At 51.8% G+C, this 47,068-nt stretch carries 39 protein-coding genes; 23 read left to right on the top strand and 16 right to left on the bottom strand.

Annotated features, from left to right (window positions below; translation table 11 throughout):
* Positions 1–281 precede the first annotated feature (281 nt).
* Positions 282–1,403 carry a nitronate monooxygenase family protein gene (locus LIO98_RS10125; protein WP_291956442.1) on the bottom strand — a complete coding sequence of 374 codons (1,122 nt, stop codon included), beginning with the start codon at positions 1,401–1,403 and terminating at the stop codon, positions 282–284.
* Positions 1,404–1,625: 222 nt separating this feature from the next.
* On the opposite strand from LIO98_RS10125, the gene LIO98_RS10120 reads away from it, so the two are divergent.
* Positions 1,626–2,951, top strand: coding sequence for a Y-family DNA polymerase (locus tag LIO98_RS10120; protein ID WP_291956439.1), 1,326 nt, complete (start codon positions 1,626–1,628; stop codon positions 2,949–2,951).
* Positions 2,952–3,115: 164 nt separating this feature from the next.
* On the opposite strand, the gene LIO98_RS10115 is transcribed toward LIO98_RS10120, so the two are convergent.
* The 3 genes from LIO98_RS10115 to nudC form a co-directional block, all read right to left on the bottom strand.
* The gene (locus LIO98_RS10115; RefSeq protein ID WP_291956435.1) at positions 3,116–3,604 is read right to left on the bottom strand and encodes a rubrerythrin family protein; all 489 of its coding nucleotides are present in this window, start codon (positions 3,602–3,604) and stop codon (positions 3,116–3,118) included.
* A gap of 129 nt (positions 3,605–3,733) precedes the next feature.
* Positions 3,734–4,261 carry a cob(I)yrinic acid a,c-diamide adenosyltransferase gene (cobO, locus tag LIO98_RS10110; RefSeq protein ID WP_291956431.1) on the bottom strand — a complete coding sequence of 176 codons (528 nt, stop codon included), beginning with the start codon at positions 4,259–4,261 and terminating at the stop codon, positions 3,734–3,736.
* A gap of 51 nt (positions 4,262–4,312) precedes the next feature.
* Positions 4,313–5,080: an NAD(+) diphosphatase gene (gene nudC / locus LIO98_RS10105; protein ID WP_291956428.1), complete on the bottom strand. Its 768-nt coding sequence runs from the start codon at positions 5,078–5,080 to the stop codon at positions 4,313–4,315.
* Positions 5,081–5,314: 234 nt separating this feature from the next.
* On the opposite strand from nudC, the gene LIO98_RS10100 reads away from it, so the two are divergent.
* Positions 5,315–5,635 (top strand): pyrimidine/purine nucleoside phosphorylase, encoded by a 321-nt coding sequence (locus LIO98_RS10100; protein WP_206153399.1) that lies wholly within the window; start codon positions 5,315–5,317, stop codon positions 5,633–5,635.
* Between the two features lie 141 nt (positions 5,636–5,776).
* On the opposite strand, the gene LIO98_RS10095 is transcribed toward LIO98_RS10100, so the two are convergent.
* The 4 genes from LIO98_RS10095 to yfcC form a co-directional block, all read right to left on the bottom strand.
* The gene (locus LIO98_RS10095; protein WP_291956423.1) at positions 5,777–6,418 is read right to left on the bottom strand and encodes a M48 family metallopeptidase; all 642 of its coding nucleotides are present in this window, start codon (positions 6,416–6,418) and stop codon (positions 5,777–5,779) included.
* A 116-nt stretch (positions 6,419–6,534) separates the two neighbouring features.
* A complete protein-coding gene (locus tag LIO98_RS10090; RefSeq protein WP_291956420.1) occupies positions 6,535–7,134 on the bottom strand; it encodes a nitroreductase family protein in 600 nt (199 codons plus the stop codon).
* Positions 7,135–7,346: 212 nt separating this feature from the next.
* Entirely contained in the window at positions 7,347–8,819 is a 1,473-nt protein-coding gene (locus LIO98_RS10085; protein ID WP_291956417.1) for a carbon starvation CstA family protein, read from the bottom strand.
* Between the two features lie 244 nt (positions 8,820–9,063).
* Positions 9,064–10,569 (bottom strand): putative basic amino acid antiporter YfcC, encoded by a 1,506-nt coding sequence (gene yfcC, locus LIO98_RS10080; RefSeq protein WP_291956415.1) that lies wholly within the window; start codon positions 10,567–10,569, stop codon positions 9,064–9,066.
* Positions 10,570–10,670: 101 nt separating this feature from the next.
* On the opposite strand from yfcC, the gene iadA reads away from it, so the two are divergent.
* The 10 genes from iadA to LIO98_RS10030 all read left to right on the top strand — a co-directional run bounded on the left by iadA (position 10,671) and on the right by LIO98_RS10030 (position 23,804).
* Entirely contained in the window at positions 10,671–11,840 is a 1,170-nt protein-coding gene (iadA, locus tag LIO98_RS10075; RefSeq protein WP_291956412.1) for a beta-aspartyl-peptidase, read from the top strand.
* A 16-nt stretch (positions 11,841–11,856) separates the two neighbouring features.
* Positions 11,857–12,636 (top strand): enoyl-CoA hydratase-related protein, encoded by a 780-nt coding sequence (locus LIO98_RS10070; RefSeq protein WP_291956409.1) that lies wholly within the window; start codon positions 11,857–11,859, stop codon positions 12,634–12,636.
* A gap of 453 nt (positions 12,637–13,089) precedes the next feature.
* Positions 13,090–14,073: a TRAP transporter substrate-binding protein gene (locus LIO98_RS10065; protein ID WP_291956405.1), complete on the top strand. Its 984-nt coding sequence runs from the start codon at positions 13,090–13,092 to the stop codon at positions 14,071–14,073.
* A gap of 143 nt (positions 14,074–14,216) precedes the next feature.
* Positions 14,217–14,702 (top strand): TRAP transporter small permease subunit, encoded by a 486-nt coding sequence (locus tag LIO98_RS10060; protein ID WP_291956402.1) that lies wholly within the window; start codon positions 14,217–14,219, stop codon positions 14,700–14,702.
* A gap of 11 nt (positions 14,703–14,713) precedes the next feature.
* Positions 14,714–15,997 carry a TRAP transporter large permease gene (locus LIO98_RS10055; protein ID WP_291956398.1) on the top strand — a complete coding sequence of 428 codons (1,284 nt, stop codon included), beginning with the start codon at positions 14,714–14,716 and terminating at the stop codon, positions 15,995–15,997.
* A gap of 36 nt (positions 15,998–16,033) precedes the next feature.
* Positions 16,034–17,212, top strand: coding sequence for an iron-containing alcohol dehydrogenase (locus tag LIO98_RS10050; protein ID WP_291956396.1), 1,179 nt, complete (start codon positions 16,034–16,036; stop codon positions 17,210–17,212).
* A complete protein-coding gene (locus tag LIO98_RS10045; protein WP_291956393.1) occupies positions 17,209–18,366 on the top strand; it encodes a PrpF domain-containing protein in 1,158 nt (385 codons plus the stop codon). Before LIO98_RS10050 ends, LIO98_RS10045 begins: the two co-directional genes overlap by 4 nt.
* A 143-nt stretch (positions 18,367–18,509) precedes the next feature.
* Positions 18,510–21,341 (top strand): molybdopterin cofactor-binding domain-containing protein, encoded by a 2,832-nt coding sequence (locus LIO98_RS10040; RefSeq protein ID WP_291956388.1) that lies wholly within the window; start codon positions 18,510–18,512, stop codon positions 21,339–21,341.
* A gap of 52 nt (positions 21,342–21,393) precedes the next feature.
* The gene (locus LIO98_RS10035) at positions 21,394–22,767 is read left to right on the top strand and encodes an MmgE/PrpD family protein (RefSeq protein ID WP_291956385.1); all 1,374 of its coding nucleotides are present in this window, start codon (positions 21,394–21,396) and stop codon (positions 22,765–22,767) included.
* 203 nt (positions 22,768–22,970) lie between these two features.
* Positions 22,971–23,804 (top strand): IclR family transcriptional regulator, encoded by an 834-nt coding sequence (locus tag LIO98_RS10030; RefSeq protein WP_291956382.1) that lies wholly within the window; start codon positions 22,971–22,973, stop codon positions 23,802–23,804.
* Positions 23,805–24,122: 318 nt separating this feature from the next.
* Here LIO98_RS10030 and LIO98_RS10025 read toward each other — a convergent pair whose 3' ends face one another.
* Entirely contained in the window at positions 24,123–25,385 is a 1,263-nt protein-coding gene (locus tag LIO98_RS10025; RefSeq protein ID WP_291956379.1) for a MerR family transcriptional regulator, read from the bottom strand.
* Positions 25,386–25,708: 323 nt separating this feature from the next.
* Here LIO98_RS10025 and LIO98_RS10020 point away from each other — a divergent pair, with 323 nt between their 5' ends.
* Positions 25,709–27,181, top strand: coding sequence for a sodium/proline symporter (locus tag LIO98_RS10020; protein ID WP_291956377.1), 1,473 nt, complete (start codon positions 25,709–25,711; stop codon positions 27,179–27,181).
* A gap of 195 nt (positions 27,182–27,376) precedes the next feature.
* Positions 27,377–28,279: a hypothetical protein gene (locus tag LIO98_RS10015; protein WP_291956374.1), complete on the top strand. Its 903-nt coding sequence runs from the start codon at positions 27,377–27,379 to the stop codon at positions 28,277–28,279.
* Positions 28,280–28,337: 58 nt separating this feature from the next.
* Here LIO98_RS10015 and LIO98_RS10010 read toward each other — a convergent pair whose 3' ends face one another.
* Complete coding sequence (locus LIO98_RS10010; protein ID WP_291956372.1) at positions 28,338–29,303, bottom strand: LysR family transcriptional regulator; 966 nt, start codon at positions 29,301–29,303, stop codon at positions 28,338–28,340.
* 179 nt (positions 29,304–29,482) lie between these two features.
* Between LIO98_RS10010 and LIO98_RS10005 the strand changes: the two genes are divergently transcribed.
* The 5 genes from LIO98_RS10005 (at position 29,483) to LIO98_RS09985 (ending at position 36,552) form a co-directional block, all read left to right on the top strand.
* Positions 29,483–30,370, top strand: coding sequence for an NAD(P)-dependent oxidoreductase (locus LIO98_RS10005; protein WP_291956370.1), 888 nt, complete (start codon positions 29,483–29,485; stop codon positions 30,368–30,370).
* An 83-nt stretch (positions 30,371–30,453) separates the two neighbouring features.
* On the top strand, positions 30,454–32,046 hold the full coding sequence (gene ilvD, locus LIO98_RS10000) for a dihydroxy-acid dehydratase (RefSeq protein WP_291956367.1): 1,593 nt from the start codon (positions 30,454–30,456) through the stop codon (positions 32,044–32,046).
* Positions 32,047–32,166: 120 nt separating this feature from the next.
* Positions 32,167–33,126, top strand: coding sequence for a TAXI family TRAP transporter solute-binding subunit (locus LIO98_RS09995; protein WP_291956366.1), 960 nt, complete (start codon positions 32,167–32,169; stop codon positions 33,124–33,126).
* A 109-nt stretch (positions 33,127–33,235) separates the two neighbouring features.
* Positions 33,236–35,209, top strand: a complete 1,974-nt coding sequence (locus LIO98_RS09990; protein ID WP_291956364.1) for a TRAP transporter permease — start codon at positions 33,236–33,238, stop codon at positions 35,207–35,209.
* Positions 35,210–35,214: 5 nt separating this feature from the next.
* Entirely contained in the window at positions 35,215–36,552 is a 1,338-nt protein-coding gene (locus LIO98_RS09985; RefSeq protein WP_291956361.1) for an aspartate aminotransferase family protein, read from the top strand.
* Between the two features lie 133 nt (positions 36,553–36,685).
* Here LIO98_RS09985 and LIO98_RS09980 read toward each other — a convergent pair whose 3' ends face one another.
* Genes LIO98_RS09980 through LIO98_RS09970 form a run of 3 tightly spaced genes read right to left on the bottom strand, consistent with a single transcriptional unit; the run spans position 36,686 to position 39,530 of the window.
* Entirely contained in the window at positions 36,686–37,249 is a 564-nt protein-coding gene (locus LIO98_RS09980; protein ID WP_291956359.1) for a hypothetical protein, read from the bottom strand.
* A gap of 5 nt (positions 37,250–37,254) precedes the next feature.
* The gene (locus tag LIO98_RS09975; protein WP_291956445.1) at positions 37,255–38,064 is read right to left on the bottom strand and encodes an AAA family ATPase; all 810 of its coding nucleotides are present in this window, start codon (positions 38,062–38,064) and stop codon (positions 37,255–37,257) included.
* A gap of 5 nt (positions 38,065–38,069) precedes the next feature.
* Positions 38,070–39,530 carry a hypothetical protein gene (locus LIO98_RS09970; RefSeq protein ID WP_291956357.1) on the bottom strand — a complete coding sequence of 487 codons (1,461 nt, stop codon included), beginning with the start codon at positions 39,528–39,530 and terminating at the stop codon, positions 38,070–38,072.
* A 169-nt stretch (positions 39,531–39,699) separates the two neighbouring features.
* Between LIO98_RS09970 and LIO98_RS09965 the strand changes: the two genes are divergently transcribed.
* On the top strand, positions 39,700–40,320 hold the full coding sequence (locus tag LIO98_RS09965) for an SGNH/GDSL hydrolase family protein (protein ID WP_291956353.1): 621 nt from the start codon (positions 39,700–39,702) through the stop codon (positions 40,318–40,320).
* A 60-nt stretch (positions 40,321–40,380) separates the two neighbouring features.
* On the opposite strand, the gene LIO98_RS09960 is transcribed toward LIO98_RS09965, so the two are convergent.
* On the bottom strand, positions 40,381–41,310 hold the full coding sequence (locus LIO98_RS09960; protein ID WP_291956350.1) for an MBL fold metallo-hydrolase: 930 nt from the start codon (positions 41,308–41,310) through the stop codon (positions 40,381–40,383).
* Positions 41,310–43,205 carry an oligoendopeptidase F gene (gene pepF, locus LIO98_RS09955; protein ID WP_291956348.1) on the bottom strand — a complete coding sequence of 632 codons (1,896 nt, stop codon included), beginning with the start codon at positions 43,203–43,205 and terminating at the stop codon, positions 41,310–41,312. The genes LIO98_RS09960 and pepF overlap by 1 nt, the downstream gene beginning before the upstream one ends.
* Before the next feature lie 139 nt (positions 43,206–43,344).
* Between pepF and LIO98_RS09950 the strand changes: the two genes are divergently transcribed.
* The 3 genes from LIO98_RS09950 to LIO98_RS09940 all read left to right on the top strand — a co-directional run bounded on the left by LIO98_RS09950 (position 43,345) and on the right by LIO98_RS09940 (position 46,079).
* Positions 43,345–44,532, top strand: a complete 1,188-nt coding sequence (locus tag LIO98_RS09950) for a MalY/PatB family protein (RefSeq protein ID WP_291956344.1) — start codon at positions 43,345–43,347, stop codon at positions 44,530–44,532.
* Positions 44,533–44,545: 13 nt separating this feature from the next.
* The gene (locus LIO98_RS09945; protein ID WP_291956341.1) at positions 44,546–45,328 is read left to right on the top strand and encodes a fumarylacetoacetate hydrolase family protein; all 783 of its coding nucleotides are present in this window, start codon (positions 44,546–44,548) and stop codon (positions 45,326–45,328) included.
* 154 nt (positions 45,329–45,482) lie between these two features.
* On the top strand, positions 45,483–46,079 hold the full coding sequence (locus LIO98_RS09940) for a L,D-transpeptidase (RefSeq protein ID WP_291956339.1): 597 nt from the start codon (positions 45,483–45,485) through the stop codon (positions 46,077–46,079).
* Positions 46,080–46,147: 68 nt separating this feature from the next.
* On the opposite strand, the gene LIO98_RS09935 is transcribed toward LIO98_RS09940, so the two are convergent.
* The gene (locus LIO98_RS09935; RefSeq protein WP_291956337.1) at positions 46,148–46,816 is read right to left on the bottom strand and encodes a GntR family transcriptional regulator; all 669 of its coding nucleotides are present in this window, start codon (positions 46,814–46,816) and stop codon (positions 46,148–46,150) included.
* Positions 46,817–47,068: the final 252 nt, after the last annotated feature.

Genomic DNA, 47,068 nt, shown 5'->3' with positions numbered 1-47,068 from the left:
ATGGCCAGGGAGCCAAAAGGCCGGTTCTGCCTTTTGTGCGAGTCGGCTAGTTTGTGTATCAGAGTAGGTCTTGCCGGAATTAATTTAAGCGGGAGAGGGAAGTCAAGTGAGACTTCCCTCTCTTGTTTTGTTTTATGGGAAGCTGTTATGTGATGTGCCAGGAGTTCTGATCGTTTCTGTATAGTTAAAAGAAGCAGCTCAAGGAGAAATTTTCTCTTTGGGCTGCTTCTTTGTGTTGAGCGGGGATGAAAAAGTCCGGCGCTAGTGCCGGACCGCTGTTTTTAATGTGCCGCCTCAAGCTCAGGCAGTTTAAAATCTCTGAGGAGTTCCTTTATCAAATCTTTTACCTTAACGATCGATTTCACCTGTGAAACGTTGCTGCCGCAGAAGAAGAGGCCGTTTTCCCAGTCTCCCTGATAGGCACACACGAGGGCGTCCGCGATACAGAAGGACTCATGCTGGAGGCGGCAGATGCAGTGCGAAAGGCAGTTGGCGCGGCAGCTCACCTTTTCGAGGGCGCCCGCGAAATATCGCTCGACGAGGGGGCTCATTATTGCGCGTCCCGGAAGGCCGCAGGGGCTTTTTATTAGGACGACGTCTTTTTCTTCCGCCTCTATATAGGCCTGCTTGAAGCGGTCGGAGGCGTCGCCCTCTTCGGTGGCGGCGAAGCGTGTGCCCATTTGGACGCCGCTTGCGCCCATCTCGAAGGCTTCGCGCATGTCATTCCCGTCCCAGATGCCGCCGGCAGATATCACCGGAATGTTGTGGCCGAGCTCCTTCAGATATTTTACCAACGCGGGGACGACCTCTTTTAGCGAGAGATTATCGTTAAGCGCCTGTTCCTCGTCGCGCGCTCCGAGGTGTCCGCCTGCGGTATTGGGAGTCTCGACGACAAAAGCATCCGGGAGCCTGTTGTAATGCTTGAGCCAGCGGTTGAGAATCAGGTTCGCGGCCTTCACGCTGCTAACTATCGGTACGAGAGCCGTGTCGGGGTAACCCTCCGCCAGCAGCGGCAATTTGAGCGGCAGTCCGGCGCCGGAGATGATGATGTCCGCCCCTGCTTCGCATGAGGTGCGTACAAGCTGTTCGTAGTCGCTGAGTGCGCACATGCAGTTTACCACGATGACGCCGCCGTTTGAAGCCTCTTTTGCCTCTTTTATGTAGCGTGCCAGTATTTTATGGTTATTTTCATCGATTACTTTGGCGCCGGTGCTCAGATCAAAGTCGGAGGATGAGGCCGATATCCCCACCGAAGCGATGGTTCCGACGCAGCCGGCGGCGGCCACGGCACTCGCCAGTCTTGGACCGGAGATCATTATACCCATTCCGCCCTGTATGATGGGATATTTGGGCTGATGTTTACCTATTGTTAATAAAGGTAATTTTATTTTTTTGTCGGTCATTTTAAGTTCCTTCCAAACATTTATTTAAAAACTTCTATCCATTTTTGTAATAATGGAATGCTGTATATACTATTCCATAAAACCTGCTTTGACAAGCCCTTTTTACAATATTGTGTGAAAAGAAGTGAGATGTTTTTGATGTTATAGTTTACATATGGTTGACATTTAATTCGTTGCAAAATATAGTATATTGTTAAGTTTTATATAAGGAGCTGATGTTACGTGTGTGTATCTGCTTCGCGTTCAGTCGGGTTATGTGACTGTAATAATTTTTTTGTCTCCTGTGAGCGGAGGGAAGACCCGTCGCTTGTATCGCGCCCTGTTGTCGTTCTGAGCGGCAACGACGGCTGTATAGTGGCTCGTTCCAATGAGGTGAAGGCTATGGGGGTGCCGATGGGCGAGCCGTATTTCAAGGTCAGGGGATTGCTGGAGCGCGCCGGCGTCGTGGTGCTCAGCGGCCGCCTTTCGCTTTATAATAAAATTTCCTCCGAGGTGATGTCGCGTCTTGCGAGATTCAGCGATGTGACGGAGGTCTATTCGATAGACGAGGCGTTTATAAATCTTGCGATATCTTCCGTAAAGGACCCCGTGGCCTATTGCCGGGAGCTACGGGCGGATATATTGAGGCATTGTTCAATACCTGTCTCGGTGGGTATCTCTTCTACCAAAACGCTGGCAAAGCTGGCCTCTCACTGTGCCAAGCATACTGACGGCGGGGTATTCTGGCTTAAACGGGAGCTATATTCCGATCCCGAGTGGATGGCGCAGTTTGAGGTCGGCGATATCTGGGGTGTCGGCAGGCGTATGGCTAAACGCCTTAATCTTTATCACCGTATTTTGAATGCCGCCGATTTCGCAGCGGCGGATGACCTGTTTCTTAAAAGGTCTTTTTCGGTGAACGCCCTCTATACGGCCTGGGAGCTGCGCGGCTATCCGGTGCATCTTCTTTCGGGAGGACGGCGCGCGCCAAAGTCCATCCAGGTCTCCCGCTCTTTTGGCGACGCGGTTTTTTCCTATGACGAGCTGCTGGAGGCTGTCTCATATTTCACTCTTTGCGCAGCGCGGCAGCTGCGCGAGGCAAAACAGCGCGCATCACGTATGGGAATATTTATAACGACGAGCCGTTTCCGCGAGGAAAATTTTTATGCGCGCGAAGATGAGCGCTCTTTTTCATCTCCGCGTTCGCTGGACTGCGATTTTTTATCGGCGGCTCGTGAGATGCTCGCCGGTATATATCGGGAGGGCTGCGCCTATAAAAAAGCGGGAGTGATTCTCTATGACTTCACCGACGTGAGCTGCGGGGTCCAGAGGCAGCTGTTTGACGAGGAGGGGTGCTCGGAGACACGGGAGGGGCGGTTCATGCAGGCGGCCACCGTGACCGACTCCCTGAATCGCGAATTCGGACGCCTCGTCATCGGCTCAGCCGATAATTTCGGTGCTCCTAAGAGGCCGTCCAAGTGGTATCCTCAGCGTGGGCACAGCGCCGCCGGTGAGTATAGGGAACGTCCGGCACTGCCAATCGGCCCGGCGCGCAAGGTGAATTTTTGATCGCGGAAACGGCTGTTTATATTGACGCGGTCAAGACCGTGGGCACGGCGGGCGGGATTTCGGAGGATTGACAGACAGCGGGGCGGGAATCGAAATTCCCGCCCCGCTTGTTTGCTTATTTATCCGGCGTCAGATTGTATCTGTATTTTACCGGTCTCCTTTTGCTAGAACTTCTTGAAAATCGAGGGTTTCGCGCCGCAGATGGGACAGGGGCTGCTGGTCTCGCCCTTGTGGATGAATCCGCAGATGGGGCAGAGGTAATAGTCGGCGTCGGTGTTGCTTATATCGGATAGCGCCTCTTTGTAGAGTTTAGCGTGTACCTTCTCGGCCTCGTTAGCATAGTGGAAGATACGGGCGGCCTCTGTGTTGCCTTCGGCCTTTGCCTGTTCGATCATCGGGGGGTACATCTCTGAGAATTCGTAGGTCTCTCCGTCGATACCTGCCTGGAGGTTATCCGCTGTGGTGCCGACTCCGCCCTTGGCTCTGAACTCGGCGAAGGCGTGGATGGTCTCTGCCGCCGCGGTGGCGCGGAAGAGCTTGGCTACGCCGGCGAATCCGTCTTTCTCCGCCTGTTCGGCGAACATGAGGTACTTACGGTTGGCCTGTGATTCTCCTGCGAATGCGGTTGCGAAATTTTCCTGTGTTGTTGACATGATCTGATTTCCTCCTTGAAATTTTTATGCCTTTTCTTTTAGTGTTATTTCTAAAATCAATCCAGTTATTTAAAACAATTTTAGTTTAAAGCTTTTCTCTAATTTTGTCAAGTTTAAAATCAGCGTTTTTTAATATTCGATGCCTTTGCGCGCGGTGATTCCCCGGCGGTAGGGGTGTTTGATCTCTTTCATTTCGCTGACAAGATCGGCCATGTCAAGCAGCGATTTTGGCGCGTTTCTCCCCGTTAGCACAATTTCGGTCTTTTCCGGTTTGCCGCGAAGCAGCTCCGCCACGTCGTCGGCGTCAACAAGCCCGAAGTCTATCGCCACGTTGATCTCATCCAATATCACGAGATCATATTCGCATGAGGTGATGAATTTTTCCGCCTCTTTGAGTCCGCGCGCCGCCTCTGTGAAGTCTTCGTTCGTTTCGTCTCCGCGGAAGATACATTTTTCGCGTCCGGTGTGGATCAGCGTCACTCCCGGCAGGTGTTTGACGGCGGTGAGCTCGCCATACCGCGCCCAGCCCTTCATAAACTGTACGATCGCGACGCGCGCGCCGTGGCCGCAGGCGCGCACAGCCAGCCCCAGGGCGGCGGTCGTCTTGCCCTTGCCGTCTCCGGTGTATATCTCGATGAGTCCCTTTGAACCAAACATCTTATCACACACCTTCCTCTCTTATTCTCCCAATGATGGGAGGCCGCGCCATCAGTATTTTGTATGTCTCTTGATAAAATCCTCTATGAGTTTTGCGGAGATACTGATACCGCGGTAATATTCCGGTATCTCGTGGGGGGCGAACCAGCGGACGTCTGTGACTTCGGTGGTATCGGGGCAGATGTCGCCCGACTCCCATTCGGCAATGAAGCCTAGCATCAGCGAACGCGGAAAGGGCCAGGGCTGGCTGGTGAAGTATTTTATGTTTTTGACGCGGATTCTGGATTCCTCGTAGACTTCGCGCGCGACGCATTCTTCAAGGCTCTCTCCCGGTTCTACGAAGCCCGCGAGCACGCTGTAGCGCCCTGCGGGAAAGTTGACGCCGTGGCCAAGCAGGATCTTTCCCTCTTTTTCAACACAGACGATGATTGCGGGCGAGATGACTGGGTAGAAGAGTTCGCCGCACGCGGGACACTTCATCGCCCCCTCTTCGGGGTCGAAGGAGTTCTCCGCGCCGCATTTACCGCAGTATTTGTGGAGCCGCTGCCAGTCCATGTAGTGAAAGGCTTTGCCGATACGGAAGAATTGCTCCTCGCCGACAGCCGTCCAGCAGCCGCGCCGTTCGCCGGCGGTAAATCCCTTTGGCAGTTCCGCTGTTACTTCAAGCTCCGCCCAATGATCTCCCTCTTTATCCTCTTTGTCGACGTATCCGGAGTTGAGAAAGTTTTGCCTGAGTCCGTCGATCTCCGCCGCCTCCGGTATGGCGCCGTCTTCTTTGAGGATTATTTTACCGTTTTGAAATATATAGTAAAAGGACATTCCGAAGCCTTCCCTCGTCTTATATGATGTTAGCGGTCATAATTATTTATTTTACTGGACTTATGCCAAAAAGAACACTATCATTTATGGTAAGCCGTTGATTAAATATGTCTTTAAGGGGCGGAGCATCCGTTCGTTCTCACCGTCTGCCGGTTTGTTTGAGCGGAGGCGTAAAGGTTGGGAGCCGCCTGGCGTATTTTGTCCACAGGCAAAAACTTTCAGGAGGGTTTTATAATGATCGAAAAGTTGGAAAATGTAACAGCGATAGCTAAGGCGAATGTATATTTTGACGGAAAAGTAGTCAGCCACACTGTTTATATGGAAAACGGCGACCGCAAAACGCTCGGCCTCTTCCTCCCAGGCGAGTATGAGTTCGGAACGGGCGACGCGGAGATCATGGATCTCACCGATGGCGTCTGCCAGGTGCTGCTTCCCGGTTCCTCCGAGTGGCAGGAGCTCAAGGCTGGCGAGACCTTCAATATACCGGCGAACAGCAAGTTCGGTTTCCGCTGCTACGTGCCCGTGCAGTATGTCTGCTCCTACGTAAAGGCCTGATTCCCGATTATATGACGCTGACATAAAGTTTTTGCCCGGCGTGCTGAGAGTTATCTTTCGCACGCTGCGGCTGTTTTGTATTGACGACGGCCCCTGATAAATTCGCGGTTTTATCAGGGGCCTCTATGTAAGTCGTAAGTCCTAATTTTCCGGGAACTTGGCGTGGGGCTTTAGTTCGAGGATTTTGTTTTTTATGTGGGTGAGCCGGCGGTCGTCCGGCGGGTGTGAATTGAAGCCGCTTGGCTGAGTATTGTTTATTTTCGCGAGCTTACTGATCGCGCTGTACATGCCGACGGGGTCCTCTCCCATTTTGACGGCGAGCTCCACGGAGTAGTCGTCCGCCTCGATCTCCTGTTCGCGGCTCCAGCCCGAATTTACAAGGTTAGCGCCGACATTGACGGCGGTGCCGGCAATATTACCGCCCAGCAGCTGTCCGAGGACCGCCGCCGCGATTGAGAGTCCGGCGCTGCGTGAGGCGCTTTTGTGGAGATGGTTGAGTTTGACGTGTCCCGCCTCATGGGCGAATACGGCGTAAAGCTCGGCCTCGGTGTCGAGTATATCCAGCAGGCCGGTGGTTACCGTTACGGATTCTCCGTTTGTCACCCAGGCGTTCGGCGTCTTTTCGTCTTTTATATAAAACGGCAACGCGGTCAGCGCCGTCGGTTCCGCCACCTTGTTCCATATCCTCTTAGCCTCCGCATGCGAAATCAGCGCCTCCGAGGGGAGCGGGGCGGCGATGATCACCAATGCCATCGCCACGAGGACGGCCTTCACTATCTTCATACATTCTCGCCTTCCATCAATCCTGTTTTTTTATATTATACCCAAGCGCGGCTTTAAAGACAAAAAGTGACGCAGCCTACTGCGTCACTTAAGAATATGCTTGTTCGCCGAAGGCCCTATTTTTTGATTGGCTGCCGCCATTTACCCTCGAAGACGAAGCCGTCCAGCGGCAGGCGTTCGCGCTTGTCAAGCTCGCGGTCTCTGAGCTCGCCCTCAAGCAGCTCCGGTTCTCCCACGTAACCTACGGCGACGGCGGCCAGCGGTTCGTAGTCTTCGGGCACGCCGTAAGTTTCGCGTACGGCGTCCGTGGAGAATCCTGCCATCGGATGTCCCTGCAGGCCCTGCGCGGCGGCCTCAAGCAGAAGGTTTTCCAGCGCGAGCCCGCAGTCATGCATGGCCCAGCGGTTAGGCTTACCGTTGTAGTCGAATTTATTTTTTACTACGAGAATGATAAGCATCTGCGCCCTCTTTGCCCATACCTGATTGGATTTTGCGAGGCAGGAGAGCATCTTCTCAAATTCCTGCGGGTCGCTCTTGAAGGCTGTGATGAAGCGCCAAGGCTGTTCGTTGAAGGCGGAGGGGGCCCAGCGCGCCGCTTCGAAGAGGGAGAGTATCTTTTCCGGTTCGAGTTTTTTATCTGAGAAGGCGCGCGGGCTCCAGCGCTCGGCGATGAGTTCGGTTATTTTATGGTCTGCTGCCGCTTTTTTGTCGATCATTTTGTCCACTCCTATAAGCGATATTTATATATAAACTTATTATAACGTTAAGTTTACAGAGTTAAGGCCGGCGGCAAAAGCGTAAAAACCATGGTTTAACTAAAAAAACAGCTGAATTATTGAAAAGGTAAGCAAATTTGCCTGTTATAAACCCCGGCCTAGTAACGGGCCGGGGTCAGGTTTTTTATATCGCTGTCGTATATGCCCTGTTCTTATTCAGCGGCGTTGGTGCGGATGCATTTGAACCAGAAGATCGCGAAGCAGAGCGCGGCGAAAGCGATGCCGACTGGATAGCCGACCTTGGCGGCCGCGTCGATCGCCGCCGCTCCCGTGAGGGTCTCGCCGGAGACCATCTTTGAGATCATCGGGCCGAAACCTTCGGGGGCCACAAGGATATATGTACTTGATACAGCCGACATGAAGGTCGCTGGTATCGCGAGCGGCCAGAAGTTGTGGTGTACCTTGCAGAGGAACACCGCTGCCGCCCAGAGGGCGATCATCGCGAGGGTCTGGTTTGACCATGAGAAGTAGCGCCAGATGACCTGGAAGTTCATATTTGAAAGCAGCGCGCCGCAGAGAAGGAGCGGGACGGAGAGCAGCAGACGCTTCGTGCGAGGCTTCTGGTCGATGCCGAACCAGTCGGCAAGCGTGAGTCGCGCGGAGCGGAATGCGGTGTCGCCGGATGTTATCGGGCAGACGATGACGCCGATCATCGCGAGCACGCCGCCCACGGGGCCGAGCACCCTGATGCAGATGTCATAAACGAGCGCCGACTGTCCGGCGAGGCTGGTGGTCGCGTCCCAAAGTCCCTGTGTGCCGTTGTAAACGCTGACGCCGGCTGCGGCCCATATCAGCGCGATGACGCCTTCGGCGACCATCGCTCCGTAGAATACCTTGCGTCCCTGATATTCGCTCGTTATGCAGCGCGCCATCATCGGCGACTGTGTCGCGTGGAAGCCAGAAATCGCTCCGCAGGCGACGGTGATAAACATCAGCGGCCATATTGGAAGCGCGCGCGGATGGAGGTTCGCGAAGCTGTTCCACATCTCCGGCAGCTCATATCCCCGTACCACAAGGCCGCCGCCGACTCCCACGCACATGACGATCAGCGCCGCGCCGAAGAAGGGGTAGAAGCGCCCTATTATCTTGTCTATCGGCAGGAGCGTGGCGAGGAAATAATAGACAAGAATGATTGCCAGCCAGAAGGTGACGTTGAGCGATTTTGGCGTAAGAAGCGCCAGAAGTCCGGCCGGTCCCGTCGAGAATGTCGTTCCAACGAGTACCAGCAGCACCACCGCGAAGATACGCATGACCGTCTTCATCTGCGGGCCGAGGTAGATTCCGACTATTTCGGAGATGCTCGCGCCGTTATGGCGCTCCGAGAGCATACCGGAGAAATAGTCATGCACGCCGCCGGCGAAAATCGTACCGAAGACGATCCAGAAGTAGACGACCGGTCCCCAGAGAGCGCCGGAGAGGGCGCCGAAGATAGGTCCTAATCCCGCGATGTTCAGCAGCTGGATGAGGAAGGATTTCCATATGGGGAGCGGCAGATAGTCGACGCCGTCCGGATGGGCGATTGCGGGCGTCTCTCTGTCGTCAGGAGGCAGAAGCCTTTCCACGACGACCGAATATGTCAAAAACCCTACAACCAACGTTAAAAGTGCAATAAAAAACGTCAACATAAAAAATCACCTCTCTAAAGAGTTAATAAAAGATACTCTATCTTGTGAAAATATAGCACTGCGGCTGATAACGGTCAAGAAAGAAAGTTATCCATTTTTAGGTATGTTTTATTGCCAAATACGGCATAGCATTATAATTTTGACGCAGGTTCGCCTTTAATACCTTGTTTTATTAAGAACAAAAATCATTAAAAAGGAGCCTTTCGCGCGAAAAGGCTCCCCGAAGCAGAGCTGCGTTTTATTTTTAATTAAATCCGACGACGACGGCTGCGATGACAAAGAGAGAACCGCAGAGGAAGAGAATGCCCTGGAACTTTATCTGCCATTTCGCCCAGGTGGCCCAGTCGATGCGGGCGGCGCCGATCGAGGCCATCATGACCGCCGAGGTCGGGACGATGAGGTTCGTGAAGCCGTCGCCGAGCTGGAAGGCGAGCACCGCGACCTGACGCGTTACGCCGGCGATATCCGCGAGCGGCGCCATCAGAGGCATCGTCAGCGCTGCCTGTCCGGAACCGGAGACGACGAAGAAGTTGAATACCGACTGGAAGAGATACATCAGCCAGGCAGAGATCACCGGCGAGAGTCCGGAGATCATCAGCCCGACATTGTGGAGCACGGTGTTAAGCACCGTCGGCACCGTCGGCGAATCTCCGCCGAGCACGAGGATGATGCCCTTTGCCATGCCGACGACGATTGCCGCGCCGAGAAGGTCGGATGCTCCCGCTCTGAAGGAGACGGCGATATCGTTGACCCTCATACCGTTGAGTTTGAATATGACGCCGATGATGCCGGAGACGAGGCCCATGACGAAAAACTGCGAAGCTATCTCCGGTATAAAGTATCCTTTTTCGACGACGCCCCAGATGGTCCAGACCATGCCGAGCGCGATCGTGAGGATCACGAGAATGTCGCCGAGGCCGAACCTCTCGTCCGTCTCGCCCGCCGCTTCCAGCTCTTCGCGGAAATAGTTGTCGGATTCACGGACCGGCGAAAGAGAGGGATCTTTGCGTATCTTTACTGCGTAGCGCCAGGTATAGAGCATGCCGAGCAGGGTGAAGAAGAACCACATGAAGATGCGGAAGCCGGAGCCGGAGAGCACCGGTATCTGCGCGATGCCCTGCGCGATCGCGACGCTGAAGGGGTTCATCCACGAAGCGCCGAAGCCGATCTGTGTCGCGCAGTAGGTGATCATCACTGCCACTATCGAGTCGTAGCCGAGCGCGATCACAACGGGGACGACGATAAAAACAAAGGGGATAGCCTCCTCGCCCATGCCGAAGACGGCTCCGCCGAGAGAGAAAAGAAAGAAAAGCACGGGGATTATCAGCGTATCCATGCCCTTTGTCTTCTTTATCATGCGCTTCATACCCGATTCAATCGCGCCGGTTCGGAGGACGATGCCGAAGGCACCGCCGACGATGAGGATGAAGGCGACGACGCCGACGGCCGAGCCCCATTTGTCTCCCGAGACGAGCCCCTCAAATGCATAGTTGAGGACGCCGGTCTCTCCGTAGGGCTCGAAGAGCTTTACGCCGTTCATTACAGGCTTGCCGTCTTTGCCGAGCTCATACTGGAACGACTCCGGCACGAGCACGCTGCGGCTCTTCTCGGAGCTGCCCATAGTGTAAGTTATCTCGTGAGTCTCAAACTTTCCCACCGGTACGGTCCATGTCAAAAGCGCGGCGAAGAGAACGACAAAAAAGATGATAATGTAGGTATCCGGTATCCACCGTGTCCTGTTTTGCGCCATGATTACAATTCCTCCATTGTGATATGTATTTTTAAATATCTCATATAAAATGATATTTTATATTATATAATAAAAACAAAAAAGCAAAAGAGGCATGAAATATGTTTATACTTATAAAAAACGCAGATATTTATGCTCCTGAACCACTCGGCATCTCTTCCCTGCTGATATCCCACGATAAGATCGCCTGGCTCGGTAAAAATTTCCCCGCCGAGGCGACCTTGCCAGATTTGGAAATAATCGACGCCGCGGGGAAAATCCTCATCCCCGGAATCGTCGACGGACATGTGCACGTCACCGGCGGCGGAGGCGAGGGCGGTTTTGCCACGCGCACGCCCGAACTCGTCCTCTCCGATATGATAAAGGGCGGCGTGACGACGGTCGTCGGTCTGCTTGGCACCGACGACGTGACGCGCAGCACGGGAGCCCTCATCGCAAAGACGAACGCGATACGCGCCGAGGGCATGAGCGCCTGGGCGATGACCGGCTCCTACCAGCTGCCGGTCAAGAGCCTCTGCGGCGGCGTCCGCGACGATATCGCGCTGCTTGAATCGGTCATCGGCGTCGGCGAGGTGGCCCTCTCCGACCACCGCTCATCGCAGCCGACATTTGAGGAATTTATGAGGCTTGCGGCGGCGGCGCGTGTCGGCGGGATGCTCTCCGGCAAATCGGGAGTCGTAAACGTGCATCTCGGGGACGCGCCCTCGGGGCTGGATTACCTCTTCCGCGCCGCCAAGACGGAGATACCGCCGTCGCAGTTCATCCCCACGCATATGAACCGTAATCCCGAACTGTTCAAAGAGGCCTGCCGCTACGGAGCGATGGGCGGCTATGTAGACCTCACGACGAGCACGACGCCGCAGTTCCTTGAAGAGGGCGAGGTGGAATGCGGCCGCGCGCTCTCCGAGCTGCTTGCGGCGGGCGTCCCCGCGGAGCGCATCTCATTTTCCTCCGACGGGCAGGGCTCTATGCCGGCCTTCGACGAGGCGGGAAACCTCACGGGACTCACTATCGGGCGCGTTACCTCTATCTTCGAGACCCTGCGCAGTACGGTGAAGAACTATGACCTCCCATTTGAGACCATGGTGCGCGTCGTCTCGACGACTGCCGCCGACCATTGTAAGCTGCCGGGCAAGGGGCATATAAAAGAGGGGTATGACGCGGACCTGATCCTGCTGGAGGCCGACGGCCTCGTCCTTGATACGCTCTTCGCGCGCGGCAGAAAGATGATGTCCGGCGGCAGGCCGCTAGTTAAGGGAACCTTTGAATAACAGGAGGTACGAAACAATGAAAGAGAATACAGTTATCATAAAGAAAGAGGGGCCTGTCGCCTGTGTGACGATGAACAGGCCGGAGTCGCTCAATTCCCTGACCGTAGGGCTGTGCGCCGCGCTCAAGGCGGCGCTTGCGGAGTGCGAGGACGATAACGACATTCGCGTCGTCGTGCTCTGTGGCGAGGGAAAGGCCTTCTGCGCCGGCGGCGACCTGCGCACGATATTAGAGCTGTCAGATTATGAGGCGGCGCGCGAATATGTACGTGCCGCCGGGGAGATAACGGCGGCGGTCATGCGCTCCCGGAAGCCCTTTATCGCGATGGTCGGCGGCGCGGCGGCCGGCGCCGGTTTTAATATCGCGCTCGCCTGCGACTTTGTCTGCGCCTCGAAGCGGGCGAAGTTTACCCAGGCCTTCTCCTCCATCGGACTCATATCCGACTGCGGCGGCAATCTGCTGCTGCCGCGCCTTGTGGGCCCTCAGACCGCGAAAAGGCTGATGATGCTGCCGGAGACGCTCTCCGCGGAGGAGGCGCAGGCGCTGGGGCTGGTGACGGCGCTTGCCGAAGAGGGAGAGCTGCGCGAAGAGACCGCCGCCCTCGCCGCGCGCCTCGCGAAACAGCCGTCGCTGGCGCTCGCGCAGACCAAAAAACTGCTGAACGGCGGTAAAGAGCTGGAAGATATCCTTCGCGCCGAGGAGGATATCCAGGCCGCTCTGATAATCGGTGAAGACTGCAAAGAGGGAGTAAAGGCCTTCTTTGAAAAGAGAAAGCCGGAGTTTTGGGGGCGGAGCTAAGTTTTAGGACGCGCCGGTATGGGATGAAAGCGATGGCATAATTCCGCTGTTTTCTTTTTCATGATAAAAAATATTCTAGGTGTTCTAACATTTCATTAGCTGCTTTACTGTTGAGATCAATGACGGGACTTCTTTAGGCTATTCTGATTATTACTTTGTAATATTACAGGATAGCCTTTTATATATTACAATAAAATAAATAAAACCTTCTAAAATTATCCTTTGTATATAAAAAAATTAAAAAATGAATTATCAAAACGCTTTGCGCCGCGTTGACAACATTGTGCGTTGATGTTAGTATTTTTATTATCGAAATACGAAATTTATTCCGGATAGTGATAAAAGGTGGTGATTAGAAGAGAAGTAACTTTAGAATATTATTTTTATCTTGCAATATGGGGGAGCGTCGTCAGTATTTTTAATGAGAGCACGTAGATGTTTAGGAGGGTAAAAATGAAAAAAAGTGTTTTTATGTTTTGCTGCGCTTTGTGCATAGCATTTTGGGGAGTCACAGTGAACCAGGCAGAGGCTGTGATGAAGCTTCAGCTGGCGCACGAACAGCCGGAAATACATCCTTATCACATCGGCGCGGTGGAATTTGCCAAATTAGTCAAAGAATATTCCAAAGGAGAGATGGAAGTTACGATCTTTTCCAACGGAACGATGGGAAAAGCATCCGCGCTGGCGGAGAGCTGCTCTATGGGCACAATGGACTTCGCGTCCGTATTTTCGATCATTCTCGAGGCCTATTCGCCGAAGTTCGGCGTCTTGACGATGCCGTATTGTTTCAGAGATTGGGATCATTCAGACAAGGTCCTTGACGGGCCGATCGGCGACGAGCTAAAAGCATCTGTCGAATCAAAGGGTATAAAGGTATTGGCGTTTTGGAGAAACGGCCTTGCCGAGGTTCATTCAAGAATGCCGATACGCACGCCAGCGGATATAAAAGGGAAAAAGCTTAGAATCCAGGAAGGGCCCAGCTACGCGGCTTTGAGCAAAGCGCTTGGCACAGTTACGACGCCTATGTCGTTCGGCGAGGTTTATTCCGCGCTGCAGTTAGGGACGGTAGACGCTCAAACTCAGACGATAAATAATATTTACGCATCCAAAATGTTTGAGGTGGGCAAGTATTTTACGAAAATCAACATGAACTTCAACACACAGCCTTTCATAATGAGCATGCAGCTGTGGAAGTCGCTTACCCCGGAACAGCAGAATATAATCGAACGCGCGGCGCTGGGCGCGACAAAGGCGGAGAGAGCCTATCACGTGAAAGATACCCAAACATCGTATGATGGCTTTGTCAAAGGCGGCGGTAAGGTGATAGAACTCAATAAGACTGAGCTCGAAAAATGGAAAGAGGTCTGCGCCCCGGTATATAAGGACCCGCAGTTTTCCGTTGTTATGGAGATTTTCAATAGAATACAAAAACAGTGATAACATCAATATTACGGTGTCTGCATGATGTTGTATGCAGACACCACCTTATCATATTACAGTCAAATCTGATCGGACTCTGATCTTACAGCCGTGTAGTTTGGTTAAACGTCAACACAATAACACAAGAGGAGCTGACGTGTATGGCTTGGTGTATCCTTGAAAAGTGGTATAAGGTAATAAATTTTCTGACGTGGGTCTTAATGGGCAGTATGTGCCTGCTGATTGGTTTTCAAATTATCAATAGATTTGCGCTCCATCTTCCGGCACCGTGGAGCGAAGAGTTCTGCCGGTATAATTTTGTCTGGCTTACGATGGTGGCAAGTGCTAAGGCGACGCATGACAGACAGCATCTGGCGGTCGACATAATGCCCTATCTTCTTGAGCGCAAGCCTCTGCTGAAAAACTCCGTAAAGCTGTTCGCTCAGGTTTTGGCGCTGTTTTTTTTCGCCGTCATCTTTAAGCAGACGGTGTTCTTTTGCCTGAACAGTATCGGCACCTCATGTCTCACGGTGAGAATGCCCATTTTATATGTCTATATAATCCTTCCAGTTGGTTTTTTGTCTATGTTTCTCTTTGAGCTAAAAAACACGTCCGTGACAATAAAAAATCTTTCTAAGAAGTATTGAGGTGATTATAAATGAGTATAGGTGCATTTCTAGTTCTGTGTCTGGTCGTGTTTTTGCTTGTAGGTCTGCCGATAGCGTTTTCATTGGGACTTACGGCCGTCTCCTATTTTTTCTATACGGACAATCTGCGTTACCTGATAGTTCTTGCGCAGAGAACATTTAACGGAATAAATTCTTTCGAGTTGATAGCGATACCGCTCTTCATATTAGCCGGTGACCTCATGTATGAGGGGAAGATTTCTCAGGCGCTGGTAAATCTCGCGAAGTCGCTGGCCGGCTCGATGCGGGGATCTATGGCGATTATCGCGACGCTGGCCTGTATGTTTTTCGGCGCCGTCTCCGGTTCAGGTCCGGCGACGACCTCCGCCATCTCTTCAGTAATGGCTAAGGGGATGAAAGATGACGGTTATCCTCCGGTCTTCAGCGCCTGTTCGGTCGCCGCGGCGGGGCCTCTCGGTTCGCTGATACCGCCGAGCATCACAATGGTCGTATATGGAGTCACAACTAATACCTCTGTCGGAGAGCTTCTTTTAGCCGGCGTATGGCCGGGTGTTATATTTGGCCTTTGCCTGATGGTATATGAATTCTATATATGTAAGAAATATAATTATGGAACGGTTATCCCTTTCTCTCTTGACACTCTCGCCAAAAATTTTGTTGTTTCGATTCCCGCTTTGGTTACCCCGGTAATTATACTGGGAGGCATATATTCCGGGGTATTTACCCCCACGGAAGCCGGCGGGGCCGCCGTATTTTACGCACTGCTGGTGGGGATGTTCTGGAGCAAGAGCATTAAAGTTAAGGACCTGCCCCGGATATTGCTGGCCAGCGGCGTCGCGGCGGCGACGATAATAATTATAATCGGCAATGTATCCTGTCTCAGCTTTGTCCTTACCAGAGAACAGATTCCCGAACGCCTTGCCGCGATGGCGGTGCAGAACCTCAGCGCTCCCTGGCAGTTCCTGCTTGTGGTAAATGTTATCTATATCTTTGCGGGTATGATCGAAAACGGATCATCCGCCATCGTTATGCTTGCCCCGATCCTTCACCCGATAGCGTTGAAGTTTGGCATAGACCCAGTATTCTTTGGCGCCATGACGGTAGCCAATCTAGCGATCGGGATGATCACTCCCCCGATGGCGGCGTCATTGTATATAGCCGGGCGTATATTCGAGGTTGAGATTCCGGATGTTATCAAAAACATAATGCCTTTTTTCTATGTCATGCTCGTAGGATTGCTGATCGTCTGCGCCACGGCGCCTATGGTCACATGGCTCCCAAGCGTGCTCATGTGATGTGGAATACAGGTTTGCGAGTAAAGGAGATATTCCATGTTTTATCACCAAAAAAACACCTACTATGAGAATCATACGAGAATGGTCGTGGGAACGAACTGTATAGAACAGCTTCCCGAGGAGATAAAAGCCTGCGGCGGCGAAAAAATTCTGATCGTTTCCGACCCAAACGTCAGCAAAACAAAGTTTTATGCAAACTGTATCGACTATGTTAAAAAGAGCGAATGTCCCTATCTTATATGGAATGAGGCGGAAGAAGAGGCTCCGCTGCGCAACGTCGACACGGTCTGCGAGATACTGCTGAAAAACGCCTGTAATTTAATGATCGCGGTTGGCGGCGGCAGCGTCATGGACATATGCAAGCTGGCCAGCGTCCTCGCCACAAACGGAGGCAAGGGGCCGGATTGGGCCGGGTATGAGAAATACTCGATACCGCCGATGACGCTTTTTACCATTCCAACGACGGCGGGAACCTCCGCTGAAGTAACAAATATGGCGGTGGTGCACGACGAGGAAAAGAACGTTAAATTTACCGTCGGACACCGCGTGCTGGGGGCGGCAAAGGTCACTTTCCTTGACGGAAACAGCATCGACAGCTGCCCGCGCGGCCAGATCGCCTGCTGCGGTATCGATGCGCTCAGTCATAGCTTTGAATCTTACATAGCGCTGAATGCGAATCCCATTACCGAGGCGCTTTCTCTTTCGGGGATCATGCTTATAAGCCGCAACTTGCGGGCCGTTTACGGCAACAGCGGCAACCGGCAGGCTGCGCTTGACCTTATAGTGGGCAGCGCTATGGGAGGACTTGCCTTCAATAACACCGGATGCGGCAATATGCACTGCATTGGAAGACATGTGGGACCCCAGTTACATATCAATCACGGCCTGTCTATCGCTCTTGTAATGCCATCCGTGGCCAGATTCAATTTTCCGGCGCAGATGGAAAAATATCGCAGCATCGCGGAGGCTATGGATTTGGATGTGCGCGGCGTACCTCTTGCCGATGTCGGAGAAATCGTTGTCAATGGATTGGAGAAACTTATCCGCGACGTCGGCATCACTGTAAAAATGTCAGATTTCAAGCCTTCAAGGGAAGACTTTGAAAAGATAGCCCAGGATAGTTATACACAGTATCAAAAATTCTATCACTACAGGAATCCGGTGAAGATGACTTTTAAAGATTATATGATGATTTTGGAGGACTGCTGCAAATGATGAAACCAAATACGAGGATACCGTGCGTAATTATGAGGGGCGGAACCAGCCGCGCGCTTTTCTTTCACGATAAAGACCTGCCGCGGGATGAGGCGCTGAGGGACAGGATGATTTTGAGCGCTTTCGGAAGCCCCGATATTCGTCAGATTGACGGCCTTGGCGGTGCGACCACATCCACCAGCAAGGTTGCCATAATCAAAAAGAGCGAAAGAGACGATGCTGACGTCGATTACTTTTTTGGCCAGGTGAGCGTCGATCATCCCGTAGTCGGGAAGACGATGAACTGCGGCAATATTTCTTCCGCGGTGGGTCCCTTTGCTGTTGATGAAGGACTTGTTGAAGCCGTTGAGCCGATTACCAGGGTTAGGATATACAACGTGAACACAAAAAAGATCATAAACGCGCGCGTACCGGTAAAAAACGGACGGGCGCTTACGGAGGGGGACTTCTCTATCGACGGGGTTCCCGGCACCGGAGCAAAGATACAGCTGGAGTTCAACCACCCCCAGGGTGCGGTGTCTGGCGTGGTACTGCCGAGCGGCAGACCGCTGGATACCATTGAAATTGACGGCAAAACATACGAATATTCCTTCGTTGATGCGGCAAATCCGGTTGTTTTTGTTCATGCCTCTCAGTTTGGCCTGAAGGGGACGGAATCGCCTTATGAATTTGAGGCCAGAGCCGACTGCAAAGACATAACCCGCCTGCTTGAGATAATACGCGGAACGGCCGCGGTTACTATAGGGCTCGCGAAAGATATCGATGACGCGGCAAAAAATAGCCAAACGCTGCCTAAGATCGGCATATATACCGAACCTGTCGATTACGTTACTCCTGACGGAAAAGAGATAAAAAAAGAGGATATCGATATTATCGGAAGGCTCTTCTCTATGGGGCGTATGATACAGGCCTATATGGGAACGGGCGCGGTATGCACGATGGTGGCCGCCAACATTGAGAATACTCTTGTTAATAAGATTGTGGCTGGCGGCGGCGACGGATGTAAAAAACTGCGGATCGGGCACCCGTTTGGGATTATGGAGGTCGAGGCGGAGCTTGATCATTTCCCTGACGGTATCGATGTCAGCTGCGCCATGATCGGCCGGACGGCAAGAAGGCTGATGGACGGCTTCGTATATGTCAGAGAGGAATGAATTCCACTCTAAATAATGTTAATGGACACGCTTGATGAATTTACACAATAAAAAACAATCACACTTAAATGTATCCTGCCCCAAATGAAAAATTTGGTTGTTTCAGGTCTTTTTCATCAGTACGGAAGGAGATGTTTGTTACCATGATAAAAAGAAATTTTATGATCAACGGAACTCTTAAATTTGTCACATTTGAGGAAGGCGATACGCTGGCCGACCTTTTGCGCCGGCTGGGGCTTAGGAGCGTAAAAATAGGCTGTAATGCTGGACAGTGCGGATCGTGTTCGGTGCTGGTCAACAGAGATGTCGTCCGTTCCTGTATAAAAAAAGCTAAGGATATAAAAGAACATGCGGCCATTGAAACTCTGGAGGGGATGGGTACCGCGAAGGCTTTGCATCCGCTCCAGCAGGCTTTTATCACATATGGCGCGGTGCAATGCGGATTCTGCACGCCCGGTTTTTTAATGTCGGCTAAGGCCCTGCTGCAGGACAATCCAAATCCGACACGCCAGGAGGTGCGCGACTGGTTCAATAAACACCGTAATATCTGCCGCTGCACGGGTTATAAACCAATCATCGATTCGGTGATGGCAGCCACGGCCGTGATGCGAGGGGAAGCTTCGATGGAGGATATCACCTATCATCACGAAGAGGGGGCCGATATCTACGGCACCAGCCACCCCCGTCCGGGATCTCTGGCTAAGGTCCTTGGCGTATGTGATTACGGCGAAGATTTTGCCGCCCAGATGTCTGACGAAGCGCTGCATTTAGCCGTCGTGCAGGCGAAAGTACATCACGCGAATATCCTCGGCATAGAATATAACGAAGCTGAAAATATGCCCGGAGTCGTAAAGGTAATAACCGCGGCCGATGTTAAAGGCTCAAATATTCTGCGCATCATACCCCCTCTCGGAAGTTCGCATTACTACAGCGACGGGCTGGATCATCCCATCATATGCGATAAAAAAATATTCCGTTACGGCGACGTGGTCGCCGTAGTCGCCGCGCATACAAGGAAACAGGCGCGCATGGCGGCGGAAAAGGTAAAGGTTATATACGAAGAACTGCCCGCCTATCTGACCTTTATGGAGGCGGCGGCAAAAGACGCCATCAGGGTACACGAGCAGTCGCCTAATGTTTATATAGAACAGCCGCTGTTTAAGGGTGACGATACAAGAGAAATATTCAGAGTGTCCGAATATTCTGTTGAAGGCAGCTTCTCAACCACCCGTCAGCCGCATCTGCCGATCGAACCAGACACTGCCCAGGCATACTGGGGCGAGGACGGCGTGATGATGATCCACTGCAAAAGCCAGAATCTATATGGCAATATAGCGGCTCTGGCGGATTCTATCGGCCTCCCAAAGGGAAAAATTCGGCTGGTACAGAATACCGTAGGCGGCAGCTTCGGTTATTCGATGTCGGCCCAAATGCCCGCTCTGGCCGCCGTCTGTGCGATGGCGACTGACAAGCCTGTATCGCTCACATTGTCATATCCGGAACATCAGCATTACACCGGCAAACGTTCCGCGTCATATACTAACGCGCGTCTTGCCTGTGATAAAGATGGCAGGATTACAGCGCTGGAATTCCATATGGGTATCGATCATGGGGCGTACAGCGACGCCTCTACCACGCTTACTACGAAAACTATTCGTTTCCTGGGGTATCCATATAATGTCCCGAATATCAGAGGGCTTTCCCAGATGTGTTTCAGCAACGGCAATTTCGGCATCGCCTTTCGTGCTTTTGGCTCTCCTCAGGCGTATATGGCGAGCGAAAGCCTCATGGACATGCTGGCAGCTGAAGCTGGAATAGATCCGTTTGAATTCAGGTACATTAACGCGGCGCGTGAAGGAGACCTTTCCCCTAATTCCATGTCATATAGGAATTACCCTATGAGGGAAATGATGGATCTGATGCGCCCATATTATAAACAGTGGAAAGAAGAGGCAAAACGCAAAAACACGGCCGATAAAAAATACGGAGTCGGAGTAAGTTTCGGCGGCTATCACGTTGGTAAATCGCATGACAGCGCGGAGGTCGCCTTGGAGCTGAACGAGGATGGAAGCGTGACGCACTACAACACGTGGGAAGAGATGGGGCAGGGGGCAGATATCGGCACGCTTGCCCATACCTATCGCTGTCTTCGGGAACTCAACCTGCGTCCGGAACAGATACATCTTGTGCAGAACGATACGGGAACATGCCCGAACACGGGGTCAGCCTCTTCAAGCCGTTCCCATCATATGGCCGGCTGGGCTACCAAAATCGCCGCCGACAAACTGCTTGACGCGATGCGTAAGCCGGACGGCTCTTTTCGCAGTTATTCCGAAATGATAAGCGAAGGAATTCCGACAAAATATTTTGGAAAATATGAATCGCCCTCTGATGTCGAACGTATCGATAAAAATACCGGACATGGTTTTGACAGTGTCGGACAGAATTTTATTCTAAATCTGGCCGAAGTGGAGGTGGATGTGAAAACCGGCAAAGCGAAGGTCCTGCGCTACCGGATTGTCTCTGACATAGGTATCGTGGGGAACAGGCTGGCGGTAACTGGACAGGCCCTCGGCGGGATGTCGCATTGCGTCGGTTTCGCCCTTACGGAAAATTATGAAGATATGAAACGGCACGGAACGATGGCGGGAGCCGGTATTCCGGCAATAAACGATATCCCTGACGACGCGGAGGTAGTTTTCAACGAAACGCCGCGGGAATATGGACCTCAAAATTCCACCGGATGTTCTGAATCATATCAATCATGCGGGCATGTCGCGGTGCTTAATGCGATATATGATGCGACAGGCGCAAGGATCTACACTTTGCCGGCAACTCCGGAAAAAATTAAAGAGGCGATGAACGCATTAAGTCGCGGCGAAGCAGTCGGGCAGGAGCGCTGGGATCTGGGCTGCGACATGTTTGAACGCTTGGATCATTTCGAAGCGAATGCTGCTGCGGACAAATTGAAATAAGCGCAGCCATAACAGTATATTTTACTATGGGTGTGGATAGAGGATGGGTTAAATGGAAGTAATCGCGAAGACCTTATCTCAGTTTGCCTCCGGGGCAAAATATGAAGATCTGCCGGGTGACATCGTCCAATGCGCTAAAGAAAGGATAATAGACATATTATCGGCAGCGATGGCAGGTTCCTCACTTTGGGAATATCGCAACAAGATTATAGATACCTCAAGAAATATGAGAGACAGCGGGTATTCAACCATTATTGGAAGAAAAGAGACAGCCTCTTTTCCGGCGGCGGCGGCTATAAACTGCGCCTACGCCCATTCCGTGGAATTAGACGACGGGTACAGGAACGCGGGGACCCACGCCGGGGCGGTCGTCATCCCGACGGCGCTTTCTTTAGCGGAAAAATTCAATATAGGCGGCAGGCGCGTAATCCTGGCGGTCGTCATTGGTTACGATGTCGCATATCGTTTTGCAAGAATCATGTCTCCGCTGCTGATAGAAAACGGTTTTCACCCGTCCGCAGTTTGCGGGACGATGGGGGCCGCGGCTGCCTCCGCTTCGATTTTGCAGCTGAATGCATGTCAGGCCGCAAACGCGTTGTCCCTATCGGCTCTGTTTGCTTCCGGCCTCATGGAGGTGACCCGCTCAGGGCAGTCTTCTAAAGGCGCGATGGTCGGACACGCAGCCTTTGCCGGAATTTACTCCGCGATGATGGCGAAAAACGGATTTTCAGCGCCGGAAGCGCCTTTTAGCGGTGTGAGCGGATTATTTAACGCGATGTCCGACAACAACGTTGATGCGGCAAAAATGCTTGAAGGTCTTGGAGAGAATTATGAAATAAAAGATACATATGTAAAACTTTACCCTACCTGCAGGCATACCCATGCGCCGATTGAAGGTACTGTGGCTTTGTGCTCCGAGCATAATATAATGGCTGAAGAGGTCAAAAGGATCGATATCGGGACCCATCCGGTGGCATTTAACCTAACAGGCGCCGCAGGAACCCCGTGCGATGCGCAGCAGGCGAGATTCAGCACGCCGTATTGTGTGGCAAGCGCGCTGATTAACGGTACTTTTGGTATAGTCGATTTGAAAGAGGAGAATATTAATGATGACAGGCGGGCACAATTAAGCTCCCTCATACATGTATATGTCGACAAAGAGGTAGCAGCTGAATTTCCTCAAAGACGGAGCGCTAAAATACGCATAGAATTAAAAAACGGGACGTCATTTGTAAAGACAATATATAGTCTTAAGGGCGCCCCCGAACTTCCGATAGGATATATGGATTTATGTGACAAATTTAAAAATATGGCGAAGACATCGGTTCCAAATGAGAATATAAGAAAAATATGCGACAGTGTGCAAAAGCTTGATAGTATGGAGGAATTAAGCGCGTTCATGAGGCTGTTGAAGAGTACGAATTAAATATTATTTATAGTGTTTAACGGTAAAATACTCCTCTCCGTGCAAAAATTCCTTTTGTTTATATGTGATGCTATAGTAATATAGCATACGGGTTCTTTGGTTGACTTTTTTGAAAAACAGCTAATTGAAAGCATTGGCAGAATGCCCTTATAATCATAAAGATATTGGTAAAATTATATTTTATACAGAAGGGCTGATAATTCTTGAGAGATAAAGATGATCTCATATACAGCGAAGAAGTTAAAAATAAAAAGTCCATCATTATGTCCGTATTCAAGGCATATAAAATACTGGAATTATTTGGAGAAAAAAACAGCATGAATTTCGCGGAGATAAGCGAACGTCTTGATCTGCCTTCCGCTACGCTGTATCGGTTTTTGTCCACTCTGATTGATTGCGGTCTGCTGGATATGGATCCTAAATCGAAACTCTATTCCCTTGGCCCCAGCATGATATATTTGGGAAGCGCCGCCATTTCATCAATAGATATAGTTGCTTTGGCGAGGCCGTTCATGGAAAAACTAAAAGATGAAACTAATGAAACGATTTCTCTTTTTATCAGGAAAGGATTTAAAAAAATCTGCATCGCCAAAGTCGAGAGCGATCTGTCGATCAGATATTCGGCAAAGATAGGGGAGACGAACTATTTGCACGGGGGAGCTTCCGGAAACATCTTGATGGCGGGTATGACGAAGAAAGAGCTTGATATGCTGGAATCGTTGGCAGGTTTTCCAAAATTGACGGAGTATACCGTGACGGACAGAAAAAAAATTGAGGAGATCCTGGATAAGACTAGAAAAGACGGATATTGGGTGAGTTATAAGGAACGCCGCGACGATACGGCGGGCATAGGCGTGCCAATTTTTAACCACCTCGGCCAAGTTGTGGCAAGTTTGAATATAACCCTGCCCTCCAGCCGTTTCGATGAAGTGACGGTGGAGAAATGGATACCGCTTTTAAAAAAAGCTGGCGCCGATATCTCCAGAAAAAACGGATATTACGAAAACGCCGCACAGGACCTTGGGCATACGCGCTGACGATAAAATAATAGGCTTAAAAAAACAGGAGCCGGAGCATGGAAAAGAAGGGTAACAGTTTCTGATACGATATTAAAAATATGAGCCTGTCATAAAATTCTTATTTTCGGCGAATAGTCAAAAACTATGGTAAGGCGTTGCCAGTCCCGACGCCAAGAGGGGGATAGCCAGGTATTTTGCATACAGGTGTCCTGAAAATTCCTCAAACTCACGCCTGTATCGTTGAGGTGGAATATGCTGATTTCAAGTTTTTGGCGATGTTCTTCATTGCCATGCCACAGTTGTTTTTCAAATGTTCGATGATATATGAAGTTGCCGTTATAAAGGTTTTTGTCCTTTTTTTCTGAAGCCCCCTGCGAAATATACGTCCATTCCAACCTCTCCTGGAATGTGATAGAGCGAAGCCTTTTCGTCTGTGTTGCTGTCTGTAACATTGCCGATGGATTCTTCTTCAATAATATTTGTCCAGACCGATCTCAGATATCTTTTGAAATACGAGATGTCGTAACTGTGCTCCCATGACTCTGGAAACTGCCGATGCAGCTCTTTTTCCGCAGAGCTGTTCGGCTTGAAGGAGAAAAAACTTCCTGCCGCGCGGCTTTCTTTGTGAAAATAGCGCGCAAGAGCCTCTGTCGAGTACCCCTTATGATAAAGGGCATACTCATTTGCTGAATCGAAGTCGATATACATGTCTACACAGCCGTCCTTTAACGGCAGCATGTCGCTTGCCGCTGCGATATAAAGAACCTTTTGTTCCAATCCCAGTTTGTCAATGAGCCCTTTATAAATCGCGACAATTTCGGGATATTTGTCACTGATGATATAGAGCGCTTTAGATGGCATCTCCTCAAAGTTTGCATGACAGAAGCAGTAGTTGTTCACAAAATCCTCCAGTATTACCTTACCGTCCATATCGCATTGTCCAAGCCTGTCCAGCAGCCAATGGTAGGCTTTCTGCATGTACGAAACCAGCGTGGGGTTCATAAGACGGTAGCAATTGCGTTCAATATCCGGCCAGTCATATTTGCTTATTTCGCCAGAGGGGCCGATCAATATCCCATTCTTTATCACCGCGCTGAAACCGCATTCACAGTTTAGCGTACCAGATAATATCTGGTCTTTTTCAATGCTGCAGTTACTCAGGCTCAGATTCTCTTTGCAAGAAGGGCAGGCGAGATATTGGAGAAATTGTAGCGGCACGCCGTTTTTTCTTTTTGCGTTAAAGGAATGTTTGCCTGATGAACTGCCGATTTCGTCCTGCAGCGAACTGATTATTCCCTGTAGTTCCCGTTTTTCGCGCTGGAGTTTCTTTTTATGATCAACGAGAATATTTATATAGTCACTTAGCTCGTTGGGGCTGTCGAAACCACTGAGCCTGCGAAGCGAAAGCAGCCGATGTATTTCCACGATGGAAAATTTGAAGGATTTGAGCCGTAATAGCAGCTGCATATCGTCAATGTCATTTTCTTTGAAGTCATACCGGTCATTTTTTATCATAGGACACAGCAGACCCTTATTGACGTAGTAGCGTATCGTCTCTGGAGACAGGCCGAACTGTTCGCTAAAAGCTCCGATCCTCATATCATCCACCTCTTTTGTTTTCTATAGTGTACTATAGAAAAAGGCTTTTGGAAAAATAAATTTTGACATTTATCTTAAGCTGTTGAAATAGCAGGCATATTTAATAAAAATAATGGCTTGTTGTTGACTGAACTTAATGTCTATTATTGAAATATATAAAACAACATATGTTTCATATGGCGGTAATATTCAAAAAATATTAAAGGAGGGGGAAAAATGATTCCTGCGTGGAAGTGGTTTGTATTCTTTTTACCGATATGGAGCAGTATCGTCATATCTTACCTATTCTATAAGAGGGCCAATTTCTAGGAGGTAGTGAGAATATGTTAGCGAGTATTATCACATTTGTTCTTTATATCGTAGTCCTTATCGCAATAGGCGTGATCACATATCTGCGGGCAAAATCCTATTCGGATTATACGCTTGCAGGACGTTCGAACAACAAGTGGGTGGCGGCGATATCCGCCGAGTCTTCCGACATGAGCGGATGGCTGCTGATGGGGCTTCCCGGCGCCGCCTTTGCCGGTGGTTTTTCTTCAATATGGATAATGATCGGACTGATATTTGGCACGATGATCAACTGGATGTATGTTGCGAACCGTCTGCGCATCGCTACGGAGGTCTATAATGTCTATTCGATCACGGAATATTTTGAGAAGCGCGTAAATGACAAAAGCGGTTCCGTTGCACTTGTGTCGGGGATAGCGATCATAGTTTTCATGATAATCAACGCCTCGGCTGAGATAATCGGAAGCGGCAAGCTGCTTAACGCGACCTTTGGCCTTGACTACAGTACCGGTATCGTCATCGGACTCGTCATTGTCGTCCTTTATACCTTTCTTGGCGGATACATGGCGGTTAGCTGGAGCAACCTTTTTCAGGGCAGCATTATGTTTATCGCGCTGCTATTCGTGCCGCTCGCCGTTCTCGTTGAAATCGGCGGATATCAGCCGGTCGTGGAGAGTCTTTGGAGACAGAATCCGGCATTCTTTCAGTTTTTAAACGGCGAGACTGAATTTTTCCCGGCTCTGTCTATCGCGCTTGGAGGTCTTGGGGTCGGCCTCTGTTACTTCGGTATGGTGCATGTGCTGACCTGCTTTATGTCCATTAAAAACAGCAGTGAGATAAAGGATTCGACCTTTATCGCCACTACGTGGGTAAGTATCTCTACCTTCGGCGCGGTGCTTGTGGGGATGATCGGCGCCTATCTTTTCCCGTCTATCGGCGACCCGGAACAGATATTCTTTGCCATGGGGAAAAATTACTTTCCTCCCTACATGCTTGGTCTGTTCGCGGCCGCGGTAATGGCGGCTATATTATCCTCGGTGAGCGCCTACGTCATCGTTGCCGCCGCGGCTTTTGGGGCCAATATAGTAAAGCATTACGCCGCAGAGATTGACGACTCTAAGATAGTCAATTTGCAGCGGGCCGCGGTGGTAGTGATCTCGCTTCTTGCCTTTTTAATGTCGCTTAAATCTGATCTTGTCTTTGCCGTCGCTCTGTTGGCAGCGGCTGGATTGGGATCATCGTTCGGCCCGTTGGTGCTTTTCTGTCTATACAGCCGCAACGTTAATAAGACCGGCGCTATATCAAGTATCATAGTGGGCCTCGTTACGGTAATATTCTGGTATTACAGCGGGCTCTCCGCCTATATATTCGAGCTCATACCGGGCTTTATCGCGAGCTCGCTCGCCCTTATCATTGGTACTAAAATCGGAGGTGGGGCTGACGCGGAGACGGTTGCCCAGTATGACGCGTATCTTGATAGATTAAATAAAAATAAGAGGCAGGGATAACGGCGTATGACAAAACTTTTTATGCCTACCGACCGCATCGGTTTGGAATCGTATCAAAAGAGCATTGCGAATAATTTCAGCACTGTCAATGAATTATTAAAGAAGGGATTGGCTCCGCAATGGCATGTAAACGGAGTCAGGTTTGAAAGTACGCCGGCTTGGCCGGAAGGACACTGTTACCAGTGTGGTTTTTCAGTGGACGACAGCTCTGCGGCACGGTCTGTCTTTGATGAAAAGGGTATCATTTATGAAGAAGTGGAGATGGTACCATCTAAGGGCCAGATAATTAAGAAACTTAAAGCCGCGGTGTATAACGGCCGCGGCGCAGGCGAAGATTTCTCAGCGCCGCTGCTTGAGGTGCTGGAATGGGGAGGGTTTAATTACGACTTTGTCGGTGATGCCGATATTCGAGGCGGGAAACTGAATGAATTTGACGTCATGATAGTTCCCGGCAGTCCTGACGCTGGTGAATGCTATTACGCAGGGTTGGGTGATAGGGGGTACGACGCGATTCGTTCATTTATCGCCGACAGAGGACACTACCTTGGGGTATGCGGCGGCGCATATCTGCCGCTCACATCTTACAATACGGAGAACCGTTATTGGCTCAACATTGTGGCGGCGACTGAAACGGAGGACCTGGATTACTGGAGAAGCGGAAGCGGCTTTGTACGTTGCCGTATCGAAGATAATAAGCATCACCTCTTTGCGGGGATCGCGCTGGGTGTTTCAAGCACGATGAACCTGGTCTACTGGGAGGGACCCTCTATAACGATAAAGGGCGGCAACGTTAAATCACTTGCGCGTTTTGAGAGCCTCCTTGCCAGCGGGCGCGATCCGATAAAGCCATATTGGGATATGTATGACAATAAAATGGCGGAAGACGCGGTGCGCGGATGGTACAATCCGCTTACGCCTGAGATATTTGCCAGCCTTCTCCATGGGAAGACGGCTTTTGCCGAGGCGGAATCCAATGGACACAAGCTGCTGCTGTTCTCTCCGCATCCCGAAATGGGTAATATCGGTTATGGCCCCAGGAAGGACAGCCTGAATTTTCTGCTGATATACAACGGGCTGACATATTTAGCCTGCCAATAGTTATCTTGGAAATGTGTGGCTCCGTGACTCGTAATGATTGCGGAGTCACACGCTCAATTTATATATTTTGTTTCAGCCATTCGGTCTCGGATTTAATCTCGTTTTCAATGGAATAGATAAAATCCTGGATATATTGAGGCATATAGCTGTTTTTCAGGGTTATGCAATCAATTCTCAGTGATTCATTAAGATTCTTAATAGGGAATATATTTATATGGTCGTCCTCTCCCGCTCTATCATTAAATTTTAATACAGTCCGGCATATTAAGGCGGGAATGAAGGCCGCCACCTGATGGGAGGCGCACAGCTGCAGCTGTGTCCCGTAGTCGCTGATTGAAAATACGGTCTGCAAGTTTATGTTATAGCGGTTTATATGCCTGTCGATCAGACTGTTGATTGTGCTTGTGGGGTAGTTGCGTACAAATGGTATTTTTTCAAATAGGGATAAATTGACTCCGTAAGGAAAGATTTTTTGGTATTCCGCGTATTTCTCTCCGAACGATTGCTTTAATAGGTTATTGGAAACAATAACATAGACTGGATCGTCCGCAAGAGGGGTGATTTTAAAAAGTGGATTGCTTGCGACATCCACGCCGATAACAATATCTAACTTACCGTTTATGAGCATCTCAGTCATCACAGAGGTGTCGTCGGAGAATACAGAAATTGTGACGCGGGGGTACTTTTCGTGATACTTTTTAAATAATATGGGCATAATTACGCGAGCACGTGAAGCGTTGGAACCTATTTTGATCTCTCCCATCGCCCCCCGCGCAATTTCTTTTAGGTTCAGTTCAAGGCTGTTTTTCATATTTTGGATTTGCAGCATAGCTTGGTACATGGATTTACCGGCTGGTGTCAGTACTAATTTAGGGCGGCGTTCAAAAAACGATACGCCGTATTCCCGTTCCAATTTTTTTATGTGTTCGCTTATACACTGTTGGGTTAGAAAAGTTTTTTTTGCCGCTTTGGTAAAGCTCATCTCTTCTACGACGAGCATAAAAATTTTTTCGCTGCTGTTCAATAAAAACACCTCCCACTATAAATAATATCGATTGAGATACCAATAGGTATGTTTAGATTATAATATAAATTTTGCGTTCCACAAATAAATATTTGTGAAAAAACAAAATACTACTTGTTTGATTTTGTGATATATAAAACCTAAACTAATCTTAATCTCAGAAAAAGGTGGGAGAAACGATGAAAATAGGTTTTATCGGTCTGGGCAAAATGGGCAGGCATATGGCCGTTAATATGTTCAAACATGATGCTGACATAAGGGTTTTTGACGCTAACAGAGAGATCTTAACAGAATTATCAAATCTTAGCATTCCGACCGCGTCGTCACCAGCCGAAATTGGAAAATTGGCGGATGTCGTCTTTTTGAGTCTGCCCAGCGCAGGGGTAGTTGAAAAAGTTCTTTTTGGAGAGGGCGGCGTGATAGGCGACGGCGCGAAGAGAAATATTATCATCGACCTTGGCACCACGGCATATATGAAGACCCTTGAAATTGGGAGCCGCTTAAGCTCTTTGGGCTTCAAATTCGCCGACGCTCCTGTTTCCGGTATGGAGAGCAGAGCCGCGTCTGGAGAGCTGACGTTAATGTTTGGCGGTGAACAGAGTGTTTTTGATAAAATTGTTCCCTATTTCAACATGATAAGTAATAAGGTTATTAACTTTGGCGGTTTAGGCTCAGGACAGATGGCTAAACTTATCAATCAGCTGCTATTTGATATTAACACGGCGGCTCTGTCGGAGGTTTTGGCTTTGGCCGCAAAGCTTGGACTTGATCCACAGAAAACGGTCGAGGTCGTTACCAGCGGTACCGGATGCTCCTGGGCGGCGGAGTTTTTTGCTCCGAGGATACTCTCGGGAGTTTTTAATGAGGGCTACGCAATGGACAATGCGTACAAGGATTTAGTCTCCGCCAGTGAGATTTCAGCGCAGCTGAGAGTTCCGATGCCCATTCTTTCAGCCGCGACGGCGATATATCAAATGTCATTATGTAAAGGTCTGGGCAATGAGGGTAAGGGCGCGATGATCAAGGTCTATGAGGAATTCCTCGGGGCAGAATTCCGGGACAGGTAATTTTAAAGAGAAGAGGGGCTGTTTTGATGCCTAATAAGAGAGGCCATGCAGAAGATATAACGGAGACATACTATATAGGTCTGATGAGCGCGTTAGGAAATCGCATGAAAGATATAGAGAAGCCGCAAATTGCGATTGTCAATTCTTGGAGTGATGTAAATCCCGGACATAAACCTCTCGGCGAACTTGCCCGTTACGTGAGGGAGGGAATTTTATGTGCCGGCGGCAATCCTGGAGAGTTCAATGTACCTGCTCCGTGCGATGGGATCGCTCAGGGAGAGGGCCAGCACTATATTCTCCCTCAGCGGGATCTGATCGCCTCTTCTATTGAAGCGATGGTAAAGGCCCATGGTTTTGACGGTATAGTGATGCTCTGTTCTTGTGACAAGATCGTTCCCGGTATGCTGCTGGCCGCGGCGAGGATCGATTTGCCGACAATATTCTTGACCGGAGGCGCGATGCTGCCTTTTATGGAAAAGGGGCGTACATATGTTACAAGCGATATAAAAGAGATGATAGGGGAGAGGAACAGCGGGAAAATTGACGAAGAGACATTTGAACGCCGCCGCAGCGGTATTTGCGTGTCGTGCGGCACCTGTTCGATGTACGGCACCGCGAATACGATGGGAACTTTTTTGGAGGCCGTTGGTGTAACACCCTTTGACTCGTCTGCCATGCTTGCCTGTTCAGCTCAAAAGATGCGCCAGGCAAAAGATGTTGGTGAAAGAATTGTAGATCTGGTCAAAGAAAAGAAAACGTTTAAGTCGTATGTCAATAAAGAGTCCATTGAAAACGGAATCAAATACGTTTCAGCCACCGGCGGGTCAACAAACGCGGTACTGCATATCATGGCTTTGGCAAAAGCGCTTGACGTAGAGATGAATCTGCATGATTTTGATGTCTGCCAGTCTTCTGTTCCGGTGGTGACGAAACTAAAACCGTCCTCTCAATATAATTTGTCGGATTATTACAGCGCAGGCGGAGTCAGGAAGGTACTTGAGATTATCCGTCAGCATATAGACGATACGCGGCCGCTGGTTATGGGAGGTACGGTGCGTGATTCTCTGGACGGCTTTTTTGTTGAGAATTCAGAGGTGATACACCTGCCTGATAGCAAGTTCTATGAAAACGGCTGTTTTTCCATACTTTATGGAAATCTAGCTCCTAACGGCGCCGTCGTGAAAAAGACAGGCGTGGACCCTTCGATGTACCACCACAAGGGGCCTGCGGTAGTTTTTGACTCTGAGGAGGACGTCAGAAAGTATATGCTGGAGAGCTCGATCGAACCTGGTTCCGTACTGGTAGTGCGATATGAGGGACCCAAGGGCGGTCCCGGTATGAGGGAACTTTCAATCCCGGCGGCGATGCTGATCGGAATGGGTCTTGAGAAATCCGTGGCGATGATAACAGACGGACGTTTTTCCGGTGCGACACGGGGGCCGTGCGTAGGTTATATCACCCCGGAGGCGTGGGAAGGCGGCCCGATCGCGTTGATTGAGGACGGAGACCTGATCGAGATAGATTTAGAGTCGAAGCGGATCAGTCTGCTTGTCCCGTCTGATGTGCTCGACTCCAGGCGGATGAATTTCAAAAGAAAAGAGAAAAAGGTAAGCGGCGTAATGGAATCATATCGGGACAGGGTCTTAAGTGCGGATAAAGGCGCGCTGTGGCTTTGATTTTTGTATAGCTGAGAGGGGCTGGTCTATTTTTTTATTGCAGAGAATTAATTATTTCGCGCCGTATCACGTCTACCAGAGGTTTTTATCGGCAAGATTACATAACAGGAGGAATATATAATGTTTAACAGAAAAATGAAGATGGGTTTTCTAAGTTTCGTGGTATTCAGCCTTCTCCTCGCGACAGTTATGACGGCCAATGCAAAAGAGTTAAGCATGGGCACAGGGGGTACGGCGGGGACATTTTTCCCTCTTGGAGGGGCGATCGCGAATACGATCAATAAACATTCAAAAGGGATAAATGTAACCGTGCAGACGACGGATGGTTCCGTTAACAACGCCCATCTTCTTGGAAAGGGCGACATTGACGTTGCCCTCATACAAACCGACATCACATACTATGCGTATAATGGTATGGAGATGTTTAAGAACAAGTATCCCAATTTGACGGCAATTTGCAGAGTATATCCCGATACGACCCACATAATCGCCAAAGGAGACGGCAGTATAAAAAGCATTTCCGACCTGAAAGGAAGATCCGTCTCCGTCGGTGCGCCAGGCAGCGGCAATGAAGTTACCCTGCGGCAGATACTGGGTACGGCTGGCATTACATATAAGGATTTAAAGCCGTTTTACCTCTCCTTCAGCGAATCCTCAGAGCACTTTAAGGATGGCCATATTGACGCGTTTCATACAAACTCAAGCGTGCCGGCGGCAATCGTCCATGATTTGAATTCTTTGAACAGGGTGACGCTCCTTCCCGTTGGAGGAAAGCTGAGAGAAGATATAGTAAAAGAATATCCCTTCTATACGCCTGTGACCATCCCCGCCAATACATACAAATATCAGACTGCCCCGTATGAGACGGTGGCTGTTCAGGCACTGCTGATAGTTGATTCAAAATTACCTGAGGATATTGTCTACGGGATGACAAAAGCACTTTTTGAGAATCTTGACGAGGTTAAAACAGCGCATTCCGCCGCCAAAGGAATGTCATTGAAGACAGCGTTGGATGGCGTGGCAATTCCTCTGCATCCAGGTGCAAAAAGGTATTTTATGGAAAAAGGTGTTTTGAAATAAAAAAGTAACTTACGTAATTAAAAGGGTTCTTCGCGGAGGTCCTATTTTTATATAAAAATGGAAGAGAAGGGCCCTTTTATTTTTGATCTCCGAAGGGGGAAGAAACATAATGAGCTTTGATACAAAGAGCTTTAACGCTACGGAAAATGAAGCAGCAGCAGAAAAAATGCTCGAAAAGTTCGATAAAGAATCTACCTTTAGAAAACTTGCGGGGAAGTGGAACATTTTTATATCGCTGCTATGCGTAGCCTTCTCGGTTTTCCAGACCTATACGGCCGCGTTTGGCGTATTTCCCGCCCAGATACAACGCTCCATACATCTTGCATTTGCTCTGTCTCTGGGGTTTTTACTCTATCCGGTAACGTCCAAGAAATCACGCTCAAAAATGGATCCGATAGATGTTATTTTAGCTTTAATCAGCGCAGCCGCCTGCCTTTATATCACGGTATACTACCACGATATTATGATGCAGGGTGGTATGGCGACGATCCATGATGTCGTCCTGGGGAGTGTTCTTGTCCTACTCGTATTGGAGGCGACAAGAAGGGTAGTCGGGGCACCTATGACGGTCGTGGCGGTGTTGTTTCTGATCTATGCAAAGGTGGGGCCGTATATTCCAGGTTTCATGGGACACCGCGGTTTTTCTGTGGAAAGAATCATAAGTCATATGTATATCTCCACGGAAGGTATTTTCGGATTGCCTCTTGGTGTTTCCGCAACCTTTGTTTTTATGTTCGTCCTTTTCGGGGCGTTTTTACAAAAATCAGGGTTGGGGAAATTTTTCATAGACCTTTCTCTCATATTGGCAGGACATAGAGTTGGGGGCCCGGCAAAGGTCTCTGTTTTTGGGAGCTGCCTCTTCGGGACCATATCTGGAAGCTCCGTGGCAAATACAGTTACGACCGGTGTCTTTACGATCCCGCTGATGAAAAAAATCGGTTATCCGGCGGCGTTTGCCGGCGGTGTGGAGGCGGCAGCCTCTACAGGAGGCCAGATAATGCCGCCGATAATGGGTGCGGCGGCATTCATCATGGCGCAGTTCCTGGGGATAGCATACGTGAAGATCGCCGTTGCGGCGACGCTGCCTGCCATTCTCTATTATACGGGTGTTTGGGTGATGGTCCATATGGAGGGTAAACGGCTGGGATTGAAGGGGATACCTAGAGAAGATCTGCCAGACCTTAAGCAGACTTTGGCGGAGGGGGCCCATCTGTTTCTCCCAATAGTCATTATTGTGTATCTCCTTCTGAAAGGTTATACACCAATGACCTCCGCGCTGATCAGTATAATCTCCACGGTTGCGGTAGCGATGCTTAGGAAGAATACCCGGTTTACCAGGAAAACTTTGTTTGACGCTCTTGAGACGGGAGCTAGGTCTATGATCGGTGTCGCTATCGCCTGCGGCTGTGCCGGAATAATAATAGGCGTGGTTACGCTGAGTGGTATGGGGCTGAAGATCGCTAACGGCATAATATATCTGGCGCACGGCATGCTGCTGCCCACGCTGTTGCTGACGATGTGCGCTTCGATGATATTAGGGATGGGGCTTCCGACAACAGCGAAGTATATCATCCTGGCTACCATGGCCGCTCCTGCCATCCAACAATTTGGCGTACCTGATATTGCCGCTCATCTGTTCATTCTCTACTTTGGAATAATGGCGGATATCACCCCGCCGGTGGCGCTGGCGGCCTTTGCCGCTTCCGGCATCGCAGGTTCGCATCCGATGAAGACGGGAGTTAACGCCGTTAAGATTGCCCTGGCCGGATTTATCGTACCGTACGCATTTGTATATAATCCGGAACTGCTTTTTATTGGAGATCCTCCTAAGCTGCTTGTCTGCCGGTTTGTCATCACGGCTATTTTAGGAACGTTCTCACTTGCCTGCGCGGCTTCCGGATATTGGAAACGGGATCTAAAACTGGTGGAGCGTGTGATGCTGTTTGTCTCGTCGTTCTGTCTCATAGACCCAAAGGGCTTTACCGATGCTGCGGGACTGGGACTCTTAGTAGCGGTTTATCTGTCACAAAAGTTTTTTTCGAATGACAGAGCACGTATTGATATTGAGAAAGAGGGAGCGTAAGTATTATGAACCATGCTTTTCCGCGTAATTTCAAATCAGAGTATTTAAAGGCAGAAAAGGGCGCCGGGATATATATTTTTGACGCTGACGGCAAGGAGTATATCGATGGATGCAGCGGCGCTCTCGTCTCCAACTTGGGACATTGCGTAGACGAAGTCATTGAGGCGGTCAATCAGCAGTATAAAAAACTTGAGTTCGGACATCCCTCGCGCTGGTCGTTCCCAATCGTGGAAGAGGCGGCTGCCGCCGTTGCGGAGATCGCCCCAAAGGGTCTGGACACAGTATGGTTTGTCAGCGGCGGAAGCGAAGCCGTTGAGTCGGCGCTGAAGCTTGCGAGGCAGTATTTCTACGACAGAGACGGGATTTATACGAGTAAATCTTTGACGATAGGCCGCTGGAATTCTTTCCATGGGAATACCCTGGGCACGATGGCTGTCGGAGGGGCGATGTCCAGACGCAGGATATTCTCTCCGCTGTTTAAGGAATCTCCCAAAATAGAGGCGACATATTGTTACAGGTGCCCGTTTGGGTTAAAACGGGAATCATGCAATACGCGCTGCGCATACAGGCTTGAAGAGGAGATAAGACGCGTAGGGCCGCAGTATATATCCTCATTTATCGCCGAACCGATCGTTGGTTCAACTGTCGGCGCATTGGTACCGCCAGATGAGTATTGGCCGATAGTCCGCGATATATGTACCAAATATGATGTTCTTTTAATTGCCGATGAAGTCATGACAGGATGCGGCAGGACGGGAAAAGGTTTTGCCGTTGATAACTGGAACGTTGTCCCCGATATAATTGCCACGGCGAAGGGGCTGGCGGCCGGTTATGTTCCTACCGGAGGTATGATCGCGAGCACCAGTATCGTGGATACGATACGTAATACAAGCGGCGGGTTCATGCACGGCCATACCTATAACAGCAATCCGATAGCGGCAGCGGCGGTAGTTGCGGTCATGAGGTATATGAAAGAACATAAGGTTATCGAGAATGTTGCGAGGAACGGAGAATATCTGATCTCCGGAGTTCGTAAGATCGCAGCGGAGAATCCAATCATCGGCGACGTTCGAGGCAAAGGGTTTATGTGCGGTGTTGAAATAGTCAGAGACAAGGACACTAAAGCGCCATTTGAAAAGGGCGTTGGCGCCGCGGGAGTGGCCACAAAAGAATGTATAAACGCAGGTCTGATAATCTATCCCTCCGGCGGGATGATCGACGGTGTGGAAGGAGACAACTTCCTTCTCGCGCCGCCGCTTGTTACAACGAAAGAGGAGATAGATCTGATTCTAGAAAGATTAAACAAAGGTATGTCAGCCGCTTCAAAGAAACTTTTGAAATAAGCGGCATTCGGAAAATTATAAAGAAGCCCCGACATGCTTGCAACATAAAGATGTCGGGGCTTTTTATTTGGGTTGATACCACGCTAGTTGTCTCTATCACTAAAAATTCACGCGACTTGCTGGGCGATTCTTTCTAAGAAGGCTGTTTCTCCAGCCTTTCGTAATCCTTTGAATTTATCATTGCCGCCTCGGCGGAGTTTTCGATGAGCAGGGCGATTATTTCATCTGTGCGGTGTGTCATCGCCTTTTTGTGGATCTTTTTTAGCAGCGATGCGGGGGCGCGTTCGGCTATTTCACATCCCGCCTCGCCGGTCTTCGCGTGCCACTTTGAGTATAGCTCCACGAGCCACTTGGCCTCGGGCGAGATGTCGCGGAAGGCGGCCATGCCGGTTTTTTCATTTGGTACGGACTCTATTTCGACGCCGCTTTGGGCACAGCGGACCATGAAGTCGCGGAATACCTCGTCCATCGTCAGCGCAAGCAGCGTCTCCGGCCTGTCGAGTGAACGGGCGAAATCCGACTCCATGAATTTCTGCGCGAAGTCCCAGATATCGAGACGGCGGCGGCAGGCGGCGGTGAAGACCGCCTCAAGATATTCGCGGTGGATCTGCTCAAGCGTCTTTTTCGCGAGCTCGGCGCTGCGTTTTTTCGCCTCCGGGCCGTAGTCTCTGTATATTGCAAATGTTGATTTCAGCATGGCGTTTAGTCTCTTTCCTGATAGCCGTCCATTTTGAGGGCGGCGGCGCGTCTTGCGTCTTCTTCCGTGATCTTTTCGGCATATTCTTCGGGCGGCAGGTTTATCTGCGCCGCGGAGACCTCGTAGTGGAGCAGTTCCAGCGAACGCGCCGGCTCGGAACGTTCCGGCGCGCAGAGCGCGGCGAGCCTCGCCGTCTCCGCGATCGCCTCTTTGGTGATGTCGGTCCGCGGGTAACGCACGCGCGCCACGCGTTCAAGTATCTCCAGCAGCCGCCCGCGCTCTGGCTCTTTCAGCTCTACGGACTGGAAGCGGCGCTCCATCGCGCGGTCGCGGGCGATATAGAGCCGGAACTCTTCGGAGGTCGTCGAGATGAGCATGCTGAGCCCGCCGCTGGTGATATATGGCTTCAGCGTGTTGAGCAGGTTCGAGGGGCCGGAGTTTTCGCTCAGGCGGTGGGCTTCGTCGACGTAGATGATGATGTTGTAGTATTCGGCCTCGTCAAGGATGTGCTTGAAGCGGAGGTCTCTCTTTTTGCGGTCCTGGTTTATCAGGTCGATGTTGAGTTCGACGACGCGCCGTCCCGCGAGCCGCCGGTAGCGGCCCTCTTCGATGAGCGCCGCGAGCTTGCGTACGGTCGTCGTCTTGCCGCAGCCCGCGGGGCTGGTGAGCGCGACATTGTTCTGCTCTTCGGAGGCGAGAGCGACGGCGATGCGGTCCAGCGCGGCGTAATCCTCCAGTATCTGATCGACGCCGCTGGTCCGGCCGTTAAGTTCACGCCCATATTTCGCGCAGAGCGGCGGTAATTTCCCCTTCATAAGGCTCAAAGCGTCTCACCCTCTTCAAGAAGCGAGGCGAGCGTCAGTTTCTCATGGCGCTCCGCCCCCTCGGTGATCCAAAGTTTCGCCGCGCGGCGCGCGCGGCGCAGCCTCACGCGCCGTTTGACGGGAGCGGGGCGGGGCTGTTCTTCAAGAGAGGCGTAGGTCACGCGCCCCTCTTTTTCCACGGCGCGTATCTCTTCGTTGAGATCCTCCGGTCTGTAGATGACGTCGGCGGCGGAGACGTAGGTGCCGAAGGCGCGGTTCAGCCGCTCCTCTTCGCTTGCGTGCCAGATGCGCTGGGTGCTCGCGGAATAGAGCGTTTCCAGCAGCTGGCCGTCCTCCGTCCTGCTTTCGAGCGACAGGCGCGAGAAGTTGTCGTAGCCGAAGGTGAAGCTGAGGCGGTCCCAGCTCTGGCGGAATTTATCAAGGTAATTGAGGAGTCCCCAGCGGTCGAGCTCGGGGATGAGTATTACGGCGGAACTCTTTGTGTTTTGCGCCGCGGCGCCGATCGCGGCGATCAGGAGCGGCGCTAAGCCGCGGTCCGCCGAGGCGCTGCCGCTGGAGCAGACGAAGAGCGGCCGTCCCTGCGGCGCGCTGAGGTATTCGCCGAGCTTTAGGGTGTTCAGGCTGCGGAAGAGTCCCGCGCCGCGTCTCATCAGGGTTATCAGCGCGCGGAAGTCCGCCGTGCTTGCGTCGGCCTGCATCTTGATGCAGCGCTGGGTGTTGGTGTTGTCCCCGTTTGTGGAGAGCAGATCGGCGAAGGGCAGGGGCGCGTCGCGGTCGCCGTTTTTCTGGAAGCGCAGCTCATGTTCGAGGATATACCTTGCGAGGGCAAACTCCCTGGTTATAAAGGCGCCGTTTGCCTCCGCCTCTTTGAGCCGGTATTTTACTGGAAGTATCCCCGTCTCGCCGCCGATCGTCTTGGTCATCAATGTTTCGATGAAGCGGTGCTGGCGGCAGAATATCTGGAACAGGTTCAGCGACGGCAGGGTGCCGATCACGCCCTCTTCTCCCTCGGCTCCGGCGCAGGCCGCGAGGTTGTGGACGACGTTTTTCGCCGTCTCCAGCATGTAGAGGAGCATCCTGTCGGTGACGAGTTTGCCGAGGTCGTCAAAAAATTTATCGTTGGCGTCGCGGGATTTTATCTCCTGATAGACCGCCTGGCGTATGGCGTAGGCGATATTTTCGCTGCCCACGCCGATGTCTTCGTTGGCGATGAAGGGTTCGATAAGGTCGGGAATGAGGGATCCCTCGCTTGAAAGGTCGGTCAGCAGCGCCTCCCGCGCGAAACTTTCGTAGAGCCGCCCTTTATGGTCCAGCACAATGAGCGCGTGGTCGGGAAAGGACTCCGGCCACGTCTCTATGATCCTGCCGATGCTGGCGTTTTTCCGTTCGCTGCCGCCGAGCAGGAGCGTATCCTCCCCGCATATCAGCCCGGCGCTGAAATCTTCGATCTCCACCATGATCATTCTCCGTCCGCGGCCTTCGCCGCCGGTATTAAAAACAGCTGTTTAAGCAAAACAAATAATTAAGGTCCATACCACGAAAAAGAATAACATAGAGCGGCGTATTTGAAAATATATCAGCCGCGCGGTGTAAAAAAGCCGCGGCTTTCGGTGCTAGAATAGAACGATGAAGAGCATTCTATGTTTTGGCGATTCGAATACTTACGGTTATATCGCGGGCGGTCTGGGACGTTACGGCTTTGACGTGCGCTGGCCGGGACGGCTGGAGCGGCTGCTCGGCCCCGGGTGGCGCGTCGTTGAGGAGGGGTTGTGCGGACGCACCACCGTCTTTCGTGAACCGGCGCGGCCCGGCGGAGCGGGGATAGATTACATCTCACCCTGCGTCGCCTCGCACCGTCCCCTTGATTTTGTCGTTCTGATGCTTGGCACCAACGACTGTAAGGCTGAGTTTCACGCCTCCGCGAAAGAGATAACGGCGGGGCTACGCAGGATCGTCGATGTCGTGAAGGCCGAGACCTCCGGTGCGGCGAAGATCCTCATAATCTCGCCGGCGTCTTTGGGCGAGGGTGTCTGCGGCGGCAGTGATTTTGGTTTTGACGCCCGCTCGTACCATGTCAGCCTTGAACTTGCGGATAGGTTCGCGGCGCTCGCCGAGGAGAGGGCGTGCCTGTTTCTTGATGCGGCGCGGATCATTACGACAAGCGGCGTTGATTCCGTCCATTTTGACGAGAGGGCGCATGATTTGCTTGCGCGCGCGGTGGCGGGAATAGTCCTGAAAGAATGTTGAGAAAAGAAAAACGCGGGTATGGCGCATATATCCCCATACCCGCGTTTTTCAGTTGTTTTTTTACTTTTTGCGGCTGTTTGAGTACCAGCAGGATAAGCCCTGCGCGTTGAGCTCGAGATCGACGCGCAGCGACTCTTCGATCGTCGCGGAGGGCAGCGTCGTACCCTCTTTCTCCGTGATCTCTCCATAAAGTTTTGCCAGCCCGGCCTTTATCTTTGTCTTGTCGCCGGCCGCGGCCTCCGTTATTTCGACATATTTCTTTACTCCCTCGGTCAGCAGCGCCGCGTTTTTACGCACGTTCGTCAGCTCGCCGAAGTGTGTGATGAATATCTGTTCCGGCGCGAGCGCGACTATCTTTTCCGTCGTCGCGGTCATCGCCGCGGGATCAAACTGGACGGGGGAGGCGGTGGGGAAGGCCCAGCGGCCGTCCGCGCCTTTCATCCAGCGGTATGAGATGCCGAAGGCGTCTCCCGCGAAGAGCGACCGGGTGCTCTTTTCAAAGAATATCATGTGGTGCTTCGCGTGACCCGGCGCGTCGTAACAGACGAGCGTCATCTCCCCGAATTTGAGCTCGCGCCCATCCTCCGGCGCGATGACGCGCTCCTCCGCCACGGGGATTATCTCGCCGTAGATACGTTCCGTCTCCGCCGCGCCGTAGACCGCCTTGACGCCCTCGACGAGCTTTTCGGGGGATACCATGTGGCGCGCGCCGCGCGGGTGGACGACGAGTTTCGCCTGCGGGAACTCCCGCATGTAGCTGCCGGCGCCTCCCGCGTGGTCGAGGTGGACGTGGGTGACGCAGATATAATCGATATTTTCACGCTTCACACCGAGAGCCTTGAGGGCCGCGAGCAGATGCGGCAGCGAGGCGTTATGCGCCGTTTCGATTATGGCCGCGCGCCCCTCGGAGACCAGCAGATAGATCGCCGCCATCCCCTCGCTCTCGTAGTGTGCGTCGATGCCGTATATACCTCTGCCGTAGCTGCGCATTAGAGAAGCGCCTCCATCTCGTCGAGGGTCTCTTCAAACTGTTTTACGACCGCTTTGACGGGCTCGGGCGTGCTCATATCCACTCCCGCGCCTTTAAGCAGTTCGATGGGGTAGTCGGAGCCGCCCTTTGTGAGGAAGTTCAGATATCTCTCCGTCGCGGGCGCGCCCTCCTCGAGGATGGCCTGCGCGAGCGCGGTCGCCGCCGAGAAGCCGGTGGCGTACTGATAGATGTAGAAGGGGCTGTAGAAATGAGGTATCCTCGCCCATTCCATCTTCAGCGGTTCGTCGATGACGATCATTTCTCCGTAGTATTTCCTGTTGAGCTCATACCACAGCTGCTTTAGCCCCTCGGGCGTCGTGTCGCCGCCGTTTGCCGCGCGCAGGTGCGCCTCGCGCTCAAAAGAGGCGAACATCGTCTGGCGGTAGACCGTCGTGCGGATATTTTCAAGGCGGCGGTTCAGTAGGTAGAGACGGCGCTTCTTCTTTTCCGTCTCGGAGAGCAGTCCGGAGAGGAAGAGCACTTCGTTCGTCGTCGAGGCCACCTCGGCGGTGAAGATGCAGTAGTCTGCGGTCGAGTAGGGCTGGCTGCGGCGCGAGTAGAAGCTGTGCATGGAATGGCCCATCTCATGGACGAGGGTCATCACGTCGTTGAGATTGTTTGTATAGTTCATGAATATATAGGGATGGGTGCCGTAGGTGCCCCACGAATAGGCGCCGCTGCGCTTGCCGCGGTTGGGAAAGACATCCGCCCAGCCCTCGCCGAGCCCCGCGCGTACCTGCGCGAGATATTCTTCGCCGAGCGGCGCGAGGTAGCGGAACATCATCTCCTTCGCCTCGCTCCAGGTGATTTCCTTAAAGGGATCGGTGACGAGGGGTACATAGAGGTCGTACATATGGAGCTCCTTGACCTTCAGTATCCGTTTGCGCAGCTCCATGTAGCGGTACATCGGCGCGAGGCTGCCCTCGAGCGTGTCCACAAGGCTGTCGTAGACCGAGATGGGGATATTGTTGGCATCGAGCGCCTCCGCGAGCGGCGATTCATACCTGCGGCACTCGGCGTAGAACTTCGAGGTCTTGAGCATGCCGTCGAAGGTCGCGCCGAGGGTGTTCTTCATCGCGGCGTAGGGAGTGTAGAGCGATTCAAAAGCCGCCTTGCGGACCGAGCGTTTGGGCGAACGCAGGTAGGAGACGGCGCGTTCCTCCGACATCTCGACCTTTTCGCCTTTCTCATCGCGTATCGGCGGGAACTCCATGTCGGCGTTCGTCAGCATTGAGAAGGCGTTGTCCGCCACTCCGGCCATATCGCCGGCGCGGGCGATTATCAGCTCCTCGGCCTCCGAGAGGACGTGGGCGCGCTGTCGCAGCAGTTCGCGCAGAGAGAAGGCATAATCGGCGAGCTCCGGCGACTTCGCGAACTCTTCGAGGCGCTCCTGCGGCATATCAAGGATCTCCGGCGTGACGTAGCTTGCGCAGGCGGAGAACTCCACCGAAAGGGCGGAGACACGGTTCGCCGGTCCCTGGTATTTAGAATCGGCGGTATCTTCGTGGCTCTTCATGTTCGCATAGACAAAGAGTTTGCCGAGGATTATCGAGAGTTCGTCGCGCAGCGCGAAGAACTTCGCCATCCGCGCCGGCGACTCGGCGAGCGTCCCCTTGTAGGAGGCGATCTCCGGCAGGCGCGCCCTAAGCTCCGCGAACGCCTCTTCCCATCTCTCTTGCGAGGGGTAGATATCCTCCAGCCGCCACTTATAATCCGCGGGCATGGCGGCGCGCTCCGGCAGCACCGCGCCGCGTCCCAGCTCCAGCTCCGCCGCCTGTTCGCTCCGGTGAAGATTAGAAGTTTTCTTAATGGGCGAACACGCTGGCGTCTCTGCCGATGTATTTTTTATAGACATTGCTCATTCCTCCAGTTTTTTACGTCGTTATATTTGACAGTTTTTCTATTCTACCTCAATTTATGCTTGCATATACAGATAATAAAGCGGAAAATATAGATGAAAAATCCGGCGCAGGCCATAATAACGGGAGGACATAATGAAATACGATTTTAATAAATATATGGACAGAAGGGGTACCGACTGCGAAAAGTGGGACGGCCTCAAGGACGACTTCGGCCGCGACGACCTGCTTGCGATGTGGGTCGCCGATATGGACTTCCCCGCGCCGCCCGAGGTGTTGGCGGCGATACATAAGAAGGTCGACGAGGGCGCTCTCGGTTACCCGATGATCCCCGACTCGCTGCGCGACGCGATCCGCGCCTGGGAGCGTGAGCACTACGGCTGGGAGTTCGGCCGTGAGGCGCTGAGCTGGGCCCCCGGCGTCGTCGCTGGACTGTCGTTCGCGGTAATGGGTCTCACCAAACCCGGCGACCAGATAATAATCCAGACGCCGGTCTACATGCCTTTCTACTGTACTGTCCGCGAAGCGGGGCGCATCATCGTCAAGAACCCGCTCATTTATGAAAACGGCCGCTATACGATGAACTTCGACGAACTTGAAAAGCTCGTCACCCCGACCTGCCGCACGCTGATCCTCTGCAGCCCGCATAACCCCGTGGTGAGAGTCTGGAGCCGCGAGGAGCTCGAAAGGCTCGCCGACATCGCGATACGCAAAAATATGATCATCATCGCCGACGAAATACACCAGGACCTCGTCTACAGCGACGCGAAGCACATCTGCATCGGTTCGCTGCCGGGCATGGCCGAACGCACAGTCACCTTCATCGCTCCGAGCAAGACCTTCAACATCGCGGGGATGAAGGCCTCCGTCGCGATCATCCCCGACGAACTTCTGCGCGGGATATACGTCTCGGTCCTCGAGAGGTTCCATCTCAACTCGATAAACATCCTCGGCATCACCGCCATGGAGGCCGCCTACGGCAAATGCGGCGAGTGGCACAAAGAGCTGATGGCCCACCTCGAAGGCAACCGCGATTACATGGAGGCCTTTGTCAAAGAACGGATGCCGAAGGCGCGCATGGACCACCCGGAGGGCACCTACATCTTCTGGATAGACTTCCGCGGTTACGGCTTCAACGACGAGACCCTGACGGACTTCCTCGTCAACGAGGCTAAGGTGGCGCTTGACCCCGGCACCTGGTTCGGCGTCGAGGGCGACGGCTTCGCGCGGCTCAACATCGGCACGACGCGCGCCATGCTCAAAGAGGGGCTGGAGCGTATCGCCGGCGCGCTCGACAAAAGAGAAAACGAAAAAATAGGATAAAGGAGAAATCATTGTGACTAAAAAAGAGGCTCCGGTACGTTACTGTCGTTTTATGGTCGACGGACGCTCGTACAGCGGTCAGATTCGCGGCAATTCTGTTGATATCGTGGAGGGGGATCCATTTTCGGGGATCATCTCTCAGATAAGGCTGAGCTACCCCGTGGAGCGCGTCAAGTTCCTGCCGCCCTTTGCGCCGAAAAAGCTCTGGTGTATCGGACGCAACTATGTGGGGCATGTGAAGGAGCTTGAGCATGAAATTCCCTCGGAGCCGCTGGTATTCCTCAAAGCGACCTCTTCGATCATCGGAGCAAACGACTTTATCCGCATCCCGGCCTGGGCCGGCACCATCCATTACGAGGGAGAGCTTGCCGTCGTTATCGGCAAAGCCGGAAAGAACATCAGCGAGGAAGAGGCCTACGGACACGTCCTTGGCTATACGATTATGAACGACGTCACGGCGCGCGCGCTGCAGAACAAGGACGGCCAGTGGACGCGGGCCAAGAGCTTCGACACCTTTGGTCCCCTGGGCCCGGCAATCTTGCTGACAAAGGAACTTCCGAAGGAAACGCGCGTCGTTACGCGCCTCAACGGCAGGGTGGTGCAGGACGGCGCGATCGAACAGATGATATTCCCCATTCCGCGCCTCATCTCGCACATCAGCCGCTTCGCGGCGCTTGAAGAGGGCGATATAATCTCCACCGGCACGCCGCAGGGCGTTGGCGAAATAAAGGCCGGGGACCTCATCGAGGTCGAGATCGAGCCCATCGGAATGCTGAAAAACATCTGCAGCGAATAACCGGAATATAACAAGTTATGTAAGGAATCCCCGCGGCATTAACGTCGGACGACGGAAGGCCGCGGGGATTTTTGTCTCGAGGATTGATAGGATATAATGCAGCATGAGGTGCCGCGGACGTTGTCCGTATAAAATCCGCCGGAGGTGTGAAGCCGTGTCTGTTATTTTTTCAAGGGCTGTAAGTGAAAAACCCGCAAATAGGGGGCGGTTTCGCCGTCTGGCGCTGCTTTTGCCGCTGCTGTTATCGATTGGCCTCTTCACCGAATGCGCGGCCCTTTCGTCCGAGCCGGAGCGCATCACTGAGGAGGAGGCGCTTGAAGCCGAAGCCGTCCTAAACGAAGAAGCCGACGACTGGCTGCTGGTAAGAAAACAACAGAAACGGCTCTTTGTGGTCCGAAACAGGAAGGTCATCCGGTCCTACGCCGTCGCCACCGGTATCAACGATGGGCAGAAACAAAAACCCGGCGACGGCCGGACTCCGGAGGGAGCATTCAAAGTGTTGCAGATACAGAACGCCTCCTACTGGACGCACGACTTCAGGGACGGCAAAGGCGAGATCAAAGGAGCCTACGGCCCCTGGTTCATCCGCCTCAAGACCCCCTGGCGCGGCATCGGAATCCACGGAACGCACGACCCGCAGTCGATAGGCAAAAACGCCACCGAAGGCTGTATCCGTCTACGGAATGAAGATCTCAAAGAGCTGAAAGAAAAATATATAAAGCTGTCGATGGCCGTCGTGATCCGGAGATAGCGGCTTGCCGCCGGACTATTCGCGGAACAAAAGAGCAGGGAGCGCATCTGTGCCCCCTGCAGTTCGATTTACCAGTCCCTCTTCGTAAGGAACTTATATGTTGATGAAATATGGTCGTGCATCACCTTTTCGGCCTCGTCCGTGTCGTGTCTCATGATTGCCTCGAAGAGACGGATGTGCTGCTGCGGACTCTTGTATTCGCCTTTTGGGCGCTTTTTTATCTCCATGACGCGCTCTGAATAGAAATTGTCGAAGAAGAAAAGGTACAGCTGAGAACGCCAGTTCACCTGCTTGACGGGGTGGAGGTAATAGGGGTTGTCGGCTATCTCCACGACAAGGTTGTGCATCTTTTCATTTACGGCGTGCAGCCCCCAGGGATTTTCACTGACGTACAGATCCTCTTCCGCGATCAGCGCCTCGATCCTTTCCTTGAACTCCGGCCGGTAGAACTGCGCCGCCTCACGCGCGCAGGCCGGTTCGATGCTGTGGCGGTAGCGAAATAACCTGTCGAGGTCACGGCGCGAAAGCATCGGCACCGAACACCCTTTATTGAGCGTCGATTCCAGCAGCCCGTCCGAAACGAGGCGCTTCAGCGCGCTGCGTACCGGTGTCCGGCTCATCTTGAGTTGTTCCGCTATCTGCGACTCCACTACGCTTGCTCCCGGCGGATAGCGGTGCATAATGATCATTTCGATGATCGCCTGGTATGCGTTCTCCTCTGAGGATACTGTCGTCATACTATCACTCCGTTTCAGCACTCGAATTTTTCTTTTTTATGAATGCCGGTAATAAAATAAAAACATAATATTCAAGATATAAGATTAACCCCTTTACCCCCGGATGACAAATTCCGGTATCCAAAGGGTACTTTGGCGCGTTCAATAAAAATTAAGTTGTTTCACCGCTTCTTTTTAATTATTTTTACCCTTGCTAGATAAAAATATCTAATTTGACAAAGCCTTTTCACAAGTGTACACTATATCGTGTAC

Origin of the sequence: Cloacibacillus sp., from assembly GCF_020860125.1 — a bacterium.
Taxonomy (GTDB): Bacteria; Synergistota; Synergistia; order Synergistales; family Synergistaceae; genus Cloacibacillus.
Note: the sequence above shows the minus strand (reverse complement) of the source record. Positions and strands in the feature narration are given on the sequence as shown.

What these genes read in the sequence shown, in the direction of transcription:
- iadA (WP_291956412.1), top strand. Translation starts at nt 10,671, where the DNA reads ATGTTTATACTTATAAAAAACGCAGATATTTATGCTCCTGAACCACTC.
- LIO98_RS09985 (WP_291956361.1), top strand. Translation starts at nt 35,215, where the DNA reads ATGAACCATGCTTTTCCGCGTAATTTCAAATCAGAGTATTTAAAGGCA.
- LIO98_RS10025 (WP_291956379.1), bottom strand. Translation starts at nt 25,385, where the DNA reads ATGAGGATCGGAGCTTTTAGCGAACAGTTCGGCCTGTCTCCAGAGACG.
- LIO98_RS10115 (WP_291956435.1), bottom strand. Translation starts at nt 3,604, where the DNA reads ATGTCAACAACACAGGAAAATTTCGCAACCGCATTCGCAGGAGAATCA.
- LIO98_RS09980 (WP_291956359.1), bottom strand. Translation starts at nt 37,249, where the DNA reads ATGCTGAAATCAACATTTGCAATATACAGAGACTACGGCCCGGAGGCG.
- LIO98_RS09995 (WP_291956366.1), top strand. Translation starts at nt 32,167, where the DNA reads ATGTTTAACAGAAAAATGAAGATGGGTTTTCTAAGTTTCGTGGTATTC.
- LIO98_RS09990 (WP_291956364.1), top strand. Translation starts at nt 33,236, where the DNA reads ATGAGCTTTGATACAAAGAGCTTTAACGCTACGGAAAATGAAGCAGCA.
- LIO98_RS10090 (WP_291956420.1), bottom strand. Translation starts at nt 7,134, where the DNA reads ATGATCGACAAAAAAGCGGCAGCAGACCATAAAATAACCGAACTCATC.
- LIO98_RS09960 (WP_291956350.1), bottom strand. Translation starts at nt 41,310, where the DNA reads ATGCGCAGCTACGGCAGAGGTATATACGGCATCGACGCACACTACGAG.
- ilvD (WP_291956367.1), top strand. Translation starts at nt 30,454, where the DNA reads ATGAGCGCGTTAGGAAATCGCATGAAAGATATAGAGAAGCCGCAAATT.
- LIO98_RS09975 (WP_291956445.1), bottom strand. Translation starts at nt 38,064, where the DNA reads ATGAAGGGGAAATTACCGCCGCTCTGCGCGAAATATGGGCGTGAACTT.
- LIO98_RS09970 (WP_291956357.1), bottom strand. Translation starts at nt 39,530, where the DNA reads ATGGTGGAGATCGAAGATTTCAGCGCCGGGCTGATATGCGGGGAGGAT.
- LIO98_RS10085 (WP_291956417.1), bottom strand. Translation starts at nt 8,819, where the DNA reads ATGTTGACGTTTTTTATTGCACTTTTAACGTTGGTTGTAGGGTTTTTG.
- LIO98_RS10005 (WP_291956370.1), top strand. Translation starts at nt 29,483, where the DNA reads ATGAAAATAGGTTTTATCGGTCTGGGCAAAATGGGCAGGCATATGGCC.
- yfcC (WP_291956415.1), bottom strand. Translation starts at nt 10,569, where the DNA reads ATGGCGCAAAACAGGACACGGTGGATACCGGATACCTACATTATCATC.
- LIO98_RS10050 (WP_291956396.1), top strand. Translation starts at nt 16,034, where the DNA reads ATGTTTTATCACCAAAAAAACACCTACTATGAGAATCATACGAGAATG.
- LIO98_RS10060 (WP_291956402.1), top strand. Translation starts at nt 14,217, where the DNA reads ATGGCTTGGTGTATCCTTGAAAAGTGGTATAAGGTAATAAATTTTCTG.
- LIO98_RS10045 (WP_291956393.1), top strand. Translation starts at nt 17,209, where the DNA reads ATGATGAAACCAAATACGAGGATACCGTGCGTAATTATGAGGGGCGGA.
- LIO98_RS10095 (WP_291956423.1), bottom strand. Translation starts at nt 6,418, where the DNA reads ATGAAGATAGTGAAGGCCGTCCTCGTGGCGATGGCATTGGTGATCATC.
- pepF (WP_291956348.1), bottom strand. Translation starts at nt 43,205, where the DNA reads ATGTCTATAAAAAATACATCGGCAGAGACGCCAGCGTGTTCGCCCATT.
- nudC (WP_291956428.1), bottom strand. Translation starts at nt 5,080, where the DNA reads ATGTCCTTTTACTATATATTTCAAAACGGTAAAATAATCCTCAAAGAA.
- LIO98_RS10100 (WP_206153399.1), top strand. Translation starts at nt 5,315, where the DNA reads ATGATCGAAAAGTTGGAAAATGTAACAGCGATAGCTAAGGCGAATGTA.
- LIO98_RS10040 (WP_291956388.1), top strand. Translation starts at nt 18,510, where the DNA reads ATGATAAAAAGAAATTTTATGATCAACGGAACTCTTAAATTTGTCACA.
- LIO98_RS10065 (WP_291956405.1), top strand. Translation starts at nt 13,090, where the DNA reads ATGAAAAAAAGTGTTTTTATGTTTTGCTGCGCTTTGTGCATAGCATTT.
- LIO98_RS09935 (WP_291956337.1), bottom strand. Translation starts at nt 46,816, where the DNA reads ATGACGACAGTATCCTCAGAGGAGAACGCATACCAGGCGATCATCGAA.
- LIO98_RS10020 (WP_291956377.1), top strand. Translation starts at nt 25,709, where the DNA reads ATGTTAGCGAGTATTATCACATTTGTTCTTTATATCGTAGTCCTTATC.
- LIO98_RS09950 (WP_291956344.1), top strand. Translation starts at nt 43,345, where the DNA reads ATGAAATACGATTTTAATAAATATATGGACAGAAGGGGTACCGACTGC.
- LIO98_RS10125 (WP_291956442.1), bottom strand. Translation starts at nt 1,403, where the DNA reads ATGACCGACAAAAAAATAAAATTACCTTTATTAACAATAGGTAAACAT.
- LIO98_RS10070 (WP_291956409.1), top strand. Translation starts at nt 11,857, where the DNA reads ATGAAAGAGAATACAGTTATCATAAAGAAAGAGGGGCCTGTCGCCTGT.
- LIO98_RS09965 (WP_291956353.1), top strand. Translation starts at nt 39,700, where the DNA reads ATGAAGAGCATTCTATGTTTTGGCGATTCGAATACTTACGGTTATATC.
- cobO (WP_291956431.1), bottom strand. Translation starts at nt 4,261, where the DNA reads ATGTTTGGTTCAAAGGGACTCATCGAGATATACACCGGAGACGGCAAG.
- LIO98_RS10035 (WP_291956385.1), top strand. Translation starts at nt 21,394, where the DNA reads ATGGAAGTAATCGCGAAGACCTTATCTCAGTTTGCCTCCGGGGCAAAA.
- LIO98_RS10055 (WP_291956398.1), top strand. Translation starts at nt 14,714, where the DNA reads ATGAGTATAGGTGCATTTCTAGTTCTGTGTCTGGTCGTGTTTTTGCTT.